The following is a 57,671-nucleotide window of genomic DNA, read 5'->3' on the forward strand; positions in this document are numbered from 1 at the left end:
TGACAATGTTACATTAGGCACAAACAAACAAATGTCTCCTCTCCCTTTTAAATTGGATGTTTTTACTGTGATAAATCTTAAATTATCCGATTCGAATCTAGGATCTGATATTTCCGTTGTTTTAAATTTAGAATCCATTTTTTTAGTGTATTTCTAGTGCTGTACTTATTGCTTTTAACTTTTTTGTGGTTGTTTTTAATGTCACTACTCCTTTTTGATTGGATTGCACAAAAATTACTGCCTGACCATTAAAAAACTTACGTTTGGGTTTTGACAAGTTTTGCATGTTTACAGGATCTCCATTTCCTGAAGCTAAAAATGTAGCAGCTCCACTTACTTCTATGTCCATATTTTCATTAAAGTGAGGACACAAATTTCCTTCTTTATCAACTACAGAAACTACATACACGCCTACCTCACCATTTTTAATCGTCTTAATTTCTGGCTGAATGGTAATATGATGTGGAGCACCAGCAGTAACTCTTATCGTTTCGGCTACTTTTTTACCTTTTTTGTTATAAGCTACTATTTTTGCTTCTCCTGGTTCGTAAACTACATTGTCCCATACAATTGCATAAGCCTTGGTTAAATCCCAGTTACCACCTCCAGAAGCTTCTACAGCAATATCTGTATTCTCAAAATTTAATTTCGCCAATGGTTTTTTAGTTTGTACTCCATAACTTTTACCATTTACAAACAGCTCTGCTTTATCATAAGATGTGTAACAAACTACTGGAAAAGAGGTTACATTTAGCTCTGGCCAAGTCCAATGTGGAAAAAAGTGTAATACTTCTTTGTCTTTTCTCCATTGTGTTTGATACAAATAAAATTTATCTTTTTCCAAACCAACAAAATCAACGGGGGCAAAATAAGAACTTCTAGATTTTGCTTCATGATAAGGAGAGGGTTCACCTAAATAATCATAACCCGTCCAAACAAACTCTCCGTAAACGGTTGTGTTTTTTTCTTGAGATGCAAATTCCTTAAACGGAGGATATCCCCAAGGAACTTGAGTTGTTTCATAATTCCCAGGATGTCCATCTGCATATACTTTGGTGTTTAAAGAAGCCCCTCTTTTATTATGTAGTGTATCAAAAAAAACTGGAAATTTATAAGCATTACGAACACTTACCGTTCCTCCTGTTTCACTAGCAAAAAACTTTAAATTAGGATATTCCTTTCTAATTTGTGCATAAATTCCAGGTTTGTAATTAAACGCGGCTACATCTACTGTTAAAGCCATTCCACTTTTTAACGCGTTACCTGCCGAATTGAATCCAGCTGTTGTAGCACGTGTGGTGTCTAATGTCTTTACAATGTCATTTAAATACTTGGTAATATGGTTAGGATCGTGTTTGTACTGCTCCATAATTTCGTTTCCAATACTCCACATCATCACACCTGGATGATTTCTATCTCTTAAAATCATATCTGTCAAATCGGTTTTTGCCCACTTGTCAAAATGTTTAGAGTATCCGTTTATTACTTTACCAAGTTGCCATTCATCAAAAGCTTCATCAATAGCTAACAAACCTAAAGAATCACACACATCTAAAGCCTCTGGTGCTGGTGGGTTGTGAGAAAAACGAATGGCGTTTACACCCATTTCTTTCATTTTAAGCATTTGTCTTACAAACAATTCTTTGTGAAACGCTGCTCCTGTAGGTCCTAAATCATGATGCATGTTTACTCCTTGAAATCTTATTTTTTTATCATTCAAATAAAACCCATCTACTTCATAACGAACAGTACGGATTCCGAACACTGTTTTGTAGGTATCAATTTCTGAATCTCCTTTAAAAATAGTTGTTTTTAAAGCATACAAATTCGGATTTTCTAGACTCCACAAATCTGGTCTTGAAATTTTAAATTCTTCTTTTAACGTTTTTTTATTTTTGATAGTGATTTCTTGACTTTTAGCAGCAACCACCTTTCCTTTAGTATTGACTATTTCATTTTTAACGGTATAAGTTCCATTTCCTAACACCTCTACTCTTAAATTAGCAATGGCTTTTCTTTTACTAACTACAGGAGTGGTTACAAAAGTTCCCCACGTTTTTACATGTGTATTGTTGGTTTTAATAACTGATACTTTTCGGTACAAACCAGCTCCTGGATACCAACGAGATTGAGAGTTGTAATTTTCTAATCTTACAGCAATAGAATTATCACCAGGCTTTAAAAACTGAGTAATATCAAAATGAAAAGAAATATAACCAAAAGGTCTTTCTCCTACATAATGTCCATTAACGTAAACCTTGGCATTGCTCATTGCTCCATCAAATAACAACTGAACTTTTTCTTTTAAATCTGCTGATGAAACTTGGTGTTTGGTTCTGTACCAACCTACCCCAACATATGGCAAAGCACCACTCCTACCGTGGCGATATCTTGGTTTTGATTCCCCATCCTGAATTACCATAGTTAATTGTATATCGTTGGCAAAATCAAAATCTCCATGAGCAGCCCAGTCGTGAGGTACGGTTACATTTTCCCAATCCGCATCGTTAAATTTTTCTTGAAAAGCTGCACCATAATCATAATTGGTAAATTTCCAGTTTTTTAACAACTCAACAGTTCTACTTTGAGCCATCATTAACTGGAAAGAAGAAATTAAAAGAATTATTGATATGTATTTTTTCATACTTTGATTTTTTTGAAATGATTATTTGTTACTATCCTCTAATTTGTACGTACGGATGTAATCTATATATGCTGTTCTATCTTTTTTATTTGCACTTGCTACCTTTCCTCCGTCTTTAGGAATAGGATTCCAATCATAACTTTCTATAGAAAAATGCAAAAATAATTGTTGATCAAAATCTACAGGTGGTTTTAAAGTATACTGATATTCACCATCCAGATAAAAAAGTAATTCGGTGGGACTTTTCCACCAACACCCATAAGTATAAAACTTCTCTGAATTTTTTATTTCGGGAATTTTCATCCCCTGACTTCTGGTTGATTCATTACATGTAGTCTTTCTATGAATGGTATTAGAATGCATTATTTTATTCCAATTCTTTCCCCATTCTTCTGCCAAAGGAGATACAGAACCTATAGATTCTGTAATATCTATTTCGTGTTTTTTTCCACAAACACCTCTAGACATCAACCAAAAACCACCTCCCATTTCCGTTTTGCTCATCTTAAATTTACTTTCAAAATAATGTCCATACGAAACAGCTTCTTTGGCACGAATAATTCCCCCGTAATAATTATACGTAGCAGGTGTTTTGTATTTGTGACTTACAAAAGTTTGATCTAATTGACCTACCTCTATGGTCATGTAGCCTTTTTTTATTGCAATTGAACTTTCTTTGAACAATGCTGGAGGTCTACCAATCCAACCAAAATCTGGATGTTTTTCTGGATCTGCTATCCATTTCTTTTTATCTAATTTTTCTCCTTTAAATTCATCCGAAAGATTTTCCATCAACTTCCATGATTTTCCTTTGGGAGCTTTTATTTGAGCTATAGACACACTTGATAACAAAACAAAAACCAAACCTAAAACAGCTATATTTTTCATGAATTTAGTTTTTAAAAGTAATCACTCCTTTGGCATTTTTACCACTTAACATATCTGCAAAAGCTTGTTCTAAATTATCTAACGTATAGGTATTGGTAATCATTTCATCCAACATCAAATCTCCTTTGTCATACAAAGCCTCTAATTTTGGAAAATCTATTTCTGGTCTTGCTGCACCATACAATGGGTTGATGTATTTTTTATCCCACTCAAACAAACGCATATCTACGGTAATTTCTTCTTCAATTCCGCTCACTTGAACCGCAGTACCTGCATTACGAATCATTGCCAAAGGAGCAACTCCCAAAGCAGGAACGGCAGTACATTCAAAAGCAAAATCTGCTCCTCTTCCTTCTGTCATCGTTTTCACTATTTCAGCTGCTTGCATCAAACCTTTGTCCTTTTTATCAGCTAAAATCACATCTGTAGCTCCAAATTCCTGAGCCATTTTTAGACGATTTTCGTTAATATCTATCGCAATAATTTTTGCAGCTCCCGAAATTCTAGCCGCCTGAATTACATTTAATCCAACACCACCTGTACCTAAAACAACTACCGAACTACCGAACGTTACTTTTGCCGTGTTAAATACCGATCCACAACCCGTCATTACTCCACAACAAACAATAGAGGCCGACTCAAAAGACAATTTTTTACTCTGCTTTTTTACCACTGCTGATGAGCGTACCAGAGTATATTCTGATAACGTTCCAATATTAAAAGAACGCTCAATAGGTTCTCCATTCCAAGTAGTTCCTTCTATTGCTACATGTCCGCCTGGCAATTTACCAGCATGATTTGCAATTACAGGAGAATTATTTTCACAAATATGTTGGTTTCCTTCTTGACACTGAAAACAGCTATAACAAGGAGTTGCCCAATTTAAAATTACCTCATCCCCCACTTTAACATTTTCTACAGCCTCACCAACAGCAGTCACAATACCTGCACCTTCATGCCCTAAAACAATAGGCATTCCCCAGGTTAACGAATCATGGTCAGTATGACACAAGCCAGAGGCCATCATTTTAACCAAAACCTCGTCTCCTTTAGGTTGATTTACTTTTATATTTTCTATTGTAAATTTCCCATCTCCTATAGAAATGGCTGCTTTGCATTCAATAACACTCATTTTCTGATTTTTTTTAGTTTACAACTATCGTTTTTAAATCTGACTCTGCATTGGCTAATTTTTCTTTATCTAAAATTGCATTTGCTTTGATGTACTTAGTTCCAAAAACATAACTTTTTGCATTGTTGATGGAATCTACAGCCAACAACCTGTCTCCTTTAAAATACCAAATAGAAAATTTATTTTCATCTTCAAACCTTACGACAGAATTATCAAAACCTTGAGACAATCCCACAATTTGTAATTTGATATCGTATTGATCTGACCAAAACCAAGGCAAAGCATTATAAACTGTTGGTTTTCCACAAATATTGGCTGCGGCAACTTTAGCCTGATCCACAGCATTTTGCACCGATTCTAATCTTACAAAAGCATTGTACAATTTGTTATAATGATAGGTACAATCACCAATGGCATACACCCCCTCTTCAGATGTTTTGGCTGTTGGATCTACTTCAATTCCATTATTTATAACAATCCCTACTTCCGAAGCCAACTCTGTATTTACTTTAATTCCAACTCCAATAATAATTACATCCGCCTCATAAGAAGAACCATCTGCACAAATTACCGTGTTTTTATTTCCGTTTGTTTTTATTTCTGTAACCCCTTTATTTACACAAATATGCACACCATAATCCGTATGTATTTTTGTGAAAAAGGTTGACAAATAAGGAGTCGTAACACGTGCTAATATTCTTTCTTCACGCTCTAAAACCGTAACATTTGCACCCAGTTTTTTTAATGATGCTGCTGTTTCTAAACCAATATACCCTCCTCCAATAACTACAATTTTCTTTTGCTCACTTGCATGAAAAGCTTTTCGGATGTTTGCAACATCCGTAGCGTTACGTAAAGTAAACACGTTTTTTGCTTGTTGAATTCCTTGAATTGGTGGCACAAAAGCTCTTGCTCCAGTAGCTAAAACCAACACATCATAAGATTGAATGGTTCCATCATTTAGCTCAATCGTTTTAGCCTCTTTATCTATTTTAGAGACTACTTTTCCTAAAGACAACGTAATATTATCTTTCTCGTAGCTCTCTATAGGTTTTAGCAAATTGTTTTGAATGCTATCTTCTAGCTCCAAATATTTTTTGGATAACGGAGGTCTGTGGTAAGGAATGGTTTCATCTTTATCAAACAAAACAATGTTTCCTTGCCAACCTTCTTTACGCAATGCAAAAGCAAAATTTACTCCAGCATGACTTGCTCCAATAACAACACATGTTTTGGTGTTAGACATTTTTATGAAGTTTTAATTATTTAGCAACAGTTAACTCTATTCCATCAATAGCTTCTGAAATTTCAATTTGACAACACAAACGACTGAATTCATTTGCTTCATCGGCCAATTCTAACATGTCTGTCTCTATCTCGCTTGCATCCCCAACTTTTTCTAAATCTTTTTCTGCCACAAATACATGACAAGTAGCGCAAGAGCACACACCTCCACAATCTCCATCAATTCCACTTACTCCATTGTTTACTGCCAATTGCATTACACTTCCAGAAGCTCCTTCTAAAGTTACTTTTTCATTATCGCTAGTGATAAAAGTTATTTTTGCCATAATCTTTATTTTTTATTGTGTTGTATTCTTAGTATTTATTAAACTTAACGGTGATAGCATTGTACCCTACTTTTCTATCAAACTCTCCCAATTCTTCTATATTTTCATCTGTATTGATGATATCCATAGAGGCTACCTTTTCTGCTAAAATTCCTAAAAGTGTTCTCATAATCTGACGAGCATGTGTAGCCCCCAAACAATTATGTGTACCAAAACCAAAACTTACATGTGGATTCATTTTTCTATCAAAATCTACTTCGTTTGGATTTTCAAATACCGCAGCATCTCTGTTTGCTGAAGCCCAACATAAAGAAACTCTTGTGTCTGCTTTAATTGCATGTTCACAAACCTGTGTATCTTCCGTAACTACTCTACCCATGTGTGTTAAAGGAGCAAAATAACGAATCAACTCCTCTACAGCATTGTTGATCATTTCTGGATTTTCTTTAATTGCATGTAACGATTTAGGGTGTTCTGAAAAATAAGCGATGGAATTTGTCAATGCATTGATAACCGTATCTCTACCTCCTGCAAAAGTTAAAATCATGATTCCTTTTACTTCTTCATGCGTTAATTTTTTTCCGTTTACCTCGGAACCTAACAACACTGAATACAAATCTTCTCCAGGATTTTTTGCTGCTTCTATAATTCGTTCATCAATGTAATTGTATAGAATATTTGCTTTGTCAGCATCCAAACTTTCACCTTCACTTCTAAACACATGCGTTCCCCAAGAAATCCAAGTTTCAGATTCTGAAAAAGGAGTATTTAACAAAAGGGTCAAGGCTCTAGATTGTAATTTCAAAGAAAAATCTCTTACGACCTCTACCTCATCCTTATTTAGAACTTCATCAACCAAAGCTGAAATTTGTTTGTGCAGTTTTTCTTGATATGCTGGTTCATTTGGTCTTTTAAACCATCCATCTAGCAAGCTTCTAAACTCTTTATGCAAAGGAGGATCTACTTCAAAAGGAATTTGTCTAGTATCTCTAATTTTTACTTCTGATGGAATTACAATACGTCCTACTTCTTCTCCACCCGACTGAAAGGTTTTCCAATTGTGTGCTGTTTTTCTAACATCTTTGTGACGTAGTAAAATAGTAACTGGATCGTTCTGATCGTCCATATGCCCATAACCCTTTTCTACTCTTGCTTTTTCAAAAGGATCTGAAAGTTTGCTTTTATCCATCATATCATCAAAATATTTTTCACAAAATTGATATTATTATTCCTTGCATATTTTTCTAATATTGTCTATTATTTGAACTATATTAACTTTGTGGTAGGTTTTAATAACAATCCTGTGAATTAAATTGATTTGAAAGCAATAAAACAACAAATATCTCAACAAGCCAATCAATCATTTACCGTAAGTGAATTTGAAAAACCTTATTTTGATTCTCCTTGGCATTTTCATACAGAATACGAACTTACCTACGTACATAAAGGTTACGGAACTCGATTTGTAGGTGCTAGTGCAGAATTGTTTCAAGAAGGGGATATGGTTCTAATTGGTACCTGTGTTCCTCATTACTGGAGGTGTGACGAAGATCATTATCAAGACAACGGATTGTCCGCTCACAGTATTGTAATTCAGTTCAAACCCGAATTGTTTTTTCACACAGAATTACCCGAAATGGATGCTATTAGATTGTTGCTAAAAAAATCTGCAAGTGGTGTAGCCTTCCAATTTTCTAAAACTTATCAAGATACTTTTTTTGCTATTTTAAAAAAGACTGGATTTGAACAATTGATGGAATTTTACAATTTGTTACATCAAATGAGTAAAGATAAAAGTCAAAGACTGCTGTCCATTTCTTTTGATTCACAATTGTATCAAGCCAAAGACAGTAAAATATTTCAAGAAGTCATCAACTATATTTTTACGCACTTTAAAGACGAAATATCATTGATAAAAGTTTCTGAAAAAGTACACATGTCTACTCCCGCTTTTTGTAGGTATTTTAAAAAGAGAACTCAAAAAACTTTTACAGAATATGTGAACAATCTTAGAATAGCACAGGCATCAAAATTATTGATAGAAACAGACATGAGTATTTCTCAAATTTGTTTTGAATGTGGCTATAATAGTTTGAGTTATTTTAACAGACAGTTTAAAAAACACAAGAAAATTGGTCCTAAAGAATACAAAAAACTTCATATTATTTCATAAAAAAAACAGCTATAAAATCATAGCTGTTTTTTTTTATGTTTAAACGTTAAATTAAGGTGCCGGATTGGGTTGCAACTTATGAATTCCGTCTATTTCTTTTAAAATTTCTTCTGATAACGTTACCTTGACAGAAGCTATATTTTCTTTTAACTGATCCATTTTTGTAGCTCCAATAATAGTAGACGTTACAAAAGGTTGTTGCTCTATAAAAGCCAAAGAAAGATCTACCAAACTTACATTGTATTTTTTAGCCAAATCATTGTATTGTTCTGCCAAAAACATTGCTTGTTTGTTGCTATATCTGTTATAGTTTGGAAATAATTTTATACGAGAACCTTCTGGCAAATTGTCGTCAAAATACTTTCCTGATAACACTCCAAAACCTAAAGGAGAATACGCTAACAAACCAACATTTTCTCTCATGCTAACTTCTGCCATTCCTACTTCATAGCTTCTATTCAACAAAGAATATGGATTTTGCATGGTTTTACAACGAGTTAGACCGTTTTTGTCTGCTTCATTCAAATGTCTCATCGTTCCCCATGGAGTTTCGTTAGACAAACCGTAATGACGAATTTTACCTGATTTTACCAAACTATCCATCGCCTCTACCAACTCAGCTATTTTATCATCCCATTTTTCTTCTGGGTTGTGCTTGTAATTTAAATTTCCGAAAAAGTTTACATTTCTATCTGGCCAGTGCAATTGATACACATCTATATAGTCTGTTTGTAAACGTTTCAAGTTATCTTCAATCGTTTCTAAAATCAATTTTTTGGTAAACTGCTGAGGTTCTCTTATATAAGACAAACCAGGATTAGGACCTGCAATTTTACTTGCAATAACCAACTCTTCCCTTTTTTGATTTTTCAACCAAGTACCTATCACTCTTTCAGAATTTCCCTGAGTTTCTTTTCTACCTGGTACAGAATACAACTCTGCTGTATCAATAAAATTTACTCCCTGTTCAAAAGCATAATCTAATTGTTCATGTCCTTCTGCTTCGGTGTTTTGTTCTCCCCAAGTCATACTTCCTAAACAGATTTTAGACACTTTAATATCTGTATTTGGTATATTGGTATATTTCATGACGTGTTGTTTTTTTGGCTGATAAAATTACATAAAAAAAGTGTCTTATAATTATAAGACACTTTTGATTTTTGAATGGTAACATCGTTATAAAACAATGATTATTTTTAAGATGAAAAGTTTTTAACTTACATCTATAACACTTTCTATTTGTGGTGCATGCTTCTTAATCATAGCTTCTACACCATTCTTTAACGTCATTTGATTTACGTTACATCCTACACAAGCACCTTCTAATTTTACCTTAACGATATTATCCTCAATTGTAATCAAAGAAATATTTCCTCCATCTGCTAATAAAAAAGGGCGAATCTCTTCCAAAGCTATTTCTACATTCTTTTGTAAATCTTCTGCACTCATAATTCTCTATTTGTTATCTGTCTAAATATACTATTTATTATTTGGTAGAGCAACCGCTCATTGTTGTAATTTTAACAACTTCTGTTGGTGGCAAGTCTTCATTTCTTTTCAACAATTGAGTTGCCATATTTTTAGCTATCTCTTTAAAAGCCAATTCTTGTGGTGTTCCGTTTTGCAAAGCAACAGGATGTCCTACATCTCCAGCTTCTCGAATACTTTGTACCAATGGAATTTCTCCCAAAAAGGCTGTTTCTATATCTTCTGCCAAATGTTTTGCTCCGTCTTGTCCAAAAATATAATATTTGTTTTCTGGCAATTCAGCAGGAGTAAAATAACTCATATTCTCTACAATTCCCAATACTGGAACTTTGATGTTTTTTTGCTCAAACATAGCCACTCCTTTTTTAGCATCTGCCAAGGCAATATGTTGCGGAGTGCTTACAACTACAGCACCTGTAATAGGCAACGCTTGAACTATTGACAAGTGAATATCTCCTGTTCCTGGAGGCAAATCAATCAACAAAAAGTCTAATTCTCCCCAAGCTGCATCAAAAATCATTTGGTTCAATGCTTTAGAAGCCATAGGTCCTCTCCATATTACAGCTTCATTAGGATTTGTAAAAAAACCTAAAGACAATAATTTTACACCATAACTTTCTATAGGCTTCATTTTAGAACGTCCGTCAACATCTACAGAAATTGGTTTTGCTTTTGCTACATCAAACATCAAGTGCATAGAAGGTCCGTAAACATCTGCATCCAACACCCCAACTTTAAAACCCATTTTTTGCAACGTTACTGCTAAATTTGCAGTTACTGTAGATTTTCCTACTCCACCTTTACCAGAAGCAACAGCAATGATGTTTTGAATGCCAGGTATTTTTTCTCCTTTGATTAAATTTGGATTAGCTTTAGGCTCTTCCTTTTTAGTAGCAACAGTCAAATTTACTTTTACCTTTGCTTCAGAAAATTGAGCTACGATAGCTTTTTCAATTTCCGTTTCTGTTTTCTTTTTTGCTTGCAACGTAGGGTTGCTTATTTGCACATCTACAACAACCTCATCACCAAAAATAACAATGTTACTTACATTGTTACTCTCTACCAAACTCTTTCCTTCACCAGGTGCCGTAATGGTTTCTAATACTGCTTTTATCTCTGATTTTGTAATACCCATTTGATTGTATTTATTTGGAGCGTAAAGATACGCTATTTAGTCTAATCCTAAGAAACTGAAATCCATAGTCTTGATATATAGTAAAATCTTACACACATTTAAAATTCTTGTGATTAGAGTCTTTACTTTCTTTTACAATTTGTATCCTATTCTTACGGTAAAACTACCTACGAAAGGAGAATCTTGAGTTAGAAAACCATCTGTTTCTTTGTACAAAACATCTGCTCCCAAACCAACTCCCAACTCGTAATGCCAATTTGCATTCAAATTTCTTTTCAATCCCCAATTTACAGTTACATTCAAGTTATTTCTTTCTAACTCTGCATTGTTGGTTGCTATGATAAAAGCATCAGAAACATAAAACGCTTTTACAGACCAGTAATTAGCACAGTTGAACGCAACATCTTTCCCTTCTTGGTATCTTTTTTTAAGATTAAAATACCAACGTGGTTCAACAGAAACTCCAGGCACAAAAGCCAATACAGATTCTCCAGATCTTTTTTGATAAGCTCCACTCAAACCTAACTCACTTCGTAAAGCTACTTCTTGTGTCAACTTGGTTTCATTATTTACCCACAACCCAAATCCTGTTTGGATATTGTACAAATTCTTGACTACAGACACCTTTTCTACTTGAGCATTTACAGTTAAAGAAACTAAAGCTACTACGGTTAAAAAACACTTTTTCATTCAGATTTTATTTAAATTGTTGTACTTATTTATCTTCACAAAGGGAACAATCTAGTTGCGAAAAAAACACTTTCTGTACTTTTACACCACAAACTTAGTTCCTTTTCTACAATTTATTGCCTCAAGATTCTAGAAACTACGCAATCAAAATAAAGGCAGATTGTAGCTACAAAAACATCCTTAACAATTGCCCCGTATAAGTCATTAATTATTGTTATTTTTCATATCCTAATTATGATACTAAACTATGGATGCAGTAGATGTTTTGGTAAAAAAATTTCAAGAAGAAAAAGATCTTAAAGCGTATGAACAACTATACAATATGTATCATAAAAGCATGTTGGGGGTGATTTATAACATTTTACAAGATGAGGATTTGTCTAAAGATATTTTACAAGAAGTATTTTTAAAAGTTTGGAATAACATTGAAAGCTATTCTTCTAAACGAGGACGTTTTTTTACTTGGTTGCTCAACATTTCAAGAAACGCAGCTATTGACAAAACACGATCTAAAGAATATAAAGAGCTTAAAAAGAACCAAAGCATAGATATTTTCGTAAATATATCACAGCCAGAAGAAAAGGAGATTAGTGATGAGGAAAAAACACTCTATACTAAAATTCAAAAACTATCTGAAAACTGTAGAAAACTAATCGACTTGATTTTTTACAAAGGATATACACAAAAAGAAACATCGGAAGAATTAGACATTCCTCTAGGTACGGTAAAGACTAGAAGCCGTAGTTGTTTAAATAGTTTAAAATTAAGTATCAATCAATAGGATTATGATAGACGTAAAAGAATACATAGATTCTGGAATACTTGAACTATATGTGGCAGGTACCCTTAATAGAGAAGATAGCTATGAGGTATACACATACATACAACAATATCCAGAAATAAAAGAGTATGTTAAAAACATTGAACATACCGTTATAAAAATAGCAGAGATTAGCAATCACCAAGAAATGAAAGCTCATCCGTTTGCTAAATTGATGAATTCCATCAACAAAAAAGAAACCAAAGTAATTCCAATTCAATGGTACAGTTATATGGGATGGGCTGCTAGTGTGGTACTTACTATAGGTATTTTTAGTTTGTACACCAGCAACAATTCTCTTAAAACCAACTTGACAAAACAGATTGCAACGAATCAAACATTAGACAATCAAAAAAGCACTATTCAACAAGATTTGATAGCTACCAAAATAGCACTAGACACCAAAGATGAAGTAATTGCTTTTATGGCTTCTAAAAAAACTTTAAAAATAGATTTGGCAGGACAGACAATAGCTCCAGAAAGTTATGCAGCAATTTATTGGGACAAAGACACCGATGAAATGTATGTGGATTTGAATGGTTTACCGCCAGCTCCTGAAGGAAAAGTATATCAATTATGGTCGTTAACATTAAATCCTTTAACACCTACAAGTTTAGGAACCTTAGATGCTTATAACAATGGAGATAGGTTTATTAAAGTATCGAACAGCAATACATCACAAGCATTTGGAATTACACTAGAACCTGTTGGTGGTAGTGCATCTCCAACATTGGATCAATTGTATACGTTAGGAATGACAAAGATCTCTTAATTTCACAAAACACAATTGTATAATTAGAAAGAGCCACCTCTATAGAGATGGCTCTTTCTAATTTAAGATTTCTTTGAAATTAAAACTTGTAACGAATACTCGTTTTTAGGAAAAAAGGAGTTCCTGGTGTAAAATGTATTTCTTCTACAGAATTTACCTCTCCTGCCAATCTTGATTCTGTTGCAAATTGTGTTTCGTTCCAAGCAACATCAAATAAGTTTTGAATTTGAACCCCTAAAATTATTTTATCCCATTCATAACCTACATTCAAATTGGTTAATGTATATCCTTTTGCTACAATAGAATTATCTTCATTTGCTGGTCTATTTTTCAAATGTAAAAAATCAATCCCTCCATAAAACCCAGATTCTTTTTTATAATTTACTCCTCCTTTTAGAGTAAAATCTGGAGCTAAAGGCACGTAATCTTGTCCATTAGGTTCATCTCTAAATCTTGCATGTGTATAATTTGCATCTAAGTTTACAAATAACGAGTTTACAGGTTGATACCTAGTGCTTAATGAAACACCTTTTCTAATAGAAGCTCCATTAGGTTCAACAACTCCTGCATCACCTACATAAACAAATTCTTGCTCCGATAGCATACCCCACGCAGTAAACCCAACTAACAAATCAGGTACTGCTTTCCATAAAAACCCTACATCTGTAGTATAAGCCTTAGGAATATCATTACCCAAAGAACTCAAAACCAACCTACTGTCATTGGTATGAAATCCTTGACCAACTTTTGCATAAGTTTGAAATAGGTTATTTGGTGTATAGGTAACACTCAATTTAGGACTTACCACCAATGCATTTTGCTCTTTTAATTTATTGTCTGTTCCTAAAAAATCTTGATAACCAAAGTTAAAACGATCCAATCTTACAGAAGGCGTAAGGTTCCATTTTCCAATCTCAAAGTTGGCACTGATGTAACTAAAAAAGTTAGTTTCATTTACATCTCCGTATTGAATTCTCTCTAAAATTTCCGATTTATTCTTGGTACTAGACAATTCAACCTTGTCAGCTCTATCAGCTCTAACACCTATCCCCGCATTTAAAACCACTTCCGAAGTTCCCAAATCAAATTTCTCTTGATAATCTGACTGGTAACCAAATAAGTTTCTACTTTCTTTTTGATGAATTTGATCTCCATCAACAGGATTGTTTAAGAAAAAAGTAAAGTTGGAATACAAGTCAAAATTATAATTAGTATAGTACAACAAGTGCTTAAAGCGAGACTCATCGTTTTTATTTTTGATGATATTTAAAGATACATTGGTTCTAGAAGTTTCTCCTCCTTCAGTATCATCAATAGATCCAAATCTTGAAATTGTTCCGTCTGCCACCGCTCTTTCTGGAATTTGACCTGAAGCATTCCAATTACTCACAAAATGAGAAAATGAAAACACAATTTTAGAATCTTCTGTAGTTTTAGAATATTTGCTATTGATGTTTATTCTTTTAAAATTCTGTGGACTCTCAAAAGGCCCATCAGAATTGATATACTCTGTAGCAATGTACGCATGCTCATTGGCTTTTTTAAGAAATGAATTTAAAAACACCAAACGTTGCGTATTGAACTGACCTACCTCTAGCTGTATAGAGTTGTTTTTTAATGTTTCTTTGCTAATAACATTTACCGTACCTGTGGTCGCAAAATTTCCTTGACTATAGTCATAAGTTCCTGCTTTAAAATCTAGCTTGTCAATAGTTTCTGGAATTACAAAATGCAAATCCGCATATCCCTGCCCATGTGCATGAGAAACCATGTTAACCGGCACTCCATCTACATTTACTTGCAAATCTGTTCCGTGATCAATATCAAAACCACGATAAAAAATTTGTTCTGCTTTTCCTCCTCCTGCATGTTGTCCAATAATCAACCCTGGCACTTTTGTCAACAATTCTTGTGAAGACTTTACAGGATTTTTCTGAACATCTACTTCTGTTAAAAGACTAGAAGTATTCACTCCGTTAAACAACACCACCTGCTCCAAAGCAACCGTAGTATTCGCTACCAAAATAGTAATATTGTTTTTTTTGTACACTATTTTCTTTTTATCATAACCTAACTTTGTAAAAACAATTGTGTCTCCAACTCTTGTATTTTCTAATTCAAAACTACCTCCAAAATTGGTGTGTGCATGTGCTTTGGTTCCTGTGTTATATACCAACATATAGTCTACAGGAACATTGTTTGTATCTAAAACTTTTCCCTTCAATACTTGCGCAAAACTAAAACTGCATGAAAGCAGTAAAATCAGTGATGTGATTTTTCTCATATTCTTATAATTTTAAAACTTGATTCGTTTTTACTGGACCTAACTCAAAACTAGCTTCTAACAATTCTTGTTTGATAATTTCCAAAGCATCTCGTCTTTCGTTCATTTCATACACTTTTGCTACTCTTAACAAAACTTCTGGCTCATAAGATTCTACAACTTGGTTTGTTTTTAAAATATGCATCCCTTCATAAGGATCTTTAAAACAAGCAGTTGCTAATGCCAACATAGAATACGATGCTGCTGTTGGTCTATTATTCACCTCTCTTAGCGCGGTTTGGTAGGCTTCTTTGTAATTTTTAGTATCTATCAAGATGTCAAAGTTATACTTATTATACATTTCTCCATACTTAGCATCTTTAACTTTTGACCAATATTGAGTTAATTTTTCTGACACTTCTTTATACTCATAGGTTGCAATTTCGTACGCAAATAAATCCACATCTACTCCTTTGTATCTTTCATCTAACACCTTCAATATTTTTTTAGCTTCTAAAATATCTTTATCATTGGAAAAAGAAATCCATGCAATTTTTTTTAATGCGTAATGATTGTTTGGATCTTTTTCTAAGGTTTTTAAATAATATTTATACGATTTTTCAATGTCTCCATGATGTCCGTAATAATCTGCTAAATTGGTAATACACCACAATTCTAACTCTTCGTATTCTTTTTTTTGCGCACCTGCCAACGCTTCTTCCATATAAGAAATGGTTGCTTCCAAATCTCCTTTGTGATCTTTCCATTTGGCAATTCTAATCAAGTAATCAAAAGATCTTTTATTTTCTATTTTTCTTAAATATTCATAAGCAATTTTCTCTTTCCCTAATTCTAAATTTACGTCAAACATCATTTTTATGGTTTCTTGTTTCTGATCACCATTCATTTCTGCCTTTTGCAACAATTCCAACGCTTTTTTAAATTGATGTTGAGAAATATAATTTCTAGCCAACGATCTTAAATAACCCGATTGTTTCCCTCCTGATTTTTCTACAGCAAGTACTAATAAATTTTCAGCTTTTTTTAAATGTTGAATGTCTCCTGTTTTAGAAAACAATTGAGTTTCTAAACCTGCTATTTTTGCTCCATAAGGAAATTGATTGGGATTTTTCACTAACTTTTCTTCCCAAAAAGAAAGATTGGTGTGTATTCTTTCAGAAGCATCATTTTCTTGCGTTTGTAAATAAGTTGTCAAGTCTTTTAAATCAACCACATCTTGAACCTTCTTTTCACAAGAAATAAAGACAAGAGCTAGGGTAGCTATAAATATGTAAGTGTTTTTCATAATTTGGGAAAGTTTTAGGTCATAATTAAAAAACAAATGCTGATATAAATTCAGCATTTGTTTTTATAAAATCTTGTATTACCAAGGGGATGCTAAGTAAGGAAAAGATGTTGAAAAATCTTTGTCATTAGCACTCACGTTGTCGTCAGACAATGTTGGATTTTCAGAAAAATCTTCACCTCCAAAAATCAACAACAATTCTACTGTAATCACATCATCTGCCAAAGCTCTACCTGATAATGTATTCTCAGCAACACCATCATAAAAAGTAGTTTTACCGTCTAAACTAACATTCAATACATCTGTTGCTAATAAGTTTGTGAAAGCAGTAGCATCTTGCCCTAAAGCGTTCATATCAGTAGACTGGGTAAAAGCAGGACTTAATGCTTCTAAATTGGTTTTAAACTTACTTGCAAAAGCAGCTGCTTGCTCAGAAGGAATTGTCATATTAAAAGTATCCTTATCTTCCGAAGCAACAAAAACTGTATTTACTGCGGGTCTTCCCATTTGATCTTCTAAAACAAAAACAGCTTCTGTTTCCATTTTCATATCGTTATCATCATCAGAACAGTTAAAAGAAACTGCTGCAATTAATAACATGCATCCTATAGTTGTTATTTTACGTATCATAATTTTCAGTTTTTAAAGTTTATTGTTTTCTTTTTGTAGTTACCCAAGTGTTGATTGTTCCTGATCCGCCAATCATAGATTTTGGAACTTCTACCACAATGGATTTTACATTTGTTCCTGCAAAAGTATCTGCTCCAGGATTGTTAAACTCCGTTGCTGTTCCGCCAACAATTGCAGAATATTGAGCAAAGTCCATAAAGAAAGGGTCATCTCTCAACCCTGCAAATGCTTTAACTCCAGAAACAGAAGAAGCGTTTGTGGTAGCTGTAATTGCAGTAGTACCATAAGGAGTAATAGCAACACTACTTTTGTACATGTCTGATAAAAGTGTACTATTAGCACCCGTTTCATTTGGAGTAGCAGGTCCGTAGATGTACATTTTATCGTTACTTGGGATAGCTTGGATAACATAGTCTTCAACAAAATCACCATCAGTATCAATGTTAAACTCTACCAGTACATTTTCATCAAAACTTGCCGTTTGTGAATCTGTTGGTGAAATTAAACCTTGCACATTTGCAACAAATACTAAATTGTCTGTGTCCTCTCCTTGAAATGCATAAAAATCTGTGATGTCACTTGTACCACCTTTTACTGCTGGTGCATCAATGTGATCTGCTGCGATAATTGCACCAGATACAAGGGCTATGGATGCCAACCCTAATAAAATTTTACTTGTCTTCATAATTGTGTGTTTTTAGTTATTAAAACGATTACACAATTACTTACGATAGAAAGTTCAACTTGGTTTTAAAAAAAGTTTGTTTTTGTGAAAAAATCTACACAAAACAACACAACACACTAAACAACAGTCTATTAAAAAAAATGTTTTTTTGTGATTTTTACAATTCCTCACAAGGATTCCAATAAATTTGTTCTAAGTTTTGAACTTTATTGTCTTTTACTATTACACCTTCACTTTCTAAAAGCTGTTGCATTAGGTTTGTACCTTCAAAATGATGTTTTCCACTCAAAAGCCCAACTCTATTTACAACACGGTGTGCAGGAACACTCATATCTCCATGAGAAGCATTCATAGCCCAACCTACCACTCTTGCCGATGATTTTACACCTAAGTATTGTGCAATAGCTCCGTAAGAAGTTACACGCCCTTCTGGAATTTGTTTGGCAACTTGGTATACTCTTTTAAAAAAATCTTGCTTTTCTTCTTTCAAAATAGAGTTTCAATTTTATTCTATAAAAAAACCTCATTATTGCTAATGAGGTTCCTTATTAATATTTTAATTTAAATTTTAGATAGGTAATTGCTTTTCCCTTTTCTAAATATTGTGACTCATAATAAGTCTGAACTTGTGTTACTTCTTCTGGTGCACCTTCTTGCCTATACACATCATGATTTGCATACAAAACCTCTTGTCCTTGCCCATGCAAAATACCAATGGTATAACCATGCATAAACTCACTATCGGTTTTTAAGTGCATAATACCTTGCTCGTTTAAGATTTTATGATAACGTCTTAAAAAAGCATCACCCGTCATACGGTGTTTGGTTCTTTTGTATTTGATTTGTGGATCTGGAAACGTAATCCAAATTTCACTAATCTCATTTTCTGCAAAAATAAAATCAACCAACTCTATCTGTGTACGAATAAAAGCTACATTTGGCAGGTTGTCTTCTATTGCTGTTTTGGCACCTCTCCAAAAACGAGCTCCTTTGATATCAATTCCTATGTAGTTTACCTTTGGATTTCTTCTGGCTAAGGCAACCGTATATTCACCTTTTCCACATCCTAGTTCTAAAACTATAGGATGATTGTTCCCAAAATATTCACTCCACTTTCCTTGATGCACAAAGCCAGAAACCACTTCTTCTCTTGTCGGCTGTATGACATTGTCAAACGTTTCATTTTCATTGAAACGCTTCAATTTATTTTTACTTCCCAATCAGTATTTTTTATTTTGGTAAATCTTCTGTTCCTTCGTCTTTAAACTTTTTAGATTCTTTCATCCAGTAACCTAAATAAACCAACAATACAATTACAAACCCAAAGTTGATTGCGTTAGATAACCACCAGTTACCACTAAAACGTAGTGCTTTAAAAGGCAATAAAATTCCATTTGTAAATAAATCATCAATTGCGTGAAAGATGTTCAATGCTGTCATAATATTTTATATTGTATTAGCTATGCAAAAGTAATAAAAGTAATCAGATTAAAAATCTGAAACCTGTTTTTTATATCAATTTCTCCCTTTTTCATTTGGATACAAACTTGGCAAAGGATCGCTCTGCCAAAATTCTTTGGAATCAATGTCCATAATAGTCAACGGATTGGTAAAAGCTGCTCCCGTATCTACATTCCAAACACCAGACGCAAAGAAAGGCTCATCCCTATTTATTTTAGATAGTGGTGTATGTCCAATATAAACTTCTTTGTATAACTTTAACCTTTCTGGATAAAATTCGTCGTCTTTTGACAACTCTCTAGCAGCTAAAGCTGTTTCCCACAAAGACCTATCCCAATAAAATAATTTTGAAAAATGTTCTTGTTCTATCCCTTTTACGTTGGTAAAGCCAGCATGCAAGAACAGTCTGTTTTCAGTATCTAAATAGTAATTATCTAAATTTTCCAGAAAGAAAGAGTGTATTTTTATAAAATTATAAGATCTGTCTTTGTATGAATCTATTGTAGCTTGTCCTCCGTGCAGTAACCAATTAGGATTGTCTTTCCCTTTGTGCAACCACTCATAAAACAATTCATCATGATTTCCTTTTAAGAAAATACAGTTGTGAGAATATTTCAAAGAAATCAACAAATTGATCACTTCAAAAGATTCGCTCCATCCATCTACATAATCGCCTAAAAAAATCAACTTATCATCTGTGGTGACCTCTGCTCTTTCTAATATTTGTTCCAAAGCTTTAAAACCACCATGTATATCTCCAATTACTAAAGTTCTACCCATCTTAATTGTTTTTAACAAAAAAAAATTGTGTCACAAAATAAAAAAAGGAACTGAAAAAACAGTCCCTTTTTTTATTTTATATTAATTTTTCTTAAATTATTTTTTCAAATTTACTTTTGAAATACGAAGTGTGTTTACATCTCCTTGTTCCATAATAGGTGTAGAAGTTAGGTTGATCACCACATCATCATCTTGTAAATAACCACTTTCTAATGCAATGTTATTGACTTCTCTAATAATATCTGTAGAAAAAGGTGTGTTTGGCTCATAGAACCTACCTTTTACACCCCACATAATATTCATCATACCCAAAGTTCTTTTGTCATTAGAAAAGGCTAAGATTTGAGATTTTGGTCGTAAAGCAGAAATTTGTTGAGCTGTATAACCTGAGTTGGTAATGGTAGAAATTACTTTTGCATTGATATCTTCTGCAACCAATGCTGCTTGATGACATAGAGCATTTGTAATAGCTCTATCAGAATCAGTATCTGGTTTTGGTGATTTTCTAGGAACTTCAATCAAGCTAGAGTTTTCAACATCTAAAATAATCTGTCTCATTACCTTGATTACTTCATTAGGAAATGCTCCAACAGAAGTTTCTCCAGACAACATTACTGCATCTGCTCCATCCATAATAGAATTGGCAACATCGTTTACTTCTGCACGAGTTGGTACAGAATTTTCGATCATTGTCTCCATCATTTGTGTAGCAATTACTACAGGAATTTTAGCTTCTTTACATTTTCTTACCAACATTTTTTGAGCCAATGGTACTTCAGACATAGGAATTTCAACACCTAAATCTCCACGAGCCACCATAATTGCATCTGTATTGGCTATAATTGCATCAATATTGTCTAACGCTTCTGGCTTTTCAATTTTAGAAATTACTCTTGTTCTGTAAACTGAGATGTCAGAATTTTCTGCAATTAATTTATGAATATCATCTAAATCCGCTGGATTTCGTACAAAAGACAATGCCATCCAATCTACTTTTAATTCTAAAGCAAATTTTGCATCTTTAATATCTTTTTCTGTCAATGCAGGTAAAGAAACATTTGTATTTGGTAAGTTTACTCCTTTTTTAGATTTTAATGGACCTCCTCTTAAAACCTTAGTTGTAACTAAATTTTCGTTATTAGTTGCTGTAACTTCAAATAATAATTTTCCATCATCTACTAAAATCTTTTCACCAACTTTTACATCTTTTGGAAACTGCTTGTAAGTCATAAAGGCTTTCTCTTGAGTTCCTTCACACTTGTCAGTTGTAAAACTGAAAACATCACCTGGAGCCAACTCTACACCTTCTGCCATTACACCAACACGCAATTTAGGCCCTTGTAAATCCGCTAATATCGCTACATTAAAATCTAACTCTTCATTTAACTCTCTAATAATTTTAACATTATTAGTTACATCATCATAATCAGCATGTGAAAAATTAATTCTGAAAACATTTACTCCAGAGATCATTAATTCTTTTAGTATTGCTTTATTCCCTGATAAAGCAGGACCTAAAGTAGCAACAATCTTGGTTTTTTTAGTCTGTGACATATTTTAAAAAATTAAGTATTCTTTATGGTTTAGTTTTTTTATATCTACTGTATAGGATGTAATTACACCTTCTACTTGATTTATTTTTTTTAAAAGTTGCTTTATTTCTAGTTCCTCAAAATCTCCTTGAGCTTTTAGAATATAATCCGCATCTTTCAACTCTGATTGCAAATATACATAAGTACTACTAAATGAGGACTCTGTATCAAACAATCCTAACGATTTCACCTCTAAAGATTGGATTTCAAATTTATTTCTAACCAAATACCAATCTATTAAATTCTTTTTATCCTGATATTCAAAAGCAGAAAAACAAGCTTTCTTGCCTTCTATTACATAATCTAAATCTGGTGAAATTCTACCAAATTTAAAATGCAAATGACTATTTAATAAATACGCTAATTTAAAATCTTGTAATACCGAATGAACAGCAATTATATAATAATTTTGTTCCTCAAAATCACATAGAGTTAAATGATTAGCCGCCATATATACAATATTAAATAGGTAATCGTTCCATGACGAATTTAATTAATAGTAATCAATGCTAAAAAATATTATAACAATAAAACGCAAACGTTATAGTTTAGCAATATCTGATTGAAAAACATAATATGCTCGCTTTGCTGCCATTTCTTCAGCTCTTTTTTTAGAAGTGGCTCTTCCTTTAGAAATTACTTTTCCGTCTACTAATAACTTTACACTAAAGTGTTTTACTTTTTGATTCCCTGTATCTTCATAAACATCAAAAACTAAGTTTCTTTTGTTTTTTTGTGACCATTCAATCAACACCCCTTTGTAACTTGTTATTTTCCCTTCTAGCTTTTCAATATCTACATAAGGACCAATTACTTTTTTGTAAATAAACTTTACACAATAACCGTACCCTCTATCTAAATAAACAGCACCAATTAGTGCTTCAAACAAGTTTCCGTGTATATTATTTCCTATTTTGGATTTAGAAGTACTAGTACTTAAGAAAGACAACAAGTCTAAATCTTTCCCCAACTCATTTAAATGCTCTCTACTTACTATTTTAGACCGCATTTGAGTTAAATAACCCTCATTAGCATCAGGCACTTGATTGTACAAATAAGCAGCAATGATAGATCCCAACATTGCATCTCCTAAATATTCCAATCTTTCATAGTTTACAGACCGACCTTCTTTGTCCTTTATTTGCAAAGAAGCATGTGTAAACGCATTTTTATAAAAAGACAATTCCTTGGGCACAAACCCAATTACATTTTTTATTTGTTTATAAAAAATCTCGTCCGATTTCGAACGAGATTTTTTTATATTTTTAAAGAACTTCAAAAGTCTTAAGCTTCTAATTTTTTAAACAATACACACGCATTGTGTCCACCAAATCCAAAAGTGTTACTCATTGCAATTTTTACATCTCTCTTTTGAGCTTTGTTAATTGTCAAATTTAATTTTGGATCAATATTTTCATCTAATTCTTCATGATTTATAGTAGGTGGTACCATTCCATATTCAATTGCCAAGATAGATGCAATTGCTTCAACTGCTCCTGCAGCTCCTAACAAATGCCCTGTCATTGACTTGGTTGAATTGATGTTTAAATTATACGCGTGCTCTCCAAACACATTTTGTATTGCTTTTAATTCAGCAACATCTCCTAAAGGAGTTGATGTTCCATGTACATTTACTGTATCAACATCGTTAATTGTCAATCCTGCATTTTGCAAACAGTTCAACATTACTTTTGTAGCACCTAATCCTTGTGGATGTGGAGCCGTTAAGTGATGTGCATCGGCAGACAAACCACCTCCAACAACTTCACAATATATTTTAGCACCTCTAGCAACAGCGTGCTCATATTCTTCAAGAATAAGTGCTCCTCCTCCTTCTCCCATCACAAAACCATCACGGCTTTTGTCAAAAGGACGAGAGGCAGTAGCCGGATCTTCATTTCTTTGAGACAGTGCATGTAAAGCATTAAAACCTCCCATAGCCGCTCCTGTAACAGATGCTTCTGAACCACCCGTAACAATTACATCTGCATGTCCTAAACGAATATAGTTTAAGGCATCAATAATTGCGTTTGAGGAAGATGCACAAGCAGAAACTGTTGTAAAGTTAGGCCCTCTAAAACCGTATTTGATAGAAATATGCCCAGGAGCAATATCTGCAATCATTTTTGGGATAAAGAAAGGATTGTACTTTGGTGTACCATCACCATTAGCATAATTTACTACTTCTTGTTCAAAAGTATCAATTCCTCCAATTCCACATCCCCAAATTACACCAACTCTATCTGGATCTGTAGTTTCTAAATCTAGTTTAGAATTTACAATTGCCTCATCGGCAACCACCATTGCAAATTGTGTAAATTTGTCCATTTTACGGGCTTCCTTTCTGTGAATAAAATCATTCACATCAAAACCTTTTACCTCACAAGCAAAACGAGTTTTGAACTTGGCAGCATCAAAGTGTGTTATAGGTGCAGCACCGCTTTTACCATTCACTAAACCATCCCAATACTCTTCTATATTGTTACCGATTGGTGTCAATGCACCAAGTCCAGTTACTACAACTCGTTTCAATTTCATAAATAGATAATTTTCTAATTACTTTTTTGCTGCTTCGATAAAGCTTACAGCCTGACCTACTGTTCCAATGTTCTCAGCTTGATCATCTGGGATTTGAATATCAAATTCTTTTTCAAACTCCATGATTAATTCTACAGTATCTAAAGAATCTGCTCCTAAATCGTTTGTGAAGCTTGCCTCAGCATTTACTTCGTTTTCGTCAACTCCTAGTTTATCAACGATAATTGCTTTTACTCTTGCTGCAATGTCTGACATAGTATTATAATTTAATTAAGTTTAAAACCGGGACAAAAATAAAAAACTTTTGTTTGCACAAACAATGTTTCAGGCAAATATATTCACTAAGATAAAAAAAAATATCACATCTTTGTAACTTGTTTCACTAGAACTAACTCAAGTTAGGTCTCTAAAAATTCACTAGAAAGTCAATAAAACATGATTAAAATAGCCATTCTTGCTTCAGGATCGGGATCCAATGCAGAGAACATTTCACGTTACTTTTACGACCATAAAAATATAAAAATCTCCTACATTTTAAGCAACAAAAGGGATGCTTTTGTGCTTGAAAGAGCTAAAAAACTAGGAATTCCGAGCAAAGTTTTCTCTAATAAAGAGATGAAAGAGCAAGTTGACCTCTTAAACTTATTAAAAGTTGAGGCCGATTTTATTGTACTTGCTGGTTTTTTATTAAAAGTTCCTGAAAACATTATTGAAGCTTTTCCTAACAAAATCATCAACATCCATCCGGCTTTGCTACCCAATTATGGAGGAAAGGGAATGTATGGTATGCATGTACACCGAGCGGTTAAAGAAAATAAGGAAAGTGAAACAGGAATTACCATTCATTTTGTGAATGAAAACTATGATGAAGGAGCTATTATTTTTCAAGCAAAAACCAGTTTAACAGCAGAAGACAGCCCAGAAACTATTGCTGAAAAAATCCACACACTAGAACAAGAGCACTTTCCTAGAGTTTTAGAAGAAGTTATTAGCAAAGCGATGTAAAATGGCAAAAAACAAAAAGTATTATGTTGTTTGGAATGGTAAAACCAAAGGTGTTTTTAACAATTGGGGTGATTGTAAAAAAAATATTGATGGTTTTCAAGGAGCACAATACAAATCTTTCACTTCTAAAGAAGAGGCGGAAATTGCTTTTACCAAATCATACAACGATTATAAAGGTGTAAACACCCAAAAGCCAGTAATAGACAAAGCATTATTAGCTAAAATAGGACAGCCCAATATAAACTCTATTAGTGTAGATGCTGCCTGTAGTGGAAATCCTGGATTGATGGAATATAGAGGAGTAAACACCCAAACCAAACAACAGCTATTTATTCAAGGTCCTTTTAAGGATGGAACTAATAATATAGGAGAGTTTTTAGCTTTGGTTCACGGATTGGCCTATTTGCAAAAAGCAGGAAAATTTGAATTGCCTATTTATTCAGATTCCAGAACAGCAATCGCTTGGGTAAAAGCAAAACAATGCCGAACCAAAATAATGCCGAACGAGCACAACAAAATATTGTACGATTTGATCAAACGTGGCGAAAAATGGTTGCAAGAGAATACTTTTAAAAACCCTATTTTAAAATGGGAAACCAAAGTTTGGGGTGAAATTCCTGCTGATTTTGGGAGAAAATAATATATCAAAGATATCGTTCTCGACTTCGCTCGAACACCTATAACCTCGAAAGAACGTCAAGCAGAATCAAAATGTAATAACATGATTATTTAGTCAAATAATTACATTGAAACAAACTCAAAAAGTCATCAAGCGAAGTCGAGATGCAACATCAACAATAATTATCTCTCTATTCCAATCCCAACTCTTTTCTTAAATATGCATCCGAATTGCTATTCTTTTCCCAGTAAGCAATATTCAAACTCTTTTTTAAAGTAGCTTTTGTGGTCAACACTTTTTCTTTAGCTCCCCAACCACTTTTATACGTATCCGTCCATTCTAAAATTTTGTATGGAAAAGTATTTTCAAAAGTAATTTTTAAAGTTCTGTTTAAAGCGGGGTATTTTAATTGATAAACCGTAGTCATTTCTCCTTTGATTATTTTTCCCTCTGCCTGGTATGCTTTCACCTCATGATGAGAAAATCTTAAATACACAAAGTCGGGTACTATTTTAAAACTTCCTTGCGGAAGTGCTTTAGGAGTTAACCTTATTTTAGACCAAATATCATTTTCTAAAACAATATTTTTATCTAATTTTTTATCTTTAAATGTAGCTCCTTGAAAATAAGATGAATTGTTAATTTTAAAAACACCTTCATCATTTTTCAACTCTATATACTCTTGCCCACACCATTCTTGGGTAGAAGTACTTATTTTTAAAGAAGCATTAGGACTAGAAACAGGCATAAAACTACTCGTCATTACAGAATAAGGATAAATACCTGTATTAAACTTTCTTGTGGCGTTTAACTTTAACACACTTATATTTTCTGAATTTTGTTCGTCGGCCTTGGTATTGTACTTTTTAGAAAAAGGTTCGGTTACAAAAATATTTACTGCATTCCCTTTTCTTATTTCTCCATATCGTTCTTGTTCCAAATCATAACTTGTAATCTCTGCTTTACCAGCATACCAATACTCTTTAAATTGTTGATTAACTTCTGTTTTTACAGAATTTTGCGCACAAGCCGATGTTATAATTAACAGGCTTAAATATATAATATGTTTCATGAAATAGATTTTTTAATAGGTCGATACGATTTGAAATAGGTTACACCACGAATTTAATTATTTTTGCAACAGATTTATTGCCATGCACACATTCGATTTTTTAAGCACTACTCCAAAAAACTTTGAAAAACAAGCGTTAACTGTCTTTCAATATCAAGCTGTGCATTGTAAGGTTTACAAAGATTTTATCCATCTTTTAAATATAGATGTTAAAAGTATCCAACATGTAAATAAAATTCCCTTTTTACCTATTCAGTTTTTTAAAAGTCATTCTATTGTTAGCAATACCAATCCTATAGAAGAAATTTTTTTAAGTAGCGGAACAACAGGAATGAGTCAGAGTCAGCATTTAGTTGCAGATGTTTCTTTGTATGAAAAAAGCTATTTAAAAGCTTTTGAGCAATTTTACGGAGATATTACAGAATATACAGTTTTAGCTTTGCTTCCTTCTTATTTGGAACGTAACGGGTCTTCACTCATTTATATGGTAGAAGACCTCATCAACAAATCTAACAACCCAAATAGCGGATTTTATTTACACAATCATCAAGAACTTTATGATAAGTTACAAGAACAAGAAAGCAAACAAGCCAAAACTATTTTAATTGGGGTTTCTTTTGCTTTGTTAGATTTTATTGAAAAGTTCAATTGCAATCTAAAACACACCATTGTAATGGAAACTGGTGGAATGAAAGGAAAACGTAAAGAAATGATTCGTGAAGAATTGCATGCAGAACTTAAAAAAGGGTTTGGAGTACAAAATATTCATTCGGAATACGGAATGACTGAATTGTTAAGTCAAGCTTATTTTAATGATTCACAAAAATTTAATTGTCCACCTTGGATGAAAATTCTAATTCGCGATACCGAAGATGCTTTGTCTTTATTACCTATTGGAAAAAGTGGTGGAATTAATGTGATTGATTTAGCCAACGTAAACTCTTGTTCTTTTATTGCTACACAGGATTTAGGAAAAGTGTATAACGATGGAACTTTTGATGTGTTAGGTAGATTTGACAATTCTGACATTAGAGGTTGTAATTTATTGATACAATAAGCTATTATAAATCTAATTGCATATCTACATGGTTTATTCCATAATCTAAATAAGGACTTCCTGTTTCTTTGAACCCAAATAATTGATAGAACCCTGTTAAATGTTCTTGTGCAGATATTTTAACAATTCTATTTGACTTAGAATTATTAATAAAATTGATTGCTTTTGATATTATTTCTTTTGCATAACCTAAACCTCTATGTTTTTCTTCAATCAAAATCCTTCCTATTTTAACAACATTTTTACTATCAGTATATATTCTTAAATAGCCAACAAGTTCTCCATCTTCAAAAGCCAATAAATGATTTGATAATTTGTCGATAAAATCAATATCTGGATAGATACAATTTTGCTCTACAACAAATACATCTGATCGTAATTTTAAACAATCAAACAGTTCTAAAGTTGTCATTTTTGAAAAAGATACAATCTTAATATTCATTTTTCTCATCTACTTAAATTCAACACTAAATTACTCAGCTTTAAATATAGAAAACAATAACCCACAAACATTGTAAGCAAACTAAAATTGCTATTCTTTGTAATTCTTCAATCTCCTTTTCGACTACATTTCTATAAAAGCCTATTATGAAACAACTTATCATTTTATTCACCTTATTAATAAGTACCGTTTTTTACGGGCAAGAAAAAGATTACAATCTAAAAAAAGGATATATAGCCGAAGGTTACGACGTAGTTTCTTATTTTAACAACAAAGCCGAAGAAGGAAAAAAGGAATTCACCACTACGTATGATGGTGCTAAATTTAAGTTTGTGAGCAAACACCATTTAGAAACCTTTAAAAAGAATCCTAAGAAATATATTCCGCAATATGGAGGATGGTGTGCTTATGCTATTGGTGCTAACAACACAAAATATGACATCAATCCAAAAACTTTTGAAATTAGAGACGGAAAATTATACTTGTTCTACAATGCTTGGGGAACCAACACCTTGTCTAAATGGACAGATGAAGGACCAGACAAATTAAAAGAAAAAGCAGACCAAAATTGGTCATCCTATAAATAGTTTATTTTAGTTAAATATCAAAAACCTCTCAGGCATTTACAAAGACAAGAGAGGGTTTTTTGTAATTAATCCTGATTGATAAAGTACATTTTTTCAGTAGAAGTTGCTTTGGAAAAAATGGTTTGATAAATATATTCACAAATCAATGGTATCTTCTGGAGTGTGATATTGTTCATGTCCACCCGTATGCAATCCCATTACGGAAATATCTTTTTTGTAAAAAGACACATGGTCAGATCCTCCAACAGAACCTTTAAAAACAATAGGATTCAATCCTAAAGATTTCCCTAAATCTTTCATAAAGTCCTTTCCTCCTGGAAAAGTCCCTGCTCCATTTACATACACATGTTTTTTGGCATTTAGCCTCCCCACCATATCCATATTCATCATTAATTTTATTTGATTTAATGGCACTAATGAGTGTTCTACAAAATATTTACTTCCTAACAAACCTTGTTCTTCTGCACCAAACGCTATAAAAAGTACACTGCGTTTTAATTCTTTTTTATGATAAGATAATTTCTCTGCAATTTCTAACAAAGCAGAAACTCCACTAGCATTGTCATCAGCACCATGGTATACGACACCTCTCTTATCAGACTTTGCCGAAGGTCCTCCTAATCCTAAATGGTCGTAATGTGCTCCTAAAATAATGTATTCGTTTTTTAGTTCCGGATCATTTCCTTCTATAAACCCAACTAAATTCCACGTTTTAACACTAGGCTTCTCTCCTTGATCTACCTTAAGATCAGCATTAAATTCTTGTTTGTATTTCTTCGTAAAAGACTGTAAGCCTACTTTCTTAAACTCTTTTATCAAGTACTTCACCACTCTTTTATTTTCTTTTCCTCCTGGAATTCTACCAGCATTTTTATCAGAAACCAAAAACTGAATGTGGCTTTTAATTTCTTGGGTGGTAATTTCCTCTTGTGCAAAAATTTGAATGCTAAAAACTGCAAATAGTACTAATAAAACATTTTTCATATCGGGGTGTCTTTTTAAATAATTAGATTAAAGTACACCGTCAAAAATAACAAAGGTGTCATTCAACATTCATTTTATTCGACCAACGAAAGGTTTACTTCCCTAAAAGTCAAACATTCAAAAAACAAAAAGCCTTTTGCTGTTGCAAAAGGCTTTTTATATATGGTTCAAAAAACTACTTAAGAAACTACTTTTAATAAGTAATAATTTTTCTTTCCTCTTTGTAACAATACATAAGCTCCTGCAATTAAATCAGCCTCTGTAACCTTATAATCTTCTTTTACTTTTTCTTTATTCACAGAAATAGCGTTTTCTTTTAACGCACGTCTTGCATCCGAATTAGAATTTAAGAAATTGGTTTTTGCTGCCAAAGCACCAATCATATCCAATCCTTCTGTTAAATCTTCTTTACTAACTTCCGCTTGAGGTACTCCTTCAAACACGTCTAAAAAAGTTTGTTCGTCTAAAGATTTTAAATCCTCAGCAGTAGATTTTCCAAATAAAATATTAGATGCTTTTACCGCATTGTCTAAATCTTCTTGAGAATGCACCATTACAGTTACCTCTTCTGCCAATCTTTTTTGTAACAGACGTAAATGTGGAGCTTCGTTATGCTCAGCAATTAACGTTTCTATTTCTTCTTTGGTTAAAAAAGTAAACTTTTTAATAAAATTCTCTGCATCTTCATCAGAAGTGTTTAACCAATATTGATAAAACTTATATGCCGATGTTCTATTTTTATCTAACCAAATATTTCCTCCTTCAGATTTTCCAAACTTAGTTCCATCTGCTTTGGTAATTAACGGACAAGTCATGGCATAGGCTTTTCCTTGTGCTTTACGTCTTACCAATTCTGTACCTGTAGTAATGTTTCCCCATTGGTCAGAACCTCCCATTTGTAATTTACAATTCTTGTTTTCGTACAAATGCAAGAAATCGTATCCTTGAAACAATTGGTAGGTAAACTCTGTAAAACTCATTCCATCTGCACCATCATCACCAGTAATACGCTTTTTTACAGATTCTTTGGCCATCATGTAGTTGACCGTTAGGTGTTTTCCAATATCTCGAACAAAATCAATCAAAGAAAATTCTTTCATCCAATCGTAATTGTTCACCAATTCTGCAGCATTTTCTGCATCTGAATTAAAATCTAAAAAACGCTCTAGTTGACCTTTTACTCCAGCAACATTTTTAGCCAACGCTTCTTCATCTAACAAATTACGTTCTGCCGATTTTCCCGATGGATCTCCAATCATTCCTGTAGCACCACCAATTAAAGCAATGGGTTTGTGTCCTGCTTTCTGAAAATGCATCAATACAATAATCGGAATCAAACTTCCAATATGTAAAGAATCTGCCGTTGGATCAAAACCAATATATCCAGAAGTTACTTCTTCTGCTAATTGTTCTTCAGTTCCGGGCATGATGTCATGCATCATTCCTCTCCATTTCAATTCTTCTACAAAGTTGTAAGCCATTTTTAAAAATTTTGAGCAAAGATACTTTTTCAAATGACAATTTGCAATGTACAAACGGCAATTACCCATCAACAACCCGTAATTATACAAACTTGAGCATTCCCCTATCGGGTCATTTGATTTTATCAAACACAAAAAGATATCACTGCAATTCCTAATGCAAAACTTACCAATGAATGACAAAGGCCGACGGATACTCTTCTTTATCTATTGTTATACTTTTCTTTAAAATCATTAGTGTATCTAATGTTTTACCATTCGTTTCTACCGCATACGAAGGGGATTGTATACTCTTTTTAGTTAACATAAACGTAGATAAAATAGCAATTACCAAAACAGCTGCTACTTGATAAGTAGGTATTTTATAATTCCACCATTTTCTTTTTCCCAAAGTCTTTTCCTTAAATGTATTTTTGGATGTTATCAACTCAATCTCATCATCTTTTTCTTTAAAACCTTCAACAACATCTCTAAAGTCATTATATTCTTGTTTGCTTAATTCTTTAGCTACCATTTCTCTTTCTAAATCATTCAGTTCTTCGTAAGATTTTATGGCTAGTAAATCAAAAATCTTCTCATTATTTATTTCTTTCATAATAGTCTACTGATTTTTTACATTCATGATTTCTTTTATCTTTTTCATCGCGTAAAACAATCTAGATTTTACAGTTCCTTCGCTACATTTGTATATTTCACTAATTTCTTTAATGCTTAAATTAGAAGAATACTTTAGTACAAACACATCTTTATGACTCTCTGACAAATGTTTTAAGGCCTCAATTACCTTCAGCATTTTAGAATCATCTGTTGTAACAGAAGAAGTTGTTTGATCTAAAAATTGTGATTCACTTAAAATACGATCTCTATTTTTAACATTTCTCCACTCATTTTTTAATTTGTTTTTAGCCGTAACATACACCCATGTTTTAAAATTTTCATCTGCATTATACAATTTAGGATTGCTATATAATTTACTAAAAACCCCCTGTACAATATCCTTGCTCAAATCTATATCTTTAGCCATCCAACCTATGTATTTCGTTAACGGATTGAAATATCTTTTATACACTTCTTCAAATGCTAATTCGTTATTTTCCAATGCAAAAAGTTTCATGAGCTCTTCATCTGAAAAACTCACAAACTCTTTTGCTTTCTGTTTAGAAATCTTTTTACTCATACCAAGATAGAATCTCTTGTTTACGTCCGCTATCATCCAAAATCTTAGTTATTAAAGCATCGCACTTCTTCATCATTTTTTGATTGTTGGTAGCTGTATAATGCTTTTTTAATTTCATCAAACCAGGAATATAGCTAATATTTAGTGTTTTTTTAACCATGTCTGATTGTGGATGATTTTGAAAATCTGAAAACAAATAATCTAAATACAGCACTTCTTCAAAATTATGTTTTGTAAGTATTAAATTATCAATCACCTCATCGCTATAAGTAAAAGAAACTCCTGTTAAATACATTTTTTCTTTAATCTGTAATTCCTCAAATAATTTAATATCTGTACCACAATCAAAATGAATCGCCCTAGTTTTACCTACTTGCTCAATAATATAGCTCAGTAATTTATTTTTATAAACTTCTTTGTCTTTGAAACCTGAAACAGATCTATAAAACGGATTTATATTCAGCTTAAAAAAAACTCCTTTTCTATATTCGTCACTATCCACCATCAACCATTCATTAATAATCAATACATCGTTTCTTATCGATGAACCTGTTTGCAAAACCCATTTTGGTAAGGTATCTAAATCCCCATGAGTAATTATAATAGACTCCGGATTAGCAACATTTAAAGAATTTAAATTCCATTGATACAAAGCATTTGCATAAAGGTTAGATGATAGAATTTTATTAGCAATTACAGCTGCTTTTTCTGTTTGCCATTTGGTTATATAATAGATAAGCAACTCTTCATATGTCTCTTTTCTTTCGGGAGAAATACTGTAGGCTTTTGAGGCTAACTTAAAAGCTTCTTTTTTATTTATTGTGTTTGTTGATTTTAACCAATAGTACTCAAAACTATTGGGGAGGTTTTTATGTAAATTTTCTAAAATTGGATCTAATTTTCTAAATACTTCTGCTCTATTCTCTACCCAAAACTTATAATCTTCTTTTTGATAAACAGCCCTTTTAGCTTTGTAATAATTAACCCAAGCTTTTTTATCTTTTGGATTGTTAGCCAATTTTTCTTTCCACAGCTCACTCTGAGTTTTATAATATTGTAGCCCTTTTTGTTCGTTAGCAATTCCTAATATTTCTTTGGCTTGTTGTGCATTGCTTTCAAAACTTAAAAAAGAAATAGTTAAGAAGATGAATAATTTTAATGTTTTCATATTTTTATTTAATGGTTCAATATTACTACACTTAAAAAATCTAAAGGTTCAATATTTTCATTTATTTATTTTTTGCTGTTGTAATTTCTAACTAAATATTTTACCAAGCATCCATCCCAATCTTAGTAAACTCAATCAACATTATTGTTTAAATTTACCATGTGAATAGCAATATAAAACTTAAAATAGCCGTTTTACCTTCTACCCCTGGAGTATATCAATACTTTGATAAGGAAGGAACCATTATTTATGTAGGTAAAGCCATCAATCTAAAAAAAAGAGTCAGTAGTTATTTTACCAAAAAGCACGAAGATGGTAAAACACGAATTCTAGTATCTAAAATTGTAGACATCAAACACATTGTAGTAGCTACAGAAACAGATGCGCTTTTACTAGAAAACAATCTAATTAAAAAATACAAACCCAAATACAACGTATTATTAAAAGACGACAAATCTTACCCTTGGATTTGTATTAAAAAAGAACGTTTTCCTAGAATTTTTGTTACCCGAAGAATGATCCGTGACGGATCTGAATATTTTGGTCCTTACACCAATGTAAAAACTGCTTATGCTTTGTTAGATTTAATCAAGGAGCTTTATCAAATTCGTAGTTGTATGTTTGATTTGAGTCCTGAAAACATCAACTCTGGAAAGTTTAAGGTTTGTTTAGATTATCATATTAAAAAATGCAAAGGTCCTTGCGAAGGTTTGCAGTCCGAAAACGCTTACAACGCACAAATTTCTGCCATTAAAAACATTATTAAAGGGAATTTTAAAGAATCTATAAAAGCTTTTAATAACATGATGCATGAATTTGCTGCCAACATGGAATTTGAAGAAGCTCAAAAAATTAAAGAAAAAATGGATTTGCTTGCTAATTATCAGGCAAAATCTACCATTGTAAATCCTACCATCAACAATGTTGATGTATTTTCTATTTTATCTGACGATGCTGCCGCATATATCAACTTTTTTAAAATTTCTAACGGATCTATCATTCAATCTCACACCATAGAAATCAAGAAAAAACTAGAAGAAACAGATAAAGAACTATTAGAACTAGCCATTGTGGAATTAAGAGAGAGATTCAATTCTATTAGTCCAGAAATTTTAGTTCCGTTTAAAGTAAATGTGGGTGAACATATAAAAGTGACTGTTCCCAAACAAGGAGATAAATTACGTGTGGTAGAACTTTCTTTACGCAACGCAAAATACTACAGACAAGAACAATTTAAACAAGTACAAATTGTAGATCCAGAGCGACATACCAAACGAATTATGGCTCAAATGAAAAAGGATTTACGCTTGAGTGCCGAGCCTAGACATATAGAGTGTTTTGATAATTCAAACATTCAAGGAACACATCCTGTAGCTGCTTGTGTGGTTTTTAAAGATGGAAAACCTAGCAAAAAAGATTATAGACATTTTAATATTCAAACCGTTGTAGGGCCTGATGATTTTGCTTCTATGGAAGAAGCAGTTCACAGACGTTACAAACGTTTACTAGAAGAGGATCAGCCACTACCACAATTGATATTAATTGATGGAGGAAAGGGTCAATTGTCATCAGCCTTAAAAAGCTTAGATCTTTTAGGATTACGAAACAAAATTGCCATTATTGGTATTGCCAAAAGACTAGAAGAGTTATTTTTTCCAGACGATCCTATTCCTTTGTATTTAGATAAAAAATCGGAAACGCTTAAAATATTACAACAACTAAGAAACGAAGCGCATAGATTTGGAATTACACATCACAGAAATAGACGTAGCAACACGGCTTTAAATTCAGAACTAGAAACCATTCCTGGCATAGGGAAACAAAGTGTCGAAAGTTTACTTCAATATTTTAAATCTGTCAAAAGAATAAAAGAAGCCAATTTAGAACAATTAAGCAGTGTTTTAGGCGTTTCTAGAGCTAAAAAAGTCCAAGCTTATTTCTTGAAAAAAGAGTAACTTTCGTACTATTATGTTGAAACACTTTCTAATTCTATTAAGTTTATTTTCCTCATTCGTTTTCAGTCAAAAAAGCGAACAAAAAAACGACTCTATAAAACCCAAAATAGGATTGGTATTAAGTGGTGGAGCAGCCAAAGGCTTTGCACATATTGGTGTTTTAAAAGCTATTGAAGAAGCTGGTTTAGAACTGGATTATATTGCTGGTACTAGTATGGGAGCTGCTGTGGCAGCTTTATACGCAACAGGATATTCCGCTAAACAAATAGACTCTATTATTATGTCTATTGATTTTACCAAAATGCTTACTGATGACATTGACAGAAAATACAATTCCTTTTTTGATAAAAAAAATAATGAAAAATACATTCTAAAACTACCTATCAAAAATTTTAAAATTGGTTTGCCTATTGCACTTTCTAAAGGACAAAGCACTTACAATAAATTAAGTGAACTGTACCATCCTGTAGATCATATCACCGATTTTTCAAAACTGCCTATTCCTTTCTTTTGTATTGCCACCAATATAGAAACAGGAAAACAAGTAGAAATAAACTCTGGTTCTCTTGCTTTAGCTGTTAGATCTAGTGCCTCTTTACCCACACTTTTGGCTCCAAGTGTTATAGACTCTGTAACTGTTATAGATGGTGGAATTTCTAACAACTTTCCCATCAAAGAAATGCGAGACAAAGGCATAGATTATGTTATTGGAATAGATGTACAAGGAAGTTTGAAAAAACAAAGAAATCTTGATTCCGCCGTAAAAGTTATCGATCAAATTGTAAACTTTCAACTGTATGGTAAAGATTCTACAAGTTTAAAACAAGATGTTGATTTGTATCTCCATCCAGATGTTAGAGAATTTAGCATCATTGATTTTGATAAAAAAAGACAAATTATAGATGCTGGTTACGAAAAAGCAAAATCGTACATTCCTCAATTGAAAAAATTAGCACAAGAACAACCTCTACAAAAAGAAAAGAAAAAATTAATTTTAGACACCAAAAAACATATTGTAAACAGCTACGAAATTACAGGAGCTAAAAACTATACCAGACGTTATATTAGAGGTAAATTAAACTTTAAAAAAGGGCAAAAAATATCTCTCCAAGAGTTCAATAAGAACATCAATTACGCAACAACAACAAACAATTTTAGTAGTATTTTTTATTCTTTTCTAGAAAAAGATTCTGTTGTAGATTTAAAAATTCAGCTTACCGAAAATCCTGAATATAAATTTTTGAAATTAGGAGCTCATTACGATCCGCTCTACAAATTAGCTGGTCTCGTAAATTACACTCACAAACACCTTTTGATTCAAAACGACATGATTTCCATTGATCTAGCTTATGGTGACAATGTAAGATATGACATCAACTATTTTATAGACAATGGAAACTTTTTAAGTTATGGACTCCATTCTAGATTCAATCAATTTGAAACTGTTGTAAACAGCAACAATATTACTAATAGATATGGATTTGACTTTAGTGATGTGAATCAAATCAATTTTGAATACGAAGATTTTACCAATTACATCTATACGCAAGCCAATTACCTAAACAAATATGCCATTTCAATAGGAATGGAACACAAACACATACGCTCTTTCACCAATAATTTTTCTTCTACCGAAGATGATGTTAGAGCTTTTTTTGACGATAGTCATTACCTAACTATTCTTGGAAAACTTGAAGCAGATACTTATGATAAAAAAAGTTTTCCCAACAAAGGAGTCTTGGTAAATGCCACTTGGAGATCTTTTTTAACGTCTACAGACTTTGGTAAAAATTTTACACCTTTCTCACAAGTAAGACTTACTATGGAAGGTATTTGGACTTTATCAAATAGGTTATCCTTTTTTGGACAAGGGGATGGTGCTCTTAGTTTTACAGAAGGTACTTTGCCTAATTTTAACTATGCTTTAGGAGGTTATGGTAAGAGTTTTATCAACAACTTTATTCCTTTTTATGGCTACAAATTTTCTGAGCTAGAAGGAAATTCCTTTCTAAAAACTTTGGGAACTTTACGATATCGCTATTACAAAAAAAACTACATCAACTTTACAACCAACTATGCCATTGTTTCCAACAACATTCTTGATTTGATGAGAACTGAATCCTTTTTTAAGAATGCAAAAACAGGATACGCTATTGGATTGGGGAGCGACACTATTTTAGGACCGTTTGAAATAAATTATGCTTGGTCTCCAGAAAACCGATACAAAACCGTATATATTAGTGCTGGTTTTTGGTTTTAAACATACAAAGGAATTATGAATCTTATCGAATTTAACAAAAGAACACATTTTTCACTATTCTTAATTCTTCTCTGGACTCCTTTTCTCTTTTTTGATTCCGTATATTTTGACCAACAATTTTTTGATGGAAAAACAATCACCACGATTATTGTTCTTTGTATAGCTGCCTTTTTACTTTGGACAGCTCCTTTGAGACTGAAAATTCTTATGTTTATAATGATTCCTCTTTCTTGGTTTGGAGAATATCTTTTTAGCGATTTGTTTGACATGTACGACTATAGAGACGGAACAATTCCTTTCTATGTTCCTTTTGGACACGCTGGTGTATATACCTTAGGATGGCTTTTAACTCAAAAATATGTAACTCCAAAAAACACTGAAAACGTAAAAAAAATAGTGGGTTGGTTTTATATAATAGCATTCCCTTTTGTGATTTTCATTCTAAAAGACACTTTAAGTTTACTTCTCGGAGTCTTATTTTTCTTTGCCTTAAAACGAAAAAATTTCTTGCCCTTTTATCTTGTTATGGGTCTACTAGTCCTTTATTTAGAACTGATAGGAACCTATTTAGAAGTATGGAAATGGCATTCAGACCAAGGTATATTTCACACCGTTAATCCACCACTTGGAGCCATTTTCTTATATGTTGGTGGTGACTTAACCTTGAACAAATTAACAAGGTTTTTATTGAAAAAAAGAAGGAAGATTGCTCAGAATTACAAACATAAAAAAAGCTTTACCAGTGTGAACTGATAAAGCTTAATTGATATGATTTTACTTTTTAAAAGAAAACTTATATTGTAGATACATATAAGCATCTCTAGGTATTATTTTTATCCATTTTTTGTGTTCCGCAAACCATTTTCTCTGTTGAGAATATAGTTTTCTGTTTAAGTAAGCAGCCACAAAAGGATGTACATGTAAAAAGATTTTTTCTTGACGCTTATTGTCATTAGATAAGATTTTTCTTAGTTCAAAATCAATCTTACTAATCAGCACGATAGGTGCTTCTACCTCTCCACTTTGATTTGGATTGGGTTCTCTCGTTTTTATATTCGTTTCCGGACGGACACGTTGACGAGTAATTTGCACTAAACCAAACTTACTTGGAGGTAAAATTTTGTGTTTGGTTCTGTCTGTTGCCATTTCATTTTTAAGGTGTTCGTAAAGTTGTTGTCTGTTTTCATTGCTATTCATGTCAATAAAATCAATCACAATAATACCACCCATATCTCTTAATCGCAACTGACGTGCAATCTCAGTTGCTGCTATTAGATTCACTTCAAGCGCTGTGTCTTGTTGTGTATTGGCTTTGTTAGATCTATTTCCACTATTTACATCAATTACGTGTAACGCTTCTGTGTGTTCTATCACCAAATATGCCCCTTTACTCATGGAGACTGTTTCTCCAAAAGAAGCTTTTATTTGTCTTTCGATACCGTATTTTTCAAATATAGGAATATTCCCATCGTAGTCTTTTACAATTCCAACTTTCTCAGGATCAATTTCTTCAATATAATCTCTGATTTCATTAGCCAATTGATCATCATCAACAACTATATTCGTAAAAGAATCATTTAAAACATCTCTTAGTATAGAAGATGCTCTATTCAACTCACTCAAAACTTTTGTAGGTGTATTTGTATTTGGAATACGTTCACACATTTCTACCCAGCGTTGTAGTGAATTTTGTAAATCTTTGTCTAATTCTGCAACTTTTTTGTCTTTTGCTACTGTGCGCAGAATTAGCCCAAACCCTTTCGGTTTGATACTTTTTGCCAATTTCTTAAGTCTTTCTTTTTCCTTAGGATCTTCAATCTTTTGGGAAACAGAAACTCTGTTTGAAAAGGGCACTAATACTAGATATCTCCCAGCTATGGACAACTCAGAACTAATTCGTGGTCCTTTGGTTGATATCGGTTCTTTTACAATTTGAACGAGAATATTTTGCTTTGGTTTTAACACCTTGTCAATTGTACCTCCTTTGTCAATATCTTTTTCAAATTGAAACTTGTTAAGCGTAAAATCTTTATAATTACCTGTACTTACTTTCTTTAAAAAACTGTTTAGAGATTGAACTTGAGCTCCCAAATCATGGTAATGTAAAAAACCATCTTTGGCATAACCAACATCAACAAAAGAGGCGTTTAAACCTTTTAATACTTTTCCTGCTTTGGCTAAAAATATATCACCTACTGATATTTTATTATCATTAGATTCATTATTTAACTCAATTAATCTACCATCTCTAAGCAATGCAAAATCAATATCAGAAGAATTTGAACGAATAATTAATTCTAATTTCATCCTGATTTGTTTTAAATGCTACTTGTGTAACACGATTAAAAATAAGTGTATTGATAATTAAGACGCGAGTCTTAATGTCAATGAACGTGTTATGGTTTTACAAAACCATAAAAAACAAGAAAAAGTAAGTTTAAAACTTACTTTTTCTTATGTCTGTTAGCTCTTGATCTTTTTTTACGTTTGTGAGTAGAGATCTTAGCTCTTTTTCTTTTTTTACCGCTTGGCATAATTTATAATTTTAAAGTCTCTACTTTTAATAGATAGAGATAGTTAATAATCTATTTATTTTCTTGTCTTTTTTACTTTACTTCTACCTTAGCTTTAACACCTTCAGTAAATGTTTTAGCAGGTTTAAATGCTGGTATATTATGAGCAGGAATTTTGATAGTGGTGTTTTTAGAAATGTTTCTTCCTGTTTTTTCAGCTCTAGTTTTAATTACAAAACTTCCAAAACCTCTTAAGTAAACATTGTCACCTTTTTCCAAAGCACTTTTCACTTCATCCATAAACGCCTCAACAGTTGCCAAAACATCAGCTTTTTCAATTCCTGATTTATCTGCAATGGTTGTAACTAAATCTGCTTTCGTCATTTCTTATTAAATTTTATGTTATTTCTAGAAAAAAATTGAGGATGCAAATATATGATAATTAATTAATACTAAAAACATTACCCATCAAATTTTAACAGAACTTTCTGTAAGTTTGCATTCCTAGATACAAATATATGGAATTTAATAACATACTGGAAACGTGGTATTTAAACAACAAAAGAGATTTACCTTGGCGAAAATCGTCAAACCCATACTTTATTTGGATTTCAGAAATCATCTTACAGCAAACTAGAATTCAGCAGGGATTAACCTATTATAACACATTTATTAGCCACTATCCAACCGTGCAAGATCTTGCCAATGCGCACGAAGATCAAGTGTTAAAAGACTGGCAAGGACTCGGCTATTACTCAAGAGCCAGAAACCTCCATTTTTCTGCAAAATACATTTGTGAAGAATTAAACGGTCAATTCCCTAAAACCTACAAGGAGTTATTAAAACTAAAAGGAGTAGGTGATTATACTGCTTCTGCAATCGCTTCTATTTGTTATAACGAAAAAGCTGCTGTGGTAGACGGAAATGTATACCGAGTTTTGTCTCGTTACTTTAATATTGACATTCCAATAAACTCTTCTAAAGGAATCAAATATTTTAAGGAATTGGCTCAAGAACTCATCCAAAATGCAAATCCTAGGGAATACAATCAAGCGCTTATGGATTTTGGATCTATGGTTTGCAAACCTCAAAATCCGTTGTGCGAAGTTTGTCCTTTACAAAATAGATGTTTGGCAAAATCAAAAAACACAATTGATGTATTACCCGTTAAAGAGAAAAAAATCACTGTCAAAAAAAGATATTTTAATTTTATTGTTTTAGATGATGGTCAACACACTATTTTAGAAAAAAGAACCACTAACGGAATTTGGAAAAACTTGTATCAATTTCCGTTGATAGAATCTTCAGAAATTATTGATGAAAAAACTTTAACTAAAGATGATTTCTTTAACAATTATCAAAAACCTGAAGATCATTTAACACTTTTTAATCCAGAATCTTGGGTACACAAGTTGAGTCATCAACATTTATATACTAAATTTTGGATTTTAAAAACTGATAAAATAACATCCAAGTCTTTAATACAGTGGAAAAACATAGAAAAATATGCCATTTCAAAACTGATACACAAATTCTTAGAGATGTACCAAACCAAATAATTTTTCGTTATTTTTGAACTTTCATAAACTATGTATTCATGACTAGTACTTTAAACAAAGTAATGCTTATAGGTCATTTAGGAGACAACGTTAAAATTCATTATTTTGACGATGGTTCTGCTGTAGCCAGATTTCCGCTTGCTACTAACGAAACTTACACGAATAAAAGTACTGGAGAAAAAACCACAACCACAGAATGGCACAACATTGTTGTAAGAAACAAACTTGCAGAAATCTGTGAGCAATATTTAAACAAAGGAGATAAAGTATATTGCGAAGGCAAAATAAAAACTCGTGAATGGGAACAAGAAGGTGTAAAAAAATACACTACCGAAATTCACATTCAAGAAATGAATTTTTTATCTCCAAAGAGCGAAAACAAAGATTCTAAGCTAGAAAAACCTAGTTCAGAAGGAATTATTGATGATTTACCCTTTTAATCCACAAAACATTGCCTGAGCCCATATACGATACTGCGTTTCCAATAGACACTATTATCAATTGTCTCATCACACTAGGACTATTAATATCCTCTGCTCTCATTTCTGGTTCTGAAGTTGCTTTTTTCTCGCTCACCCCAAAAGAATTGGACGAAATTAAATCACTCGATTCTCCAAATTCTAAAAAAGCAGTAAGCCTTTTAGACAAACCAAAAAACTTATTAGCCAATATATTAGTTGCCAACAATGCTATCAACATTTTAATAGTATTATTGTTTGCCAATTTAGGAGATGTGTTTTTTGTAAACTTAACCTACAACATAGATTTAGTTTTTTTCACACTCAATGTTCGTTTTTTTATAGAAGTAATACTCATCACCTTTATCATTTTAATTTTTGGTGAAGTATTACCAAAAGTTTATGCCAATAGAAATGCCAAATCTTTTGCATTATTGATGAGCCCTGTACTGGTTTTTTTAAGTAAAATATTTGTATTTGTAAGCGGCCCTTTAACGGCTTTGTCCAATTTTATAGAGAGACATTTGCGAAATAGTAAAAGTAATTTTTCCGTAGACGATTTATCTCAAGCCTTAGAACTTACTTCCGAAGAAGGCACTACCGAAGAACAAAAAAACATTTTAGAAGGAATTGTAAATTTTGGAAACACTGAAACGGTTCAAATCATGAACCCTAGAATGGATATTTGTGCTATTTCTAAAGACACTTCTTTTAGCGAAGTATTAACGAATATTGCCCAAAACGGATATTCTAGAAACCCTGTTTACAACAACAATATTGATGAAATTATAGGCGTTTTATACACCAAAGATTTGCTTCCTCACCTAAACAAAGAAAATTTTAATTGGCTCACACTTATCCGAGAACCTTACTTTATTCCCGAAAACAAAAAACTAGACGATTTGTTAATTGATTTTCAAGAACGAAAAAATCATTTGGCCATAGTTGTAGATGAATACGGTGGAACTAGCGGACTGGTAACTTTAGAAGATGTGATTGAAGAAATTGTTGGAGACATTAGTAATGAGTTTGACGAAGAAGATCTATCTTATTCCAAAATAGACGAAAACAATTATGTTTTTGATGGTAAAATAAATTTGAAAGACTTTTGTAAAGTTTTAGATTTGGACGAGGTAAATTTTGAAAAAGACAAAGGAGAGTCTGAAACTTTAGCAGGATTGATTTTAGAATTATCAGGAAAATTTCCTCGTAAATTTGAAAAAATAAATTATCAAAATTTAACTTTCACCATCGAAGTTCTTGAGAAAAAAAGAATCAAACAGATAAAAGTAGCCATCAAGTAAAACCACATTTTCATGAGATTTTTTTATATTATTCCAATCCTATTGGGCTTTATTAGTTGTGAAAATGATGTTGTTCCAAAACCAAATGCTTACCTAAGTTTATCTTATCAAAAACCTAATTACAAAGTCTTAAACACAACAACTCCCTATAACTTTGAAATTTCAAATCAAGCTGTTTTTACTGTTGAAAAATCAAATTGGGCAAACATACATTATCCTAAATTAAAGGCAGACATCAATCTAACGTATCAAAATGTAGATAAAAACATCTATCAACTGATAGCTGATGCAGAAAAATTAACATACAAACATACTTTAAAAGCTGAACACATTGAAGTGCTTCCTTTTGAAAACTACGATAAGAAAATATATGCTCGTATTTTTGAAATTTCTGGAGATGCAGCTTCTCCTATTCAATTTCAAGTAACTGATTCTGTCAAAAACTTCATCAGCGGTTCTTTGTATTTTGATGTGAGTCCAAACTACGACTCTATTCTTCCTGCCATTTCTTTTGTAAAAAAAGACATCAAACACTTGATAGAAACGTTAGAATGGGAAAACTAAGATTTGAATCTACTCAATCTATTAGACACAAATACCATATATAATAACAACCCAAACAACAATGCTCCTGACAACAAGTGAACTGCTTGTGTTCCAAAAGGGAAGCTTACATAATACATCAAAACTCCAGTAAAAGCTTCAAAAAACAACAAACCTACAATCCATTTTACTTGCTTAAATCCAAGATTGTATTTTTGATTCAGCCAAAACAAAAAAGCACCTATCAATACAATTACTATAGTAAAAGATCTATGGAAGTAAAAATTAAAATTAGGGTCTAATAAACTGAATTTCTTTTGCTCAAAACCATACAACTTTACTTGTTCATCTACAAATTGCCTAACTTGAGTACCTAATATTATTTGGATTGTAATCATCGTCAATGCTGCAAACAACAGAGCACGAAACGTTTTATGATTTTTGTAGGAATAAAGCAATCCTTTGGTGCTTGCCAAAAATTTAGCTCTTAACAACAACCCAATTATTAGCAAACCACCAATCATATGAATTGTTATGATATAAGGCGTTAAAAAGCTATCTACTACAATTTTACCCAACCAAGCCTCAAACAACATTCCTAAAAAGGCAAAATACACCAACGGAGCAACTCCTCTAATTTTATTTTTATCAAACGTTACTTTCCACAATAGAACCAAAAACACAAAACCCGCAAGCACCGAACTCAATCTATTTACATACTCTGTCCACGTATGATATACATTAAATTCTGCATATTCATGCTTGGTGTACGCAGACCAATTAGATTGATTAAACTCTTGAGTTGTTTCAATAGTTTCATCTGCAACAAACAAAGCTTCATCATGAATAATAATAACTCCTTTTTCATAAACCGTATTAGGTTTCCAGGTCAATTGATCTTCCGAAGTTGGAGGCACCACATACCCAAAACATTTTGGCCAATCGGGACATCCCATTCCAGACCCTGTCATTCTAACAACAGATCCAGCCAAAAAAATTAGATAAACCGAGACAATTGCTATATTGATTCTTTTAATAAGTGCAGTATTCATTGTGAGAGTAGTTGTTTTTTGTTTCTAACAAAATTATTAAAAAAGCCACTCTAACACAGAGCAGCTTTTACAAATAAAGGTTATATAAATTATTTCTTAGTAGTGCAACATGCTTTCTCACAACCTGTTTCGCAATCTTTTTTCTCGTCTTTACAGCATGACTTCTCACTATGCTCAGCTTTGCATTCTTTTTCAGAAGTGTCATTTTTATCAACACAAGATTTCTTACATGATTCACCTTCTTTATGACCACACTTATCCGCACACTCTTTAGAACATTCTACTTTTTCTTTGGTTGCACAACATGGTTTTTCACATCCAGGTTTGCAAGAGTTTTCTAAAATATTGGCTTTGTATGTTTTCCCATCCAAAAGATTGTTAATCGTATTGATAATCTTTTCTTCTGATGTCTTGTTACTATCGTATGTAAAAGTTCCTTTTTTAGCTTCAAAATTCACTTTAGATTCCGTTATACCTTCTAACTTAGAAATTTTGGATTCAATAGTTTTTGCACAACCTATTTCACAAGTCATTCCTTCTATGTTAACACTTGCTGTAGCTAATTTTTCAGGTGCATTTAGTTCAGTGGCAACTTCTTTTTTTTCAGAAGGTTTACAGCTCATTACTTGAATAGCCAAACAAGCTATAAATACTAGTTTTATGATGTTCATGATTCTTAATTATAAAATTGAACCAAATATACAAAAACTATAAAGTTCTACTCAAAATCTGAAAGAATTACATCTCTGTTTAAAGAAATAGATTCTACTGTGTACAGAATCTCCATATCTTTAACTTTAATCAAGTACGTTAACGGAAATAAAATGCCTTTTACCTTTTTATAATCCGAATAATATGTTTCTTGAATTATCTCTTTTGTATCTTTTTTAAAAACAGTCACCGCTTTTAACTTCAATCCAGAAAGACTGTCGTAATACATTTTTTTATTTTCAAAACTTAAAACATGACATAGTTTACCAGAAACATGCGCTTCCCCAACATATGCGGCTGTATTTAAAAAACCAAACTCAGGAAAAACGGCTGATAGTTTCTTTTCATTAACAATCTCTTCTTCTGTATATTTTTTTTTAACACCTTTTGTAAGCTTGTACCCTTTTTTACCATTGAATACTTTTTTTGAAATCAACACATCGTTCTTATAAATCTCCATCAATTTAAGATTTGGAAATTTCTGTTTTGTTCTTAACTCAATATGTTCTCCATTTAAGTTTGTAACAGAAACCGATGAAAAAGTAGTCACTTGTTTTAGCAAATCTACTCCACCAATCGCCTTAAAATAATCATCAATCACATTATCAACGTTTATTTGCGCAAACAATGTAAAAGACCAAAAACAAAATACAGCAACTATTTTAGAATGAGTTTTCAACAAATACAAGGGTTTAAGAATAGATGTAAATATATAAAAATCAACACAATAAATATTTCAAAAAAATATTTATTGTTGCCTTTTGTTGAAAAATAAAATGTATATTTGCGTCCATTTTATTAACAAGCATTTTAAATATTTAAGTATGTACGCAATTGTAGAGATAGCAGGGCAGCAGTTTAAAGTAGCGCAAGACCAAAAAGTATACGTTCACCGTTTGCAAAACGAAGAAGGAGATTCAGTTTCTTTTGACAACGTTTTATTAGTAGACAACAATGGTGATGTTACTATTGGCGCCCCAGCTATAGAAGGAGCTTCAGTGAAAGCTAAAGTTTTAGGTCACTTAAAAGGTGATAAAGTAATCGTTTTTAAGAAAAAAAGAAGAAAAGGTTACAAAAAGAAAAACGGACACCGTCAGTATTTTACTGAAATCCAAATTGAAGCAATCAACGCTTAATTTTAGGTGTCTAAAACAAATTAAAGAAAAATAATAACCTTATAAAAACACAATATTATGGCTCATAAGAAAGGTGTCGGAAGTTCGAAGAACGGTAGAGAATCAGAATCGAAACGATTAGGTGTAAAGATTTTTGGTGGACAAGCTGCATTGGCTGGTAACATCTTAGTACGTCAAAGAGGTACTACTCACAACCCAGGTGAAAATGTTTACATGGGAAAAGATCATACTTTACATGCAAAAGTTAATGGAATTGTAGAATTCCAAAAGAAAAGAAACAACAAATCTTACGTTTCTATTATCCCTGTAGAGGCTTAATAAACTAAGATTTTATCTTAAAATAAAACTCCAAGTACTGTTGTACTTGGAGTTTTTATGTTTAACCCCACCTACCAACTAAAGTTTAAACAGAATCTACATAGCTAAACTTTTGTTAAAATTTAATGTTTTATTTATCTAAGTTTTACATTAAATTAACATTGCAATGTTTTAGATAACGTTAATTTTAATCTTTGTTGTTTTTAATATAAGACAACATTTTCATTTACAATATTGTAAGTATTTAGTTTTGTCGGACAAACTAAATCTATTATATCAAAAATGAAAAAACTTATTCTATTTACTTTAGTGTTCACCTCTTTAATACTAAAGAGTTTTGGACAAGAGTCAAAAACAATCACTGGGTTGGTTATTGATGGCTTTGGACAACCAATTCCATTAGCATCCGTTAAAATTTTAAACACCAGCAAAGGAGTGTTTACAAACTTTAATGGAGAATTTGAAATAAACACAACAACTAATTCAGATAAGTTAGAAATTTCTTCTTTAGGATTTACAACCAAAGTTGTTACAACAGACTCAACAAAACAGATGAAAATTGTTATGGAAAGTTCTTCTGTAGGATTGGATGAAATCATGATTGTTGCTTCTGCTACTATTGATAGAAAAACCCCTGTTGCTACTTCTAAAATCACAAAAGCCGATATTGAATTAAAATTAGGAAATCAAGAATTTGTTGAAATCTTAAAAACTACTCCTGGTGTTTATACATCAAAAGCGGGTGGTGGTTTTGGTGATGGTGAAATTACCATGCGTGGTTTTAACTCAGAAAACGTTGGGGTATTAATCAACGGTGTACCTGTTAACGATATGGAAAATGGTCGTGTATATTGGTCTAACTGGGCTGGTATTGGGGCTGTTACTTCTTCTACACAAACACAAAGAGGTTTAGGAGCGTCTAAAGTTGCCATTCCTTCTATTGGAGGTACTGTAAACATTATAACAGAAACTACTGATGCTGAAGAAGGAGGTTTTTTTAGCTATGGATTAGGTAATGATGGATATAACAAATATGGTTTAAAATACTCTACAGGTTTAATGGATAACGGATTGGCCGTTACTGTTTATGCAGATAGAACGAATGGAAATGGTTATGTTGATGGAACTGAATTTAATGGAGTTTCATATTTCACTAACATTTCTTATAAAATCAACAACGCTCATAAATTATCTTTTACCGTAATTGGGGCTCAACAACGTCATGGACAAAGACAAACTAAAAGCACCATTGCTGATAACGTAAACAATGAAAGAGGTATTAAATACAATCCTGATTGGGGATATAAAAATGGACAAGTAACTCATATAGAAGATAATTTCTACAACAAACCACAAATATCATTAAACCATTATTGGACTATTAATGAAACCAACAAATTAACTACTACAGCTTACGTATCAGCTGGTTCTGGTGGTGGTGGTGGAACTGCTGGAGATGAGTCTGGTAAATTTACAAGTCCTGATTACAAATTAGGAAACTATGGTCCTGTTGACTTAGACAGAATAGTACAAGAAAATATTTCAAGTGGTGTTAATGGAGGAACTGCTATTTTAAGAGCAAGTAGAAACGATCATTTTTGGGCAGGTGCTTTATCTACCTTAACTACTGAATTAAATGAAAATGTTACTTGGGTAAACGGAGTAGACTTAAGAACTTATACGGGTAAACACTATCAAGAAGTTACTGATTTATTAGGAGCTCAATATTACTTAAATGATGATGATGACAACAATCCTAATAACGCTGCCCAAGTAGGTGATAAAATTGCATATTACAATGACGGAGTTGTAAACTGGGGAGGTTTGTTATCTCAAATAGAATACAATAAAGACAAAATCTCTGCTTTTGTTACAGGTAACTTATCTATGACTAGTTACAAAAGAATAGAATACTTTCAAGAAACTCCAGGAAATCAAGAAACTGATTTTGTTAATTTCTTAGGTTATGGACTTAAAGGTGGTGCTAACTATCGTTTAGATGATTATCACAATGTTTTTGTAAACGCTGGGTACTTTGAAAGAGCTCCTGACTTTGATGCTGTTTGGCCAGGTTATGACAACAACACAAACGAAGATGCAAAAAATGAAAAAATTTATAGTTATGAGTTAGGTTACGGATTAAGAACTGAAAAGCTTGCTGCAAACGTTAACCTTTACCATACAAGATGGAATGACAGAACAGAAGTTGAAAGTTTTCAACAAGCAGATAAAACAACCGCATATGCTAACATTACTGGTGTAAATGCTGTTCACCAAGGAATTGAAGTAGACTTTGAATACAGACCTTTTGAAAATTTAAAAGTAACTGGTATGGTAAGTTTAGGTGATTGGTTCTGGGATAGCAACGTAGAAAATGTTGATATCATAAATGAAGATCAAGAAGTAGTAGAAACTGTAAGTTTATTTGTTAAAGGAACACCTGTTGGTAGATCTGCCCAAACTACTGGAGCATTAGGATTTAACTATAGCATGGCTGAAAACACAACGTTAGCAGTTGATTATATTTATTACGACAGGTATTTTGCTGACTTTGATCCAAGTAACAGAGGAAGTGCTGGTTTACCTCAACCATGGGAAATACCAAGTGTAGGATTGTTTGATGCTGTATTAAGTCATAAGTTTAAAATTAAAGACTTAGACACTAAAATTACTGCACGTATGAACAATGTATTTAACACCGAATACGTATCTGTAGCTGATGATAATGATGGAACTGCTGCTGGTGCAGAAGTTTGGTATGGTGCAGGAAGAACATTTAGTATTTCGACAAAAATTAACTTTTAAAAAAACTAGAAAATGAAAAAAATATTAATATTAATAGGATTTTTTGCCTTCATCACAACGTCTTGTGATCCTATGGAGGATACATATAGTGAACTTAAAGCCTCTGGAGAAATAGATCAATCATCCGTAATCTCCGGTGACTTAACCTACGAACTAACATCAGATGATTTTGCAGACTTTGACACTAGTTCTGAAGAAGATATTTATGAAACATTTAATGCCTTTACTAGTATTGAAGATGCTGAAATAAAAATAGCCCCTTTATTGGCAGACGTACTAAGTTTAAAAGCTAAAGGCGTTAATGCACTTGTAAACGTAAAATATGTAGAAACAGGAAATATTGATGATGAAGATTTAGCCAAAGTAATCAACTCTACTACGCATGAATTACAGGATGAAGATTACCCAAGTTTTGAAACTTTAAGCAATGCTTTAACTCCTTCAGAAAATATTATTGATGTATTAGAATCAATAGACGAGTTAAAAACAACTCAAGAAGGGGATGTTGTTAAAATTGTATACAATCAATTTGTAGAAGAGCCAAATGGTATTACTACAGCGTACACTTTTGCTGACGAAGATTATGATTTAGTAATAACTGAATTAGCTGGTGATGCAGATTTAGCAGATGAAATTGGGAACCTATCTTACGGAAATTTTAATAGATATACTGGTGTTACTGGATGGGACAATGATGAGCTTTTAAAAGCTTTTAATGTAGTATTAAAAAACAACTTCCCTAGTGCTAAACTTGAACAAGTTTTTATTGTAACTGTAGAAACCTATGGTCCTACCTCCACAGAAACTTTTTATTTAAAACATAACAATAGTGGAGATTACGAATATGCTTCACAAGTAAAAGTAACCGATTATACTTTTGTTGATGAAGATTATGACACAGTAATAGCTGAATTGTCTAGTGATACAGACTTAGCTGACGAAATAGGAAATCTATCCTATGGTAACTTTAATAGATATACTGGAGACAGTGGATGGGACAATGATGAGCTTTTAAAAGCTTTTAACGCGTTCTTAAAAGTTAAATACCCTAGCACAGCAGTTACAGACAGATACTCAATTACAGTCGAAACTTACGGTCCTACTACTACAGAAACCTTTTTAGTAGAACTTACTGCAACCGGAGATTATGCATATGCCGCTCCAGTATCTTTTGAAGAAACTACTTTACCAGACACTGAAGTAATTACTGAACTTTATTTATATAACGGGGCTGATTGGGAATTAAAATCATTAGACAATATATATATCTTAACAAGTGCTGATTATGATTTAATGGGGAATCCTGGTCCTGGTCAATACGATAACTTTAGCGACTCTGTATCACCTGAAAATTACTTGCCAGCATTCTTAAGCTCTAAATATCCTTATGCGCAAATAGAAGATTCAATGTTTGTTATTTATAAATATTATTTTGGAGGATCAGCTGGAACGCCAAACAGAGGTACACAATTCGTTTTTGACGGTAACTCTTGGTCTGCACCAAAATCTACTCTTAAATTCACTTATAATGGAGACAAATGGCAACCAAATAACGCTACAGATTACGAATTTATTTCGGAGGATTATGATTTAGTAGCAACTGGATTGGCTGATAATGATGACTTAACTGACGAAGTTGGAAACTTATCATATGGAAACTTTAACAGATATTCTGGTGCTACAGGATGGGATGATAGTGAAATATTATTAGCCTTAGATGCAGTATTAAAAGTTAGATTCCCTGATACAGCAGCGGGAGGTAGATATTCTGTAACAGTAGAAACTTATGGTCCTTCTAGTACAGAAACCTTTTTGGTAGAATTAGGAGAAGATGGAAATTATAACTATGTAACTGAATAAACTTTATTTTTAAAAAATAGCATCAAAACCAGCATTAATTTATGCTGGTTTTTTTTAAAAACACATCTCATGAAAAAATATCATTTAATTGCTTTTTTTACATTATTATTCATCCAATGCTCAGATAGTGATTCTATTTCTAAGCAATTAGAAAAACCAGTAGCATATGATGACTTGTATCAAATAACTGAGAACACTAGATTACTAATTGACGATTTTTTAGTTAATGATAAGAATACTGAAGACATTAACCTAGAAATCAATGCAACCAACATAGCTGGTACTGTAACTTTAAATAGTGATGGAAGCATTACCTATGCACCTCAACAAAATTATACAGGAAAAGAGTCATTTGAATATACTATCTGTAACAAATCAAACACTCCACAATGTTCAACTGCAAAAATTACTATTGAAGTTTTAGACGGATTATCTTCTATTACTGTAGATGACAGCTATAATATTGTAAAAAATAAAACAATAATTATTGATGACTTTTTAAATAACGATATTATACTAGAAGGATATTCTCTTAAATCAATTGACACTCAAACTACAAAAGGAAATGCTACATTAAATGAAAATAATAGCATAGAATATACTCCTGTACTAGATTATATTGGTGAAGATAGTCTTACTTATACAATTTGTGATGAAAACAATGATTGTTCAACAGCTACAATAACAATAACGCTAGTAGAAGGAATTAAAGCTGTAGATGATTCCTACGAAATCTTTGAAAACACATCAATAACCTTAGATAATCTTATAGATAATGATGAGATAACAAGTAACACAACTATTCTTTCAATTGATACGTCTTTAAGCACAGGGAATGCTAAATTAAAAAGTAATGGTGAAGTAACTTATACTTCTGAAGTTAGTTTTATTGGTACTGATACTTTTTCTTATACAATTTGTGATGATTCTGATTGTTCATCTGCAACTGTTACAATTCTTGTAAAAGAAAGTGATATTACATTTATCATTCCTGATCAACTAAAAGATTATTACAATTCAGTAAACTTTTCTACAAACCCAGAGAGTTTATCATCAGAATTAAGCAACCTTACTGCTACAAAACATACTACTATTTTATCATATACTGATAGGCATGATTATTTATATGATGCTGACCAAGATCCTGATAATTCTGCAAATGTATTGCTAATGTATACTGGGGAAAGTAGAGATAAAAGAGAATGGACATCTAGCTTAAATCCACATAGTACCCAAACTTTTAACACAGAACATATTTACCCTCAATCATTTTTAGATGATGATTATAGAGAGGCTGATCTACACAACCTAAGAGTTTGTGATGCTTCTTTAAATAGCTCAAGAAGTAATCGTGAATTTGTTGAAGGAAGTGGTAGTGCTGGAATTGTAAATGGAGAATGGTATCCTGGAGATGATTGGAAAGGAGACGTTGCTAGAGTCGTTTTCTATATGAATATTAAATATGATGAAAGTATTTCTACTATTGGAGATTTAGACACCTTATTAGAATGGAATAAAGAAGATCCTATTTCGGATTTTGAAATTCAAAGAAATAACGTATTTCAAGGAGCCCAAGGTAACAGAAACCCCTTTATTGACAATCCGTATTTAGCCACTATTATTTGGGGTGGAGAAAGCGCAGAAAACAAATGGGAATAATTTATATAGATAAACAGATCTAAACTTAAAAAAGCCAATTCTAAAGATATAGAATTGGCTTTTTTATTTGTCTTTTTTGAAACTTTAAAACTAAAACAGGGTATATTTCAGATAACAATACTAATATCTTAAAACAAAAAGCCTTAGCTAATCACACAACTTGTAATTTATCAAAACTAGATGTCCTCCTTATATATTTGATAAAAATGCTTCCAACCAAGAGGATTTAGATTTAAAAACCTCATCTAAAACTTTAGCCAAACGAACACCTCCTTTTTGCAATTGAGTTCTAACCAAAGGAAACTGTTCATACATGTATTTATAACTCAAATTTTCATCATTTTTAGCAGACTCGTATACTTTTAAGGCCAATAATCTAGATTCATGAGCCCAATCTACCAAAGTTCCTTTTCCTAATTTTTTGTTTTCTTCTTTAGAAGTAATATCCAAATTAAAAGCCAACTCTGTATAACTCATTTTGTAATTTTCTATCATACCAGAATCCCAAAGACTGTGTAAGTTTGTAGGTTCTCCAAACCACTTTATTTTTACTTTATTCCCTCCATAATCGTGTTTGTTACCTGTATGTAAAGGCATGTGCAAATCACCTACAAAATGCACCAACATTCTTAAATAAAAGGCTCTATCTTCTTTAGAATTTTCTTTGTTTCTAACTTCTAAAACACAAGTCTTAATTCCCTGAATAACATCTCCTTTAGGATTGATTTCATCCTCCATGTATTTTTTATCTCCTTCAAAATTTACATAATGCCAAGGAGCAAAAGAATTGTATTTAGGATTGCTTCTAATTTCATCACCATAAATAGATACAAAGGCTAGAGATTCCCCATCTAACAACTGACTAATTTTCTTAGCTGTTTTCCTTGAAATGTGCTCATTTGCTATTTTACCAACGGTTCTATGACCAGTTTTTCCCCAATTGTTTGTTGCATTCATGCTCAATGAAAACAAAACAAAAGCCATTACTATTTTTTTCATTATTATTCTATTTGAAATGTACATCAATGATAAAAAAATCAACTGAAAAAAAGATCATAAATAGATTAAGTTAAAACTATTATTTTACCATGTTCTAAAAACAAAAAAGCTTTCAAAAATGAATTTGAAAGCTTTTGTATATTCTAAAGATAACTAAGTTATATCTCATCAAACTTAATGTTTACACCTAATTTATCAGCCATCATTTGATTAATTTTTTGTTTCAACGCAGGAATTTTAACTTCTTTAATTGCATCAGAACAAAAAGCAAACATTAACAAAGCTTCTGCTTCCTTAACAGGAATACCTCTTTGCTGCATGTAAAACAATGCTGATTTATCTAACTGACCAATAGTACATCCATGAGAACATTTTACATCATCTGCAAAAATCTCTAACTGAGGTTTAGAATTGATGGTTGCATTGTCTGAAACCAACACAGAATCATTTTGTTGATATGCATTAATTCTTTGCGCTGCTTGTTCAACAATTACTTTCCCATTAAAGACTCCTGTAGATTTACCTCCGTAAATTCCTTTATAAGTCTCGTTAGATTGACAATCTGGTGATTTGTGAGCTACCAAAGTATGGTTGTCTACCAATTGATCTCCTTCCAAAATTGTAATTCCATTCAAAATAGAATCACACCCTGGTCCATTTTGATAAAACGACAAATTGTTTCTTGTGATATTTCCTCCAAAAGAAAATGTATACACAGAAGCAACGGTATCTCTTTCTTGTGCCACAAAAGTAGCATCTACTAGAGAAGCATCATTCTTATCATTTTGAATTTTATACAAATCAAAAATTCCGTTTTTAGCTACAAAAACTTCGGTAACCACATTGTTAAATGTAGCAACTTCAGCAACAGATTGATGACGTTCTATAAATTTAACTTCTGCATTTTCTCCTACCAAAATTAAGTTTCTTGGCTGTAACAACATTGCTGATGTTTCTCCAGAAGCTAAATAAATCAACTCAATAGGTTTAGAAACCGCTTTGCTTTTTGCAACATCAATCACTACACCTTCGTTGGTAAAAGCCGTATTTAAATCTGTTAAACTTGTAAATCCTTTTGCTAGTGTATTGTATTTGTTTTTAAAAACAGCTGAGTAAGTAGCATCTCCAATAGCTTCTGACAATAACTTTACAGAAACTTCTTCAATTACATCAGACAAAGAAGCTTGAAAAACTCCATCTACAAACACCAATTTATAAGAATCCAATCCTGCAACTAAAAAAGGGTCGATGGTGGCTGCCGTTACATTTGATGCTTTTGCAGATTCTATACCATACTCATTTTTTAACACACTTCTCAAGCTGGTGTATTTCCATTCTTCATCTTTAGTAGTAGGAAATCCTTTTTGAGAAAAAGATTCAAAAGCCTCTTTCTTATAATTTTCTACAGTAACATTTTTAGAATCTCCTTTAAATGCTGCTGCTAATTTATCTTGTAAACTCATTTGTATAAGTTTTAAAAGTTATCAAGTAATGAAGTTTGTCAAGTTAATTTAGATTTCTCTTTTTAACTTTTAAGCTTCAACTTTACAACTCGAATTTATTTTACTAACCAGTCGTACCCTTTTTCTTCTAACTCTAGAGCTAATTCTTTTCCTCCTGATTTGATGATTTTCCCATCCGCCAATACATGTACAAAATCTGGAACAATATAATCTAACAAACGTTGGTAGTGTGTAATTACAATTACTGCATTGTCTTTAGATTTTAACTTATTCACTCCATTAGCTACAATACGTAAAGCATCAATATCTAAACCAGAATCTGTTTCATCTAAAATAGCCAACTTTGGTTCTAACATGGCCATTTGAAAAATTTCGTTACGTTTTTTTTCTCCTCCAGAAAACCCTTCGTTTAAAGAACGAGACAAGAAATCTTTTTTAATTTCTAACAAAGCAGATTTTTCTCTAATTTTTTTCAACATCTCTGCAGCAGGCATATCTTCTAATCCTAATGCTTTTCTTTTAGCATTGATTGCTGTTTTGATAAAGTTGGTAACCGTTACACCTGGAATTTCTACAGGGTATTGAAACGATAAGAAAATACCTTTGTGTGCTCTTTCATCTGGAGATAAATCTTCTATATTTTCTCCTTCTAAAAAAATATCACCCTCTGTAACTTCGTAATTTTCATTACCTGCAACTACAGAAGCCAATGTACTTTTACCAGCACCGTTAGGCCCCATAATAGCATGAACCTCCCCTGCTTTTACTTCTATATTCAATCCTTTTAAGATATCGTTATCTTCTACCTTAGCGTGTAAATTTTCTATTTTTAACATCTTATTATATGCTTTTAGCTGTTAGCTATTGGCTTTTGGCCATTTAATTCTTAATCTTAGGTGTTCATTAAACTACTTAA

At 32.3% G+C, this 57,671-nt stretch carries 59 protein-coding genes (2 of these 59 cut by a window edge); 19 read left to right on the forward strand and 40 right to left on the reverse strand.

Annotation, left to right across the window (positions count from 1 at the left end; all coding sequences use genetic code 11):
- The 7 genes in view from Q4548_RS01745 to Q4548_RS01775 are tightly spaced (at most 28 nt apart) and all read right to left on the reverse strand, a layout consistent with a single transcriptional unit that may run on beyond the window.
- A protein-coding gene (locus Q4548_RS01745) for an alpha/beta hydrolase family protein (protein ID WP_303450733.1) crosses the window boundary here: on the reverse strand, positions 1–138 show its 5' end (the start). 663 nt of this gene lie to the left of the window's left edge; 138 of the gene's 801 nt are visible here — the first part of the coding sequence; it begins with the start codon at positions 136–138; its stop codon lies off the left edge, out of view.
- 4 nt (positions 139–142) lie between these two features.
- Entirely contained in the window at positions 143–2,644 is a 2,502-nt protein-coding gene (locus Q4548_RS01750; protein ID WP_303450735.1) for a glycoside hydrolase family 2 TIM barrel-domain containing protein, read from the reverse strand.
- Positions 2,645–2,665: 21 nt separating this feature from the next.
- Positions 2,666–3,532 (reverse strand): glycosyl hydrolase, encoded by an 867-nt coding sequence (locus tag Q4548_RS01755; RefSeq protein ID WP_303450738.1) that lies wholly within the window; start codon positions 3,530–3,532, stop codon positions 2,666–2,668.
- A gap of 4 nt (positions 3,533–3,536) precedes the next feature.
- The gene (locus Q4548_RS01760; RefSeq protein ID WP_303450740.1) at positions 3,537–4,664 is read right to left on the reverse strand and encodes an alcohol dehydrogenase catalytic domain-containing protein; all 1,128 of its coding nucleotides are present in this window, start codon (positions 4,662–4,664) and stop codon (positions 3,537–3,539) included.
- 13 nt (positions 4,665–4,677) lie between these two features.
- Positions 4,678–5,910 carry an NAD(P)/FAD-dependent oxidoreductase gene (locus tag Q4548_RS01765; RefSeq protein WP_303450743.1) on the reverse strand — a complete coding sequence of 411 codons (1,233 nt, stop codon included), beginning with the start codon at positions 5,908–5,910 and terminating at the stop codon, positions 4,678–4,680.
- A 16-nt stretch (positions 5,911–5,926) separates the two neighbouring features.
- Complete coding sequence (locus tag Q4548_RS01770) at positions 5,927–6,235, reverse strand: 2Fe-2S iron-sulfur cluster-binding protein (protein WP_303450746.1); 309 nt, start codon at positions 6,233–6,235, stop codon at positions 5,927–5,929.
- A gap of 28 nt (positions 6,236–6,263) precedes the next feature.
- Positions 6,264–7,427 (reverse strand): cytochrome P450, encoded by a 1,164-nt coding sequence (locus Q4548_RS01775; RefSeq protein ID WP_336622725.1) that lies wholly within the window; start codon positions 7,425–7,427, stop codon positions 6,264–6,266.
- Positions 7,428–7,553: 126 nt separating this feature from the next.
- Here Q4548_RS01775 and Q4548_RS01780 point away from each other — a divergent pair, with 126 nt between their 5' ends.
- Positions 7,554–8,408, forward strand: coding sequence for an AraC family transcriptional regulator (locus tag Q4548_RS01780; RefSeq protein WP_303450749.1), 855 nt, complete (start codon positions 7,554–7,556; stop codon positions 8,406–8,408).
- A gap of 51 nt (positions 8,409–8,459) precedes the next feature.
- Here the strand turns inward: Q4548_RS01780 and Q4548_RS01785 are convergent, their stop codons facing one another.
- From Q4548_RS01785 to Q4548_RS01800, 4 genes are all read right to left on the reverse strand, one after another.
- Entirely contained in the window at positions 8,460–9,497 is a 1,038-nt protein-coding gene (locus Q4548_RS01785) for an aldo/keto reductase (RefSeq protein WP_303450752.1), read from the reverse strand.
- A 123-nt stretch (positions 9,498–9,620) separates the two neighbouring features.
- Complete coding sequence (locus Q4548_RS01790) at positions 9,621–9,857, reverse strand: NifU family protein (RefSeq protein WP_303450753.1); 237 nt, start codon at positions 9,855–9,857, stop codon at positions 9,621–9,623.
- A gap of 37 nt (positions 9,858–9,894) precedes the next feature.
- The gene (locus Q4548_RS01795; protein ID WP_303450755.1) at positions 9,895–11,031 is read right to left on the reverse strand and encodes an Mrp/NBP35 family ATP-binding protein; all 1,137 of its coding nucleotides are present in this window, start codon (positions 11,029–11,031) and stop codon (positions 9,895–9,897) included.
- Between the two features lie 132 nt (positions 11,032–11,163).
- Entirely contained in the window at positions 11,164–11,721 is a 558-nt protein-coding gene (locus Q4548_RS01800) for a hypothetical protein (RefSeq protein ID WP_303450757.1), read from the reverse strand.
- Between the two features lie 247 nt (positions 11,722–11,968).
- On the opposite strand from Q4548_RS01800, the gene Q4548_RS01805 reads away from it, so the two are divergent.
- Together Q4548_RS01805 and Q4548_RS01810 are read left to right on the forward strand one after the other, a co-directional pair.
- Positions 11,969–12,502, forward strand: coding sequence for an RNA polymerase sigma factor (locus tag Q4548_RS01805; RefSeq protein WP_303450760.1), 534 nt, complete (start codon positions 11,969–11,971; stop codon positions 12,500–12,502).
- A gap of 4 nt (positions 12,503–12,506) precedes the next feature.
- Positions 12,507–13,313: an anti-sigma factor gene (locus tag Q4548_RS01810; RefSeq protein WP_303450764.1), complete on the forward strand. Its 807-nt coding sequence runs from the start codon at positions 12,507–12,509 to the stop codon at positions 13,311–13,313.
- A 79-nt stretch (positions 13,314–13,392) separates the two neighbouring features.
- Here Q4548_RS01810 and Q4548_RS01815 read toward each other — a convergent pair whose 3' ends face one another.
- From Q4548_RS01815 to Q4548_RS01875, 13 genes are all read right to left on the reverse strand, one after another.
- On the reverse strand, positions 13,393–15,597 hold the full coding sequence (locus tag Q4548_RS01815; protein ID WP_303450767.1) for a TonB-dependent receptor domain-containing protein: 2,205 nt from the start codon (positions 15,595–15,597) through the stop codon (positions 13,393–13,395).
- Between the two features lie 4 nt (positions 15,598–15,601).
- Positions 15,602–16,882 carry a lipopolysaccharide assembly protein LapB gene (locus tag Q4548_RS01820; protein WP_303450770.1) on the reverse strand — a complete coding sequence of 427 codons (1,281 nt, stop codon included), beginning with the start codon at positions 16,880–16,882 and terminating at the stop codon, positions 15,602–15,604.
- 78 nt (positions 16,883–16,960) lie between these two features.
- Positions 16,961–17,512: a DUF4331 family protein gene (locus Q4548_RS01825; protein WP_303450773.1), complete on the reverse strand. Its 552-nt coding sequence runs from the start codon at positions 17,510–17,512 to the stop codon at positions 16,961–16,963.
- 19 nt (positions 17,513–17,531) lie between these two features.
- Entirely contained in the window at positions 17,532–18,197 is a 666-nt protein-coding gene (locus Q4548_RS01830; RefSeq protein WP_303450776.1) for a DUF4331 family protein, read from the reverse strand.
- A gap of 157 nt (positions 18,198–18,354) precedes the next feature.
- Complete coding sequence (locus Q4548_RS01835) at positions 18,355–18,687, reverse strand: MGMT family protein (protein ID WP_303450778.1); 333 nt, start codon at positions 18,685–18,687, stop codon at positions 18,355–18,357.
- Between the two features lie 58 nt (positions 18,688–18,745).
- Positions 18,746–19,417, reverse strand: coding sequence for a tRNA (guanosine(46)-N7)-methyltransferase TrmB (gene trmB, locus Q4548_RS01840; RefSeq protein WP_303450781.1), 672 nt, complete (start codon positions 19,415–19,417; stop codon positions 18,746–18,748).
- Positions 19,418–19,427: 10 nt separating this feature from the next.
- A complete protein-coding gene (locus Q4548_RS01845; protein WP_303450784.1) occupies positions 19,428–19,637 on the reverse strand; it encodes a DUF6341 family protein in 210 nt (69 codons plus the stop codon).
- A 75-nt stretch (positions 19,638–19,712) separates the two neighbouring features.
- Positions 19,713–20,438, reverse strand: a complete 726-nt coding sequence (locus tag Q4548_RS01850; protein ID WP_303450786.1) for a metallophosphoesterase family protein — start codon at positions 20,436–20,438, stop codon at positions 19,713–19,715.
- Positions 20,439–20,534: 96 nt separating this feature from the next.
- The gene (gene pyk, locus Q4548_RS01855) at positions 20,535–21,992 is read right to left on the reverse strand and encodes a pyruvate kinase (RefSeq protein WP_303450788.1); all 1,458 of its coding nucleotides are present in this window, start codon (positions 21,990–21,992) and stop codon (positions 20,535–20,537) included.
- Positions 21,993–21,995: 3 nt separating this feature from the next.
- On the reverse strand, positions 21,996–22,481 hold the full coding sequence (locus tag Q4548_RS01860; protein ID WP_303450790.1) for an IPExxxVDY family protein: 486 nt from the start codon (positions 22,479–22,481) through the stop codon (positions 21,996–21,998).
- A gap of 90 nt (positions 22,482–22,571) precedes the next feature.
- The gene (rnc, locus tag Q4548_RS01865; RefSeq protein WP_303450792.1) at positions 22,572–23,309 is read right to left on the reverse strand and encodes a ribonuclease III; all 738 of its coding nucleotides are present in this window, start codon (positions 23,307–23,309) and stop codon (positions 22,572–22,574) included.
- Between the two features lie 5 nt (positions 23,310–23,314).
- Complete coding sequence (fabF, locus tag Q4548_RS01870; protein WP_303450795.1) at positions 23,315–24,568, reverse strand: beta-ketoacyl-ACP synthase II; 1,254 nt, start codon at positions 24,566–24,568, stop codon at positions 23,315–23,317.
- Between the two features lie 18 nt (positions 24,569–24,586).
- Complete coding sequence (locus tag Q4548_RS01875; RefSeq protein WP_303450797.1) at positions 24,587–24,823, reverse strand: acyl carrier protein; 237 nt, start codon at positions 24,821–24,823, stop codon at positions 24,587–24,589.
- A gap of 180 nt (positions 24,824–25,003) precedes the next feature.
- Here Q4548_RS01875 and Q4548_RS01880 point away from each other — a divergent pair, with 180 nt between their 5' ends.
- Together Q4548_RS01880 and Q4548_RS01885 are read left to right on the forward strand one after the other, a co-directional pair.
- Positions 25,004–25,573, forward strand: coding sequence for a phosphoribosylglycinamide formyltransferase (locus Q4548_RS01880; protein ID WP_303450798.1), 570 nt, complete (start codon positions 25,004–25,006; stop codon positions 25,571–25,573).
- Between the two features lies 1 nt (position 25,574).
- Positions 25,575–26,213, forward strand: a complete 639-nt coding sequence (locus Q4548_RS01885) for a ribonuclease H family protein (RefSeq protein WP_303450799.1) — start codon at positions 25,575–25,577, stop codon at positions 26,211–26,213.
- A 169-nt stretch (positions 26,214–26,382) separates the two neighbouring features.
- Here the strand turns inward: Q4548_RS01885 and Q4548_RS01890 are convergent, their stop codons facing one another.
- Positions 26,383–27,264 (reverse strand): septum formation inhibitor Maf, encoded by an 882-nt coding sequence (locus tag Q4548_RS01890; RefSeq protein WP_303450801.1) that lies wholly within the window; start codon positions 27,262–27,264, stop codon positions 26,383–26,385.
- 82 nt (positions 27,265–27,346) lie between these two features.
- Between Q4548_RS01890 and Q4548_RS01895 the strand changes: the two genes are divergently transcribed.
- Positions 27,347–28,321, forward strand: coding sequence for an acyl transferase (locus Q4548_RS01895; protein ID WP_303450803.1), 975 nt, complete (start codon positions 27,347–27,349; stop codon positions 28,319–28,321).
- A 4-nt stretch (positions 28,322–28,325) separates the two neighbouring features.
- Here the strand turns inward: Q4548_RS01895 and Q4548_RS01900 are convergent, their stop codons facing one another.
- Entirely contained in the window at positions 28,326–28,733 is a 408-nt protein-coding gene (locus Q4548_RS01900; protein ID WP_303450806.1) for a GNAT family N-acetyltransferase, read from the reverse strand.
- Between the two features lie 176 nt (positions 28,734–28,909).
- On the opposite strand from Q4548_RS01900, the gene Q4548_RS01905 reads away from it, so the two are divergent.
- Positions 28,910–29,350 carry a YHS domain-containing (seleno)protein gene (locus tag Q4548_RS01905; RefSeq protein ID WP_303450808.1) on the forward strand — a complete coding sequence of 147 codons (441 nt, stop codon included), beginning with the start codon at positions 28,910–28,912 and terminating at the stop codon, positions 29,348–29,350.
- 135 nt (positions 29,351–29,485) lie between these two features.
- Here the strand turns inward: Q4548_RS01905 and Q4548_RS01910 are convergent, their stop codons facing one another.
- The 5 genes from Q4548_RS01910 to Q4548_RS01930 form a co-directional block, all read right to left on the reverse strand.
- Entirely contained in the window at positions 29,486–30,334 is an 849-nt protein-coding gene (locus Q4548_RS01910) for a M28 family metallopeptidase (protein WP_303450811.1), read from the reverse strand.
- Between the two features lie 179 nt (positions 30,335–30,513).
- Entirely contained in the window at positions 30,514–31,815 is a 1,302-nt protein-coding gene (gene tyrS / locus Q4548_RS01915; RefSeq protein ID WP_303450814.1) for a tyrosine--tRNA ligase, read from the reverse strand.
- A gap of 166 nt (positions 31,816–31,981) precedes the next feature.
- The gene (locus Q4548_RS01920; protein WP_303450817.1) at positions 31,982–32,410 is read right to left on the reverse strand and encodes a hypothetical protein; all 429 of its coding nucleotides are present in this window, start codon (positions 32,408–32,410) and stop codon (positions 31,982–31,984) included.
- Positions 32,411–32,416: 6 nt separating this feature from the next.
- The gene (locus Q4548_RS01925; protein WP_303450819.1) at positions 32,417–32,992 is read right to left on the reverse strand and encodes an RNA polymerase sigma factor; all 576 of its coding nucleotides are present in this window, start codon (positions 32,990–32,992) and stop codon (positions 32,417–32,419) included.
- Positions 32,985–34,160 (reverse strand): hypothetical protein, encoded by a 1,176-nt coding sequence (locus Q4548_RS01930; protein WP_303450822.1) that lies wholly within the window; start codon positions 34,158–34,160, stop codon positions 32,985–32,987. The genes Q4548_RS01925 and Q4548_RS01930 overlap by 8 nt, the downstream gene beginning before the upstream one ends.
- Before the next feature lie 161 nt (positions 34,161–34,321).
- On the opposite strand from Q4548_RS01930, the gene uvrC reads away from it, so the two are divergent.
- Genes uvrC through Q4548_RS01945 form a run of 3 tightly spaced genes read left to right on the forward strand, consistent with a single transcriptional unit; the run spans position 34,322 to position 39,128 of the window.
- On the forward strand, positions 34,322–36,115 hold the full coding sequence (uvrC, locus tag Q4548_RS01935; RefSeq protein ID WP_303450825.1) for an excinuclease ABC subunit UvrC: 1,794 nt from the start codon (positions 34,322–34,324) through the stop codon (positions 36,113–36,115).
- 13 nt (positions 36,116–36,128) lie between these two features.
- Positions 36,129–38,375: a patatin-like phospholipase family protein gene (locus Q4548_RS01940; RefSeq protein WP_303450828.1), complete on the forward strand. Its 2,247-nt coding sequence runs from the start codon at positions 36,129–36,131 to the stop codon at positions 38,373–38,375.
- Positions 38,376–38,390: 15 nt separating this feature from the next.
- Positions 38,391–39,128 (forward strand): hypothetical protein, encoded by a 738-nt coding sequence (locus Q4548_RS01945; protein ID WP_303450830.1) that lies wholly within the window; start codon positions 38,391–38,393, stop codon positions 39,126–39,128.
- 21 nt (positions 39,129–39,149) lie between these two features.
- Here the strand turns inward: Q4548_RS01945 and Q4548_RS01950 are convergent, their stop codons facing one another.
- Positions 39,150–40,682, reverse strand: coding sequence for a ribonuclease E/G (locus Q4548_RS01950; protein ID WP_303450832.1), 1,533 nt, complete (start codon positions 40,680–40,682; stop codon positions 39,150–39,152).
- 299 nt (positions 40,683–40,981) lie between these two features.
- Positions 40,982–41,272, reverse strand: a complete 291-nt coding sequence (locus Q4548_RS01955; protein WP_303450835.1) for an HU family DNA-binding protein — start codon at positions 41,270–41,272, stop codon at positions 40,982–40,984.
- A 134-nt stretch (positions 41,273–41,406) separates the two neighbouring features.
- Here Q4548_RS01955 and mutY point away from each other — a divergent pair, with 134 nt between their 5' ends.
- From mutY to gldD, 4 genes are read left to right on the forward strand one after another with little or no spacing between them, the layout of a single operon-like run.
- Entirely contained in the window at positions 41,407–42,447 is a 1,041-nt protein-coding gene (gene mutY, locus Q4548_RS01960; RefSeq protein ID WP_303450836.1) for an A/G-specific adenine glycosylase, read from the forward strand.
- A 38-nt stretch (positions 42,448–42,485) separates the two neighbouring features.
- Positions 42,486–42,887 (forward strand): single-stranded DNA-binding protein, encoded by a 402-nt coding sequence (locus tag Q4548_RS01965; protein WP_303450839.1) that lies wholly within the window; start codon positions 42,486–42,488, stop codon positions 42,885–42,887.
- A gap of 11 nt (positions 42,888–42,898) precedes the next feature.
- Complete coding sequence (gene gldE / locus Q4548_RS01970; protein WP_303450841.1) at positions 42,899–44,209, forward strand: gliding motility-associated protein GldE; 1,311 nt, start codon at positions 42,899–42,901, stop codon at positions 44,207–44,209.
- A gap of 12 nt (positions 44,210–44,221) precedes the next feature.
- Positions 44,222–44,773, forward strand: a complete 552-nt coding sequence (gldD, locus tag Q4548_RS01975; RefSeq protein ID WP_303450844.1) for a gliding motility lipoprotein GldD — start codon at positions 44,222–44,224, stop codon at positions 44,771–44,773.
- Here the strand turns inward: gldD and Q4548_RS01980 are convergent.
- From Q4548_RS01980 to Q4548_RS01990, 3 genes are all read right to left on the reverse strand, one after another.
- Positions 44,770–45,804, reverse strand: coding sequence for a heme A synthase (locus Q4548_RS01980; protein ID WP_303450846.1), 1,035 nt, complete (start codon positions 45,802–45,804; stop codon positions 44,770–44,772). The two genes, gldD and Q4548_RS01980, sit on opposite strands and share 4 nt — an antisense overlap.
- An 89-nt stretch (positions 45,805–45,893) precedes the next feature.
- Complete coding sequence (locus tag Q4548_RS01985) at positions 45,894–46,475, reverse strand: heavy-metal-associated domain-containing protein (protein WP_303450849.1); 582 nt, start codon at positions 46,473–46,475, stop codon at positions 45,894–45,896.
- Between the two features lie 47 nt (positions 46,476–46,522).
- Positions 46,523–47,197 (reverse strand): hypothetical protein, encoded by a 675-nt coding sequence (locus tag Q4548_RS01990; RefSeq protein ID WP_303450852.1) that lies wholly within the window; start codon positions 47,195–47,197, stop codon positions 46,523–46,525.
- Between the two features lie 142 nt (positions 47,198–47,339).
- Between Q4548_RS01990 and rplU the strand changes: the two genes are divergently transcribed.
- The 5 genes from rplU (at position 47,340) to Q4548_RS02015 (ending at position 54,293) form a co-directional block, all read left to right on the forward strand.
- Positions 47,340–47,651 (forward strand): 50S ribosomal protein L21, encoded by a 312-nt coding sequence (gene rplU, locus Q4548_RS01995; protein ID WP_303450854.1) that lies wholly within the window; start codon positions 47,340–47,342, stop codon positions 47,649–47,651.
- A 57-nt stretch (positions 47,652–47,708) separates the two neighbouring features.
- Positions 47,709–47,969 carry a 50S ribosomal protein L27 gene (rpmA, locus tag Q4548_RS02000; protein WP_303450857.1) on the forward strand — a complete coding sequence of 87 codons (261 nt, stop codon included), beginning with the start codon at positions 47,709–47,711 and terminating at the stop codon, positions 47,967–47,969.
- Between the two features lie 282 nt (positions 47,970–48,251).
- Positions 48,252–50,774, forward strand: a complete 2,523-nt coding sequence (locus Q4548_RS02005; RefSeq protein ID WP_303450859.1) for a TonB-dependent receptor domain-containing protein — start codon at positions 48,252–48,254, stop codon at positions 50,772–50,774.
- Between the two features lie 12 nt (positions 50,775–50,786).
- Positions 50,787–52,634 carry a hypothetical protein gene (locus Q4548_RS02010; protein WP_303450862.1) on the forward strand — a complete coding sequence of 616 codons (1,848 nt, stop codon included), beginning with the start codon at positions 50,787–50,789 and terminating at the stop codon, positions 52,632–52,634.
- Between the two features lie 69 nt (positions 52,635–52,703).
- Positions 52,704–54,293, forward strand: coding sequence for an Ig-like domain-containing protein (locus Q4548_RS02015; protein ID WP_303450864.1), 1,590 nt, complete (start codon positions 52,704–52,706; stop codon positions 54,291–54,293).
- 189 nt (positions 54,294–54,482) lie between these two features.
- Here Q4548_RS02015 and Q4548_RS02020 read toward each other — a convergent pair whose 3' ends face one another.
- From Q4548_RS02020 to sufB, 4 genes are all read right to left on the reverse strand, one after another.
- The gene (locus Q4548_RS02020; RefSeq protein ID WP_303450867.1) at positions 54,483–55,292 is read right to left on the reverse strand and encodes a S1/P1 nuclease; all 810 of its coding nucleotides are present in this window, start codon (positions 55,290–55,292) and stop codon (positions 54,483–54,485) included.
- A gap of 158 nt (positions 55,293–55,450) precedes the next feature.
- Positions 55,451–56,755, reverse strand: coding sequence for a Fe-S cluster assembly protein SufD (gene sufD, locus Q4548_RS02025; RefSeq protein WP_303450869.1), 1,305 nt, complete (start codon positions 56,753–56,755; stop codon positions 55,451–55,453).
- Positions 56,756–56,850: 95 nt separating this feature from the next.
- Entirely contained in the window at positions 56,851–57,591 is a 741-nt protein-coding gene (gene sufC, locus Q4548_RS02030; RefSeq protein ID WP_303450872.1) for a Fe-S cluster assembly ATPase SufC, read from the reverse strand.
- A 76-nt stretch (positions 57,592–57,667) separates the two neighbouring features.
- Positions 57,668–57,671, reverse strand: partial view of a Fe-S cluster assembly protein SufB gene (gene sufB / locus Q4548_RS02035; RefSeq protein ID WP_303450874.1) — the final stretch only. It continues 1,445 nt past the right edge of the window; only the last 4 of its 1,449 coding nucleotides appear in the window; its start codon lies off the right edge, out of view; it ends in the stop codon at positions 57,668–57,670.

Source organism: Wenyingzhuangia sp. 2_MG-2023, assembly GCF_030548295.1.
In the GTDB taxonomy this organism is placed as follows: Bacteria; Bacteroidota; Bacteroidia; order Flavobacteriales; family Flavobacteriaceae; genus Wenyingzhuangia.

Coding starts and splice junctions, on each gene's coding strand:
- Q4548_RS01950 (WP_303450832.1), bottom strand. CDS start 40,682: ATGAAATTAGAATTAATTATTCGTTCAAATTCTTCTGATATTGATTTT.
- fabF (WP_303450795.1), bottom strand. CDS start 24,568: ATGAAATTGAAACGAGTTGTAGTAACTGGACTTGGTGCATTGACACCA.
- sufD (WP_303450869.1), bottom strand. CDS start 56,755: ATGAGTTTACAAGATAAATTAGCAGCAGCATTTAAAGGAGATTCTAAA.
- mutY (WP_303450836.1), top strand. CDS start 41,407: ATGGAATTTAATAACATACTGGAAACGTGGTATTTAAACAACAAAAGA.
- Q4548_RS01755 (WP_303450738.1), bottom strand. CDS start 3,532: ATGAAAAATATAGCTGTTTTAGGTTTGGTTTTTGTTTTGTTATCAAGT.
- Q4548_RS01805 (WP_303450760.1), top strand. CDS start 11,969: ATGGATGCAGTAGATGTTTTGGTAAAAAAATTTCAAGAAGAAAAAGAT.
- Q4548_RS01775 (WP_336622725.1), bottom strand. CDS start 7,427: ATGATGGATAAAAGCAAACTTTCAGATCCTTTTGAAAAAGCAAGAGTA.
- Q4548_RS01910 (WP_303450811.1), bottom strand. CDS start 30,334: ATGAAAAATGTTTTATTAGTACTATTTGCAGTTTTTAGCATTCAAATT.
- Q4548_RS01770 (WP_303450746.1), bottom strand. CDS start 6,235: ATGGCAAAAATAACTTTTATCACTAGCGATAATGAAAAAGTAACTTTA.
- Q4548_RS01830 (WP_303450776.1), bottom strand. CDS start 18,197: ATGAAGACAAGTAAAATTTTATTAGGGTTGGCATCCATAGCCCTTGTA.
- Q4548_RS01980 (WP_303450846.1), bottom strand. CDS start 45,804: ATGAATACTGCACTTATTAAAAGAATCAATATAGCAATTGTCTCGGTT.
- Q4548_RS01820 (WP_303450770.1), bottom strand. CDS start 16,882: ATGAAAAACACTTACATATTTATAGCTACCCTAGCTCTTGTCTTTATT.
- rplU (WP_303450854.1), top strand. CDS start 47,340: ATGTACGCAATTGTAGAGATAGCAGGGCAGCAGTTTAAAGTAGCGCAA.
- tyrS (WP_303450814.1), bottom strand. CDS start 31,815: ATGGCTTACAACTTTGTAGAAGAATTGAAATGGAGAGGAATGATGCAT.
- Q4548_RS01920 (WP_303450817.1), bottom strand. CDS start 32,410: ATGAAAGAAATAAATAATGAGAAGATTTTTGATTTACTAGCCATAAAA.
- Q4548_RS01945 (WP_303450830.1), top strand. CDS start 38,391: ATGAATCTTATCGAATTTAACAAAAGAACACATTTTTCACTATTCTTA.
- Q4548_RS01765 (WP_303450743.1), bottom strand. CDS start 5,910: ATGTCTAACACCAAAACATGTGTTGTTATTGGAGCAAGTCATGCTGGA.
- Q4548_RS01860 (WP_303450790.1), bottom strand. CDS start 22,481: ATGGCGGCTAATCATTTAACTCTATGTGATTTTGAGGAACAAAATTAT.
- Q4548_RS01785 (WP_303450752.1), bottom strand. CDS start 9,497: ATGAAATATACCAATATACCAAATACAGATATTAAAGTGTCTAAAATC.
- Q4548_RS01930 (WP_303450822.1), bottom strand. CDS start 34,160: ATGAAAACATTAAAATTATTCATCTTCTTAACTATTTCTTTTTTAAGT.
- Q4548_RS02015 (WP_303450864.1), top strand. CDS start 52,704: ATGAAAAAATATCATTTAATTGCTTTTTTTACATTATTATTCATCCAA.
- Q4548_RS01905 (WP_303450808.1), top strand. CDS start 28,910: ATGAAACAACTTATCATTTTATTCACCTTATTAATAAGTACCGTTTTT.
- Q4548_RS02010 (WP_303450862.1), top strand. CDS start 50,787: ATGAAAAAAATATTAATATTAATAGGATTTTTTGCCTTCATCACAACG.
- Q4548_RS01845 (WP_303450784.1), bottom strand. CDS start 19,637: ATGACAGCATTGAACATCTTTCACGCAATTGATGATTTATTTACAAAT.
- Q4548_RS01790 (WP_303450753.1), bottom strand. CDS start 9,857: ATGAGTGCAGAAGATTTACAAAAGAATGTAGAAATAGCTTTGGAAGAG.
- Q4548_RS01955 (WP_303450835.1), bottom strand. CDS start 41,272: ATGACGAAAGCAGATTTAGTTACAACCATTGCAGATAAATCAGGAATT.
- Q4548_RS01875 (WP_303450797.1), bottom strand. CDS start 24,823: ATGTCAGACATTGCAGCAAGAGTAAAAGCAATTATCGTTGATAAACTA.
- Q4548_RS02005 (WP_303450859.1), top strand. CDS start 48,252: ATGAAAAAACTTATTCTATTTACTTTAGTGTTCACCTCTTTAATACTA.
- rpmA (WP_303450857.1), top strand. CDS start 47,709: ATGGCTCATAAGAAAGGTGTCGGAAGTTCGAAGAACGGTAGAGAATCA.
- Q4548_RS01800 (WP_303450757.1), bottom strand. CDS start 11,721: ATGAAAAAGTGTTTTTTAACCGTAGTAGCTTTAGTTTCTTTAACTGTA.
- sufC (WP_303450872.1), bottom strand. CDS start 57,591: ATGTTAAAAATAGAAAATTTACACGCTAAGGTAGAAGATAACGATATC.
- Q4548_RS01985 (WP_303450849.1), bottom strand. CDS start 46,475: ATGAACATCATAAAACTAGTATTTATAGCTTGTTTGGCTATTCAAGTA.
- Q4548_RS01890 (WP_303450801.1), bottom strand. CDS start 27,264: ATGAAACATATTATATATTTAAGCCTGTTAATTATAACATCGGCTTGT.
- Q4548_RS02020 (WP_303450867.1), bottom strand. CDS start 55,292: ATGAAAAAAATAGTAATGGCTTTTGTTTTGTTTTCATTGAGCATGAAT.
- Q4548_RS01810 (WP_303450764.1), top strand. CDS start 12,507: ATGATAGACGTAAAAGAATACATAGATTCTGGAATACTTGAACTATAT.
- Q4548_RS01900 (WP_303450806.1), bottom strand. CDS start 28,733: ATGACAACTTTAGAACTGTTTGATTGTTTAAAATTACGATCAGATGTA.
- Q4548_RS01760 (WP_303450740.1), bottom strand. CDS start 4,664: ATGAGTGTTATTGAATGCAAAGCAGCCATTTCTATAGGAGATGGGAAA.
- gldD (WP_303450844.1), top strand. CDS start 44,222: ATGAGATTTTTTTATATTATTCCAATCCTATTGGGCTTTATTAGTTGT.
- Q4548_RS01850 (WP_303450786.1), bottom strand. CDS start 20,438: ATGGGTAGAACTTTAGTAATTGGAGATATACATGGTGGTTTTAAAGCT.
- Q4548_RS01925 (WP_303450819.1), bottom strand. CDS start 32,992: ATGAGTAAAAAGATTTCTAAACAGAAAGCAAAAGAGTTTGTGAGTTTT.
- Q4548_RS01895 (WP_303450803.1), top strand. CDS start 27,347: ATGCACACATTCGATTTTTTAAGCACTACTCCAAAAAACTTTGAAAAA.
- Q4548_RS01815 (WP_303450767.1), bottom strand. CDS start 15,597: ATGAGAAAAATCACATCACTGATTTTACTGCTTTCATGCAGTTTTAGT.
- Q4548_RS01750 (WP_303450735.1), bottom strand. CDS start 2,644: ATGAAAAAATACATATCAATAATTCTTTTAATTTCTTCTTTCCAGTTA.
- pyk (WP_303450788.1), bottom strand. CDS start 21,992: ATGTCACAGACTAAAAAAACCAAGATTGTTGCTACTTTAGGTCCTGCT.
- Q4548_RS01940 (WP_303450828.1), top strand. CDS start 36,129: ATGTTGAAACACTTTCTAATTCTATTAAGTTTATTTTCCTCATTCGTT.
- Q4548_RS01795 (WP_303450755.1), bottom strand. CDS start 11,031: ATGGGTATTACAAAATCAGAGATAAAAGCAGTATTAGAAACCATTACG.
- Q4548_RS01965 (WP_303450839.1), top strand. CDS start 42,486: ATGACTAGTACTTTAAACAAAGTAATGCTTATAGGTCATTTAGGAGAC.
- Q4548_RS01880 (WP_303450798.1), top strand. CDS start 25,004: ATGATTAAAATAGCCATTCTTGCTTCAGGATCGGGATCCAATGCAGAG.
- Q4548_RS01825 (WP_303450773.1), bottom strand. CDS start 17,512: ATGATACGTAAAATAACAACTATAGGATGCATGTTATTAATTGCAGCA.
- Q4548_RS01885 (WP_303450799.1), top strand. CDS start 25,575: ATGGCAAAAAACAAAAAGTATTATGTTGTTTGGAATGGTAAAACCAAA.